A 55,971-nucleotide genomic window follows, 5' to 3' on the forward strand; every position below is an offset into this window, starting at 1 on the left:
TACGGGGGCATCCCGTACGACTCCAACTCGCGCACCCCAAACCACCGTTGCCCGGCCAGGTCGCGCTCTGGCACCGGGAGCTCGGCAGGCTGCGGGCGTTCGCGGCGGCCGACCGCACGACGCCCACCGTCCTGGCCGGTGACTTCAACGCCTCCCAGGATCACGCCGGTTTCCGCCGCATCCTCGACACCGGTCTGCGCGACGCGGCCCGCCTAGCCGGCTCCGACCGCACCCCCAGCTGGCCGGCCCGCACCACACCCACCCTGGGCGCCCAGATCGACCACGTGCTGGTCTCGGACGAGTTCTCCGGGGACCACGCCCGCTTTCTGCGCCTGGCCGAGACCGACCACCGGGCCCTCCTGGTCGACCTCACCCTCCACGTGCTCCAGGCCGCGGCGACCCGGCCTTGACACGGTCCCGCCCCCGACGCTGTCCCCTGCCCAAGATCACCACCAAGGGCCGCTAACCTTACGTGTCCGTCCTGGCCAGGGATCGACGGGAACAACTCACGCGAAGGGTTGCGCACATGGGCATTCTCACTCGCCTGCGGAACGCGTTCGGCCGCTCACGCAAGGGGCGTACGGCCGAAGCAGAGGGTGCGGAACAGGTTCCGACCCAGGAGCCGTCCCCCGCGGCCGCGCAGCACCCGGAGCCGAAGGCCCAGGTCCCGTCCCCGGCCCCGGAACCCACCCCGGACTCCGCGCCCGCACCCTCGGCCCCGGTCACGGCCCATGTGCCCGACCCCCGCACCGCACCTCGCGAGGAACGCGAGGACCACGAACTGGTGGCGGCGGCCTTCGACAACGTCACGGTCCCCAAGCCGGCGAAGCCGGTGGAACCGACGACGGAGACGCCGGCCCAGGCCCCGGAGCCTGAGCCGGAGGCAGAGGCAGAGGCAGAGTCTGGGAACGAGCCGGAGCCGACCCCGGAACCGGAGCCGACCCCGGAACCGGAGGCGAAGGCGGAACCCCAGGCGGAAGCAGCGGACGCCCCGGAGCCGACGTCTGAGCCGGCGCCGGCGGAGACCGCGGAGACGACAGAGACGGCGGAGGCGGCGGAGGCGGCGGAGACGAACGCACCGCAAGCCGCCGACGCTCAGGAAGCCCCGCAGGGGCCACCCGCACCCGACGACGAAAGCCCCACGGGCGGTGCGGTCGGGAACGAAAACCCGGCCGAAGGCGAAGCCGAGGTCGAGGCCAAGGTCGAGGCCGAAGCCGAGGTCGAGGCCAAGGTCGAGGCCGAAGCCGAGGTCGAGGCCGAAGCGCAGGCAGCCAAGCCCGCCACCTCCCTCGCCCAGGTGAAGACCCGCGCAGCGGCCCTCACCACCGCCTACAAGGCCGCCACCGCCGCCCTGAAGAAGAACGACCTCACCGGCGCCCGCGCCAAGGTCTACCTCGTCCTCGACCGCTCGGCCTCCATGCGCCCGTACTACAAGGACGGCTCCGCCCAGGCCCTCGCCGAACAGACCCTCGCGCTCGCCGCCCACCTCGACCCCGAGGCCACGGTCCACGTGACGTTCTTCTCCACCGAAGTGGACGGCACCGCCGAGCTCACCCTCACCGACCACGAGAACAAGATCGACGAGGTCCACGCCTCCCTGGGCCGCATGGGCCGTACGAGCTACCACGCGGCGGTCGAAGAGGTCCTCGCCCACCACGCGAAGTCCACGGACGGCGCGACCGCCCCCGCCCTGGTGATCTTCCAGACGGACGGCGCCCCCGACGCCAAGACCCCCGCCACCCAGTCCCTCACCGAGGCGGCGAAGAACCACCCCGCCGTCTTCTTCTCCTTCGTCGCCTTCGGCGAGCACGACAACAAGGCCTTCGACTACCTCCGCAAACTGAAGACCGAGAACACCTCCTTCTTCCACGCGGGCCCCGCCCCCCGCGAGCTCACCGACAAGGAGTTCTACGAGGGCGTACTGGCCGCCTGGCGCCCGTAGCGTCCCGCCGAACCCCGCCCGTGGGGTGGACGGAGTCACGTCCGGCCTCGTCCACCCCACGAAACGCATGTGAGTCGATCTTCACGGGGCCAGTAGGATTTCGACCATGGCGGCCACTGGATCCGAGAAGCAGGGTGACAAGGCGTTCTACGTCTCCACCCCCATTTACTACGTCAACGACGCTCCTCACCTGGGCCACGCCTATACGACCGTCGCAGGCGACGTGCTCACGCGCTGGCACCGTCAGCGCGGCGAGAAGGTGTGGTACCTCACCGGCACGGACGAGCACGGTCAGAAGATCATGCGCACGGCCGAAGCGAACGGGGTCACGCCCCAGGAGTGGGCCGACAAGCTCGTCACCGAGTCCTGGCGCCCCCTGTGGGAGCACCTGGAGATCGCGAACGACGACTTCATCCGCACCACGCAGAAGCGGCACACCGACCGCGTCCAGGAGTTCGTCCAGGACCTGTACGACAAGGGCGAGATCTACAAGGGCGGCTACGAGGGCCCGTACTGCGTGGGCTGCGAGGAGTACAAGCTCCCCGGCGAGCTGCTCGACGGCGAGGGCGAGTACGCGGGCCAGAAACTGTGCCCGATCCACAAGAAGCCGGTCGAGATCCTCAGCGAGGAGAACTACTTCTTCAAGCTGAGCGCGTACGGCGACAAGCTGCTCGCCCACTACGAGGCGAACCCCGACTTCATCCAGCCCGAGTCGGCCCGCAACGAGGTCCTGAACTTCGTCCGCCAGGGCCTCCAGGACCTGTCGATCTCCCGCTCGACCTTCGACTGGGGCATCCCGATCCCGTGGGACCCCAAGCACGTGATCTACGTGTGGGTCGACGCGTTGCTGAACTACGCCACGGCGGTCGGCTACAACGAGAACCCGGAGAAGTTCGAGTCGACCTTCCCGGCGGACGTCCACCTGGTCGGCAAGGACATCCTCCGCTTCCACGCGGTCATCTGGCCGGCGATGCTGATGGCCCAGGGTCTGCCGCTGCCGCGCAAGGTCGCGGCCAACGGCTGGCTGATGGTCGGTGGCGAGAAGATGTCGAAGTCGAACCTGACCGGCATCAAGCCGCAGGACCTGACCTCGCACTTCGGCGTGGACGCCTACCGCTGGTTCTTCCTGCGGGCGATCGCCTTCGGTCAGGACGGTTCGTTCTCCTGGGAGGACTTCTCCGCCCGCTACACCAGCGAGCTGGCCAACGACTACGGCAACCTCGCCTCGCGCGTGGCGGCCATGGTCGGCAAGTACTTCGGCGGCACCCTGCCCGAGGCGACGGCCGACGGCGAGGCCGAGAAGGCGATCCACGACGGACTGGCCAAGGCGGTCACCGAGGCCGACCGGAAGATCGGCGACGAGCTGGACTTCCAGGGCGGCATCCTGGCCGTCTTCGACTTCGTCAAGCAGGTCAACGGCTACATCACCGAGCAGGAGCCCTGGAAGGTCGCCAAAGACGACTCCGAGGAGGGCCGGGCCCGCCTGGCCACGATCCTCTACACGGCGGCGGAGTCCCTCCGCGCGGTCGCCGTCCTGCTGAACCCGGTCATGCCGGAGACCTCCCAGAAGCTGTGGGACTCCCTGGGCGCCGACGCGTCCCTGGGCGCCCTGGCCGGCCAGCGGGTCCAGGAGGCCGGCACCTGGGGCAGGCTCCCCGCCGGCTCGACGGTCACCAAGGGCGCGGTGCTCTTCCCGCGTCTCGAGGAGAAGCCGACGGCGTGACGCCGTAGAACATCGCACACCGCCCCGAGGAGCCCCCCTCCCGGGGCGGTCGCGTGTCCGCACCGGCGCGCTGTCGGCACGGCTTCGAACCCGGCGTCCTGCACGCATGGAGCTCCCGTGAACCTCTCCGCAACCCACCAGCGTCTCCTCGGCGACACCGTCACCGCGGGCAGCCCGTACGGGCTGGTCCTGGCCGGCGGGTACGCCCTGCAGGCGCACGGCCTGCGGACCCGGCCGCACGCCAACGTCGACGTCGCGACGGAGAGCGGCGAGCCGATGGACCGCATCGCCGCCGACATGCGCACCGCCCTGGAGGCGCGCGGCCGTCAGGTGCGCACCGTGTCCGTGGCCCCGCTGTCGGCGCAGCTCGCCGTGACCGATCCGCCGACGGGCGAGGAGTGCACGCTGGCCCTGCACAAGGAGGCGTTCTGGCACCCTCCCGTGCTCACCGAGGCCGGTCCCACGCTGTGCCTGGAGGACGCGGTCGGTACGAAGATCCGCGCCCTGTACGACCGGGGCGCCGCCGTCGACCTGATCGACGCCCGGGCCGCCGCAGCCCGCTTCGGCTTCCCCCGCCTGGAGGAGCTGGGCCGCCGCCACGCCCACGACCCCTTCGACCTGCCCACCCTCCAGTCCCGCCTCACCGGCACGGACTGGTACCCGGACACCGCCTTCACCGCGTACGGCGTCCAGCCGCGGGAGATCCCCACCCTGCGCGCCTGGGCCCAGCACTGGTCCGACGACATCGCCGAACGCCTCCTGGAGGACGGCGCCTCCCCCGACGACCCCGCCGACTCCGACGACTCCGACGACTAGGGCCGACCAGGGCGCGTATCGAGTCGTGATCGCCACCAGCGCGGTGCCGGTCCGCGGGCTCAGGTGAGGGCGGCGACCAGCAGGGCGAAGGCGGCGATGAGCACGGCGACGCGGAGGTAGTGGAAGCGGTCCCAGCGGTTCATCTGCTCCTTCCAGTCCTCGGGTCGGTTCTCGGGGGTCCACGTCTTGCCCCGGTTGTTGATCGGGACGAGCAGCAGGATCGACATGATCACGCTGAGGATCAGCAGCACGCCGGCGGTGACGGTGAGGCCGGCGCCGGGGTGGCGCCATCCGGCGACGGCCCAGACCGCGACGAGGACAAGCGAGGTGATGTACCAGACCGGCATCACAGCGCCGAGCATCCGGCCCCCGTGGGCGCGGCCGAGTTGCCCACTGTCCTCGGGGAGTGCGTTGAGGATCGGGTTGATGACGAAGGCGACGGAGAACTCCACCCCCACCATCACGCCGACAACCACGGTGGTGAACACCTCGAGTGCGCTGAGCATGATGACCCTCCAGGGATCTAGCACTGCTAGCCGATGAGGCAACGCTAGTACTGCTGCCGCTCGATTGTCTAGCAGTGCTAGGATCGGAGCATGTCGGTACAGGAACGCAAGGAGCGCGAACGGGCGGACCGCGAGCGCCTCATCGTGGCCACGGCCCGCGAACTCGCCGAACAGCTGGGCTGGGACGCGGTCACCACCCGCCGGCTCGCCGAACGCATCGAGTACAGCCAGCCCGTTCTCTACAGCCACTTCCGCGGCAAGCGCGAGATCATCGGCGCCGTCGCCCTCGAAGGCGCCACCGAGATGGCCGCGGCGCTACGGGCCGCGGCCTCCGCCGCGGACGGCCCCCGCTCCCGGGTCACCGCCCTGGCCCGCACCTACCTCGACTTCGCCGAGCGCAACCCGGCGGTCTACGACGCCATGTTCCAGCTCGACGGTGGCTTGGCGTTCGCACACGAGGACACCCCGGAGCCGCTGAAGGACGCCTTCGGTGCCCTGCTGGAAAGCCTCGGCGAGGTCGCCGGGGACGGTGTCCACCCGGGACTGTTCACCGAGACGTTCTGGGCTGCGCTGCACGGACTGGCCACCCTGACCCGGGCGCGACGGCTCCCGCCGCAGGACACCGAGCGGAGGGTGGACCTGCTGGTGAGCCGGCTCACCATGATCTGACACACCACCTCGGCTCGAGTTCTGACGCCGCCGGTCCCCGCGGCGAGGAGTGGCCGGCCCGGTTCCCCGGACCCTGCTGCCTGCCTCCGGGGGTCAGCCGAGAGGCCGGCTCCCGGACGCGTATGCCACGAAGTCCGCCCACGCCTGCGGCTCCAGCGCGAGGCGAGGGCCGGCGTCCCGGTACTTGGAGTCGCGGACGTGGATGGTGCCGGGGGTGGTGGCAACCTCGATGCAGGAGTCGCCGTCAGGGCCACTGCTGTAGCTGCTCTTGAACCACGCCAGTTCGGAGGCGTCACCGGCGGGGGCCTTGCGGATCATGTTTCTCCCAGCAGTTGCTCGATGAAGGCCAGCGACTCCCCTGGCGGGAGAGCCTGCGCCCGGATGCTGCCATACCGCAGCTCAAGAATGCGGAGTTGCCTCAGGTCAGTGACGGGACGGCCGTTGAACGCACCGTCGGAGCGCCCCACAGCGGTACCGTCCTCGAACTTCAGCAACTCGATCCTGCCGCTCATGCCGGGGTGTGGCGCACTGTCCATCGGCATCACCTGGAGGGAAACACTGCTCAACTGTCCCACCTCCAGCAAGCGTTCGAATTGCTGCCGCCGGACCATTGTGCCTCCAACATTGCGCCGGAGCGTCCCCTCTTCCAGGACGAAGCTCAGCGCCGGCGCAGGGCATCGCTCATAGATGGCTTGCCGAGCGACACGGGCGGCTACGCGGCGCTCCAAGTCCCCCGGCGCGTAGGCGGGCTGCCACGACTCCAGCAGCGCCCTGGCGTAGTCCGAAGTCTGCAACAGACCGGCGATGTTGCTGTTCTCGTACACCCCGATCTCGACCGCCCGCGCCTCCATCTGGGCCAGATCCCGCACCTTCTTCGGGTACCGGACCTTCGCCACGTCCTCCTTCATCGCCGAGAGCAGCCCACCCGCCCCCAGCACCTCGTCCGCCCTGTCCAGATACTCGGGCCGGGGAATCCGCTTCCCGCTCTCGATCTTGTAGACGAGGTCCTCGCCGTACCCCACGGCCTTCCCGAAGTCGCCGGCCCGCATCCCCACGGCCTCCCGCCGCAGCTTCAACTGCCGTCCCACGGTGGTGACCACGGCCACGCCCCACTCGTCGTCCGGGTCCACCTCCCACCCCGGCTCGTCAGCCTCGGTCCTCAGCCGCCGAACCTCGCCGTCCACCGACATGCGCGCGCCCCTCCGTCGTACCGCCTCGTGCCAGCCACGCCCTACCCGTACGCGACGCCCCGACAAGCCCGGACACCACCGGACAACGACCGGACAGTCACCGTACGCAACCGGGACGTCACGCCTCACGGTAGGCGCATCCGGCCACGCTGAGTGACGTGAACCAGAAACTCCCCCGACCCGGCAGGTCCATCCGCAACTTCAGCGTCCTGCTGTCCCCCACACCGCGAGGTGCCCGCCTCGCCCGACTGCTCGCCACCGAACAACTGCGCACCTGGGGACTCCCGTTGGACCCGGCGCGGCTCATCGTGGCCGAACTGGCGAACAATGCCGCCACCCACGGACGCGTCCCCAGCCGGAACTTCCAGCTCCTGCTCTACGTGGTCGGCGAGATCCTCCGCATCGAGGTCACGGACACGCGCGGTGACCAGCTTCCGTATCGCCAACCCACCAACCCGACCACCGAAGCCGGCCGCGGCCTGACCCTCGTAGCGGCCCTCGCCGACCGCTGGGGAGTCACCCACGGCCTGCCGCCCCGCAAAACGGTATGGGCCGAACTCACCCTCCCATCGCGGGAATCACCGGAACCTGACCGCCCAATCTCCGGTCCTGCCTGCGCTCCCTATGCACTACCCACTGAGGAGAAAGCACCCCACCAAGCCCCACCCCTCCCTCCCGCGCCGCAAACTCACTCCGGCGAGTGAATATGCCCAACTGAGCTGGATTCGGGACGGGTTGCATGCCTTACGCTCAGCGCGGCAAGGCACCACCACAGACATGCGACGGCCCTCGCCGGGACTGCCATCCCAGTGCGAGGGCCTGACCACCGAGGAAGAAAAGGACTCTTCCCGATGGATACCGAAAACCGTAGCGCGCCCGCGGGCGCCCAGCCCCGTATCCCGGCGAAAAACCACCCCGCCGGGCACCGCACCGCCGGCGTCGTCCACGCCCACGTCCGCCACACCGAGAACTTCACAGTGATCGGCAACGACCCGGCCCAGCACCCGGAGCTGTCCCTGCTCGCCATCGGGCTGGCCTGCTACGTCCAACCCGGACAACGACTGGGTCACCAAGCTGCGTGACTACCCCCTGATCGGCGTCCCGGTCTACACGATCTTCGGCCCCCGCACGGGCACCGGCGCCGTCTTCGCGGACATCCACCCCAGCCCCGACGTCCCCCGCTACGCCACCCGCAAGGACTTCGTCTACGGCGAGAACGTCACCATCGCCGACTGGACGATCTCCAGCGAGGGCCTGCCTCGCTACGAAGCAAGAAGGGACGAGCAGCGGTGGCACACGCCCACGACGTATGGCGCCCCCTCCTGATGAAGGCCCCGCCGGATACCCTGGCTGGGGCAATCCTGGAGGACACCATGAGCACACTGCCCGACCACGGACACGAGCTGATCCCCCGCCCCGAGCACACACCCGACGCCCTGCGCCAGGCTCTCGCCGTCGTGGCCCCGGGCCGCCTCGCGGAAATGCAGGCCACGAAAGACGAGGCGTTCGCCAAGGCGATCGAGTGGCAGTCCGTGAGCCCTGTGCAGAGCTGGGTTCTCCGCTGGGCCCGGGACATCGAGATCGCCCGCCGCCCCGACCTCTCCGCTCGCTTCGAGCGCGCGGAGAGCGGCCTGGAGGACGAGGATCCCGCCCTCGCCGAAGAAGCTCTTCGGGAGCTGACCGCCGTACTGGACGAAGCCATGAAGGCAGTACGCCGTTGAGCTGGAAGTGGGAGTACGCCTTCGGCGCCGAGGAAGCCGCCCGCACGGCACCGTCCGCCTTCCTCACGCAGGTGGAGCGGAGGGCGGACGAACTGGTCAGAGCCGCCGAAGCGTTCCACCTCCACGGCCGGGCCCACCAGAGCCCCGATCCGAGGGGCGGCGACATCATCGTGCCTGGTGGCATGTTCACGTACCAGGTCGTCGTACGCAGCGAGCGGGTCTACGTGGTGCAGATCACCTACCTCGGGTTCTGAGCTCAGCCGCCTCGGCGACTGCTGCCCGGGCCCCTGCTCCGGCCGCGCCATGAACTCCCGCACCCCCGAACATGACCCGCGCGGAAGAAGGCGCCCGGGACCGACCAGGTCCTGGGCGCCTTCGCGATCCGTGTGCCGCCTACTTCGGCTGCGGCTTGCGCACCGACAGGTGCAGTTCCTTCAGGCGGGACTCGTCCAGCTCCGTCGGGGCGCCCATCATCAGGTCCTGGGCGTTGCCGTTGAGCGGGAAGGCGATGGTCTCGCGGATGTTGGGCTCGTCGGCCAGGAGCATGACGATGCGGTCGACGCCCGGGGCGATGCCGCCGTGCGGCGGGGCGCCGAAGCGGAACGCCCGCAGCATGCCGGCGAACTTCTCCTCGACGGTCTCACGGCCGTAGCCCGCGATCTCGAAGGCCTTGAGCATGATCTCCGGCTCGTGGTTCCGGATCGCGCCGGAGGACAGCTCGACACCGTTGCAGACGATGTCGTACTGCCAGCCCAGGATGTCCAGCGGGTCCTGGGTCTCAAGCGCCTCCAGGCCGCCCTGCGGCATCGAGAAGGGGTTGTGGGAGAAGTCGATCCCGCCGGTCTCCTCGTCCTTCTCGTACATCGGGAAGTCGACGATCCAGCAGAAGCGGAACACGTCCTCCTCGAAGTGGCCGGCCCGGCGTGCGGCCTCCACCCGCACCGCGCCCATGATCTTCGATACCTCGTCGAACTCGCCCGCGCCGAAGAAGACGGCGTGACCGGCCGACAGGGACAGGCGCTTGGTCAGCTCCGCGACGTTCTCCTCCGTGAGGAACTTCGCGATCGGGCCGGTCAGCGAGCCGTCCTCGCCGACACGGACCCACGCCAGGCCCTTCGCGCCCTGCGCGACCGCGTAGTCCCCCAGCTGGTCGAAGAACTTCCGCGGCTGGTCCTGGACCGCCGGCACCGCCAGCGCGCGCACGTGCTTGCCCGCGAACGCCTTGAACTCCGAGCCCTCGAAGACGTCCGTGATGTCGACGAGCTCCAGCTTGGCGCGCAGGTCCGGCTTGTCGGAGCCGTACTTCAGCATCGCCTCGCGGAACGGGATCCGGGGGAAGGGCGAGGTGACGTGCCGGCCGTTGCCGAACTCCTCGAACAGCTCGGTCATCAGCTTCTCGACCGGCTGGAAGATGTCCTCCTGCTCGACGAAGGACATCTCGATGTCGAGCTGGTAGAACTCGCCCGGCGAGCGGTCCGCGCGGGCGTCCTCGTCGCGGAAGCAGGGCGCGATCTGGAAGTAGCGGTCGAAGCCGGAGATCATCAGCAGCTGCTTGAACTGCTGCGGTGCCTGGGGGAGCGCGTAGAACTTGCCCGGGTGCACACGGGAGGGGACCACGTAGTCGCGGGCGCCCTCGGGGGAGGTGGCGGACAGGATCGGCGTCGCCATCTCGTTGAAGCCCATCGCGGCCATCTTCTGGCGCATGGCCGAGATCACGGCCGTACGCAGCATGATGTTGCGGTGCATGCGCTCGCGGCGCAGGTCCAGGAAGCGGTACTCCAGGCGCCGCTCCTCGTTGACCCCGTCCTCGGTGTTGATCGTGAAGGGCAGCGGGGCCGCGGCGCCGAGCACCTCCACCTCGCCGACCTCGATCTCGATCTCCCCGGTGGGCAGGTCGGGGTTCACGTTCTCGGTTCCACGTGAAACAACCGAGCCGTCGATCCGGACCACGGTCTCCTTGGAGAGCTTGTCCAGCGCCTCGTAGGCGGGCGTGCCGGGACGGGCGACCAGCTGCGTGATGCCGTAGTGGTCGCGCAGATCGATGAAGAGGATGCCGCCCAGGTCGCGCCGATTGTGCAGCCAGCCACTCAGCCGGACGCCGGTGCCGACGTCAGAGGCGCGGAGCTCGCCGCAGGTGTGGGACCTGTACCGATGCATCGTCGTTCATCCAGTCTTCGCGGATCGGGGATCACCGGGGCGCGGACACGGACCGGCCCGGACCTACCAAGGGTACCGGCCGCCCCACGCTCGGCTCTCCCCCATTCACGCGGGGCGTGGGCGGCATTCGCGCGAGGCGACCGCGACGGTTCCCGGGACGCGTGCCCGTACGCCTTCGGTGGCAGTGTTCGAGAGCCTGTTCTTACAGTGGGGCAATGCGCACTGGTGAGCCCCCCCTGCCCGCCGTGGGGGACGTTCTCGCCTCCCTGGCGACCGGAGTGTGGCACTGGGACACCTCCACCGGGCTGGTCACGGCCGACGCCGAGGCGGCACGGCTGCTCGGGCTGCCCGCCGAGGAGGTCACCCTCACCGAGGCCCAGGTGCGCGCCCGTCTGCACCCCGTCGACTGGAACGAGATCACCGGCGTGGTGCAGCTGGCCGTCGCCGAGGGCACCCTCGCCGAGGTGCGCGTCCGGGTCATGGACGAGCGGGGCCGCATCATCCGGGTCGTCCGCAGCCGCTCCCGGCCGAAGTACGACCGGCGCAAGAAGGCCTACGAACTGATCGGCACCCTCCAGGAGGTCACCGAGCCGACACCGGGATCCCCGGCCGGGGGCAGCACGGTCACCGGCGACTGGCGGCGCTCCCGGGAGGCGTTCCTGCTGGACGCCGGACGCGCGCTGGCCGAGGCACGGTCCACGGCGGAGGTGCTGCGGGTGGCGGCCGGACTGTCGATGCCCGGTTTCTCACCGGACGGTCTCGCCGTGTTCGGGGTGGAGGGCGACCGGCTGACGATCATCGGCCACCACGGGCAGCGGCCCGGCGACGAGGGCCCCTTCGTGCACATGGCGCTGGAGACGGACTACCCGGCCGCCGAAGTGGTGCGCACCGGCCGGGCCGTCTACCTCTCCTCCCCGGAGGAGTACCGGGCCCGCTACCCGCTCACCTGGCCGCTCGCCCAGCGCTTCAACCGCCGCTCCTGGGCGTTCCTGCCGCTGACCGCGTCGGGCCGCACCATGGGCGCCTGGATGGCCGCCTTCACCCACCGGGTCGCGTTCACGCCCGACGAGCGCTCGGTGCTGACGACGGTGGCCCGGATGCTCGCCCAGGCGCTCTCGCGGGCCGGGACCGCGGAGACCGAGCGGGAGCTCAGCGAGGGGCTGCAGCGCTCGATGATGCCCACGCTGGGCCCCGAGGTCCCCGGCATGGACCTGGCGGCCCGGTACGTCCCCACCGGCGGCGGCCTCCAGGTCGGCGGCGACTGGTACGACATGATCCCGCTGCCCGGCGGGCCCGCCCTCAGCCGCACCAAGGGCGGGGCGGGACGGTTCGCCCTGGTCATGGGCGACGTCCAGGGCCATGACGTGCGCGCCGCCGGCCTGATGGGCCAGCTGCGCATCGCCCTGCGCGCCTACGCCTCCGAGGGCCACCGCCCGGACGCGGTCCTCTCCCGCGCCTCCCGGTTCCTGCACGGCATCGTGGGCGGCACCGAGGAAGGCGACTTCACCGACCTGCGCTTCGCGACCTGCCTGTACGCCGAGGTCGACCCCCGCACCGGAGTCCTGGAGGTGGCCCGCGCCGGGCACCCGGACCCGGTGATCCGTATGGCGGACGGCACGGTCCTGATGCGGCCGACGGCGGGCGGCCTGCCCCTCGGCGTCGACCCGGACGCCGACTACCCGACGACCCGGTTCACCCTGGAACCCGGCGAGACGATGATGATCTGCACGGACGGGCTGATCGAGACCGGCGGCCACGACCTGGACACCGGCTGGCAGCGCGTCCGTACGATCCTGGAGCAGCACGAGGGCGACACCGAGGAGCTGGCCGACGCGCTCGTCCAGGGCGTGCACGGGCCCTCCTCGCACTACACCACCGGCCCGCTCGCCGACCGTCGCGAGGACGACATAGCCGTACTGCTGCTGAACCGGCACCCCGAAGCCCCCGGTGGCGCGGTGGCCGTACGGCCCGAGATCCGGCGCACCCTCCTCACGGTCGCGCAGGCCGAGCCCGAGCGGATCTCGGTGGCCCGGCAGCAGCTGCGGGAACTGCTGCACGACTGGTCGTCCTCCGAGCAGGTGGACTCCGCGGTGCTGCTGCTGTCCGAGATGCTGACCAACGTCCTCGTGCACACCGACACCGACGCGCTGCTGCTCGCCGAGGTGAGCGGCGAGAAGCGCGAGCGGCGGATGCGGGTGGAGGTCACCGACGCCGGCGAGGAGCTGCCGCACAAGCGCCGGCCCGGCGAGCTGGCCTCCTCCGGGCGCGGGCTGCTGCTGATCGAGCTGCTGGCGGACGCGTGGGGCGTCGAGCCGCGGGGGGTGGGCAAGAGCATCTGGTTCGAGCTGTACGAGCCCCCGCGCGACAAGCTGTGACCGTACGTCCTCACATGACGGCACGTGCACAGGTCCGGCGCTCGCGTCCCTAGGTGTAGCGCTCGCGCAGTTCGTGGGCGATCCCGAACGCCGCCGCCGTCAGCGGCACCGCCAGCAGCATCCCGACGATCCCGGCGACCGACGCCCCCGCCGTGATGGCCAGCAGCACCGCCGCCGGATGCAGCTGCACGGTCCGGCTCTGGATCATCGGCTGGAGCACATGCCCCTCCAGCACCTGCACCGCGAGCACGACCCCGAGCACCCAGAGCGCGACGACGAACCCCCGGTCGGCGAACGCGACCAGCACGGACACCGCGCCCGAGATGAACGCGCCCAGGTAGGGGATGTAGGCGCCGACGAAGACCAGCGCGCCCAGTCCGAAGGCCCCCGGCACGTCCAGCACGAGCAGGCCGACGGTGATGCAGACGGCGTCGATGAACGCGATGAGCGTGGTGCCGCGCATGAAGCCCTCGACGGCCGCGAAGGCCCGCCGTGCCATGGCCTCCGTCACGTCGGCGGTGTCGCCCGGGGCGAGCGTGCGCAGGGAGCGCAGGGCACGGTCGGCGTCGCGCAGGAAGAAGAACACCAGCAGCAGGGCCAGCACGGCCATGGCGATGTACTCGGCGACCACGCTGACCCCGCTGATCACATTGGAGACCGCCGTCCCGCCGAACTTCGACAGCAGCTCCCGGCCATGGGAGGCGAGGTCCTTCAGGGAGGTCCCGGCCACCCCGAAGCGGTCGGTCAGCGACTTCGCGGCGTTCTCCAGCGAGGAGGCGATCTGCTGCCCGCTGTCGATCAGCGCGAGGGCCACCACGTATCCGACGCCGCCGACGACGAGCAGGACGGCGGCGCAGGTGATCCCGGCCGCCAGCGACCGGTTGACTTTCGCCCGCACCAGCCGCCGGAACAGGGGCCGCAGCAGCGCGGATCCCAGCAGCGCCAGCAGCACGGGCGTCACGGCCGTACGGAACGTCACGCACAGCCGAACCGCGATCCACACCACCCCGGAGACCAGCAGCACGACGGCACACCAGGCGGCGAGACGTCGGACGGGCTCGGGCAGCAGGCGCACCCCACCAGCGGATCACGCACCGCCCGAACTGTCCTGCACGGACGGCCCGCCCGGGTGAGTGGGGTGACGAAGGGTCAGCCCCGCTCGGCCCCGGCCGGTCCCGGTCAGTCGGGACCGGCCGGGGCCGGTCGCGGTCAGCCGCGGCCGGCCCGGGGGCCGGGCCTCGGCCCCCGGGGAGCCGTCTCCGTCATGGCGTCAGCTCTGCGGACCCGTCTCCGTCATGCCGTGGACTGCCGGGATCGTGCCGAGGCGGCCCTTCTGGAAGTCCTCGAACGCCTGCATCAGCTCTTCCTTGGTGTTCATGACGAACGGCCCGTAGTGCGCCATGGGCTCACGGATGGGCTGCCCGCCCAGGAGGACGACCTCCAGGTCCGGCGTGTGGGAGTCCTGCTTCTCGTCCGCACGGACGGTCAGCGAGGAGCCGGCGCCGAAGACGGCGGTCTGGCCGAGGTGGATCGGACGCCGCTCGGCGCCCACCGAGCCGCGCCCGGCGAGCACGTACGCCAGCCCGTTGAAGTCCTCCCGCCACGGCAGCGTGACCTCCGCGCCCGGCGCCACCGTCGCGTGGATCATCGTGATCGGCGTGTGCGTGATGCCGGGACCGGCGTGCCCGTCCAGCTCACCGGCGATCACGCGCAGCAGCGCGCCGCCGTCGGGCGTGCTCAGCAGCTGGACGCTGCCGCCGCGGATGTCCTGGTAGCGCGGGGCCATCATCTTGTCCTTGGCCGGGAGGTTCACCCACAGCTGCAGGCCGTGGAAGAGACCGCCGGACATGACGAGGGACTCCGGCGGCGCCTCGATGTGCAGCAGGCCGCTGCCCGCCGTCATCCACTGGGTGTCGCCGTTGGTGATGGTGCCGCCGCCACCGGTGGAGTCCTGGTGGTCGAAGATCCCGTCGATGATGTAGGTGACGGTCTCGAAGCCGCGGTGGGGGTGCCAGGGAGTGCCCTTGGGCTCGCCCGGCGCGTATTCCACCTCGCCCATCTGGTCCATCATGATGAACGGGTCGAGATGGCGGTAGTTAATCCCGGCGAACGCCCGGCGCACCGGGAAGCCTTCGCCCTCGAAACCGCTCGGCGCGGTCGTGACGGTGAGCACGGGCCGTGCCACGGCGTCGGCCGGCGCGGCCACACGGGGCAGAGCCAGCGGGTTCTCGACGGTCACTGCAGGCATGTCGGTACCTCCTTGTGCGGCCACTCTAGTTGAGTGTTCAACTTTCTGCCACCCACAACGGCGCAAGCTCGCGGGACATTCCCGGATCCTCGACTCCTCGCCGAGACGCCCGTCACGGAGTCGGTGCCGCCACCGCGGGCGCCACGAGCACCCCGCCGACGACCGGCAGCACGCCCCCGACGACCACGGCGAGAAGGAGACCGCCGAGGGAGGGGCCGGTGGTGCCGCGGCCCGCCATCGCGGTCTGCGATGGGGCCCCGGAGGCAGCGGCCACCGCTTCAGCCGCTCCTCGCGCAGGACGACGGTCGGCGCGCAGCGGGCGGCGCCCGTGACGGCCACCCGCTCGATCGCCGCCACGGGTATCCGGCGGCGCGGCAGGGGAGGTCCAGCAGGAGTTCACGGGAGGGCCCTGGACGAGTCCCTCACCGGAGGGAGGTGCTCAGCCGTACATCCTGCGCATCGCGAAGTCGACCATCTGCTCCACGGCCTTGGCGTCGAACACCATGCGGTGCTCGCCCTCCATGTCCAGGACGAAGCCGTACCCGGTCGGCAGCAGGTCGATCACCTCGGCACCGGTGATCACGAAGTACTTGGACTCCTTGCCGGCGTACCGGCGCAGCTCCTTCAGCGAGGTGAACATCGGGATCACCGGCTGCTGGGTGTTGTGCAGCGCCAGGAAGCCAGGGGTGTCGCCGCGCGGGCAGTACACCTTGGACGTGGCGAAGATCTGCTGGAAGTCCTCCGCGGACATCTGCCCGGTGGTGAACGCACGGACCGCGTCCGCGAGCGAGGGCGGCGACGGCTCGGGGTACAGCGGCTGCTGCTGCCCGTAGCCCCCCGCCATGCCGCCCGGCATCTGCTCCTGCGGCGGCGCGTACTGCTGCTGCGCTGCACCGTCCATCGGCTGGCCGTATCCGTACATGCGGCAAGCGTACCGACGAGCCGGCCGCCGGACCTACGATGCGCCGGCGAGGGCCGGAGCCGGTGGCCGGAACCGGGCTCACCGCAGACGCGTCACAGACCACACCGTCAGGGGTTGCTTCTTATTACCGACGGGTAGCATCATCGGAGCTACTAGTTGGTAGGTCAACCAGACGCGAGGAGTCAGTGCCTCGCCGAGTCCACAACGGGAGCCGTGGCCATGGGGCACTACAAGTCCAACCTCCGCGACATCGAGTTCAACCTCTTCGAAGTCCTCGGACGCGACAAGCTGTACGGCACCGGACCGTTCGAGGAGATGGACACCGACACCGCCAGGAGCATCCTGGAGGAGCTGACCCGCCTCGCGGAGAACGAGCTGGCGGAGTCCTTCGCCGACGCCGACCGCAACCCGCCGGTCTTCGACCCCGAGACCAACACCGCGCCGATACCGGAGACCTTCAAGAAGAGCTACCGGTCCTTCATGGACTCCGAGTACTGGCGCCTCGGCCTGCCCGAGGAGATCGGCGGCACCACGGCTCCCCCGTCCCTGATCTGGGCGTACGCGGAGCTGATCCTCGGCTCGAACCCGGCGATCTGGATGTACTCCTCCGGCCCGGCCTTCGCCCGCATCCTCTTCGAGGAGGGCACCGAGGAGCAGAAGAAGCTCGCGAAGATCGCGGTCGAGAAGACCTGGGGCTCCACCATGGTGCTCACCGAGCCCGACGCGGGCTCCGACGTGGGCGCCGGCCGCACCAAGGCGGTCCAGCAGGAGGACGGCTCCTGGCACATCGAGGGCGTGAAGCGCTTCATCACCTCCGGTGAGCACGACATGGAGGAGAACATCCTCCACTACGTCCTCGCCCGCCCCGAGGGCGCCGGCCCCGGCACCAAGGGCCTGTCCCTCTTCCTCGTGCCGAAGTACCTGTTCGACTGGGAGACCGGTGAGCTGGGCGAGCGCAACGGCGTCTACGCCACCAACGTCGAGCACAAGATGGGCCTGAAGGCGTCCAACACCTGCGAGATGACCTTCGGCGACCGCCACCCGGCCAAGGGCTGGCTGATCGGCGACAAGCACGACGGCATCCGCCAGATGTTCCGCATCATCGAGTTCGCCCGCATGATGGTCGGCACGAAGGCGATCTCCACGCTGTCCACGGGCTACCTCAACGCGCTGGAGTACGCCAAGGAGCGCGTCCAGGGCCCGGACCTGGCGAACTTCATGGACAAGTCCGCGCCCAAGGTCACCATCACCCACCATCCCGACGTGCGCCGCTCGCTGATGACGCAGAAGGCGTACGCCGAGGGCATGCGCGCCCTCGTCCTCCACACGGCCTCCGTCCAGGACGCGATCGCGGTGAAGGAGGCGGGCGGCGAGGACGCGTCGGCGGAGCACGCGCTGAACGACCTGCTCCTGCCCATCGTCAAGGGCTACGGCTCCGAGAAGGGCTACGAGCAGCTCGCCCAGTCCCTGCAGACCTTCGGCGGCTCCGGCTTCCTGCAGGAGTACCCGATCGAGCAGTACATCCGCGACGCCAAGATCGACACCCTGTACGAGGGCACCACCGCCATCCAGGGCCAGGACTACTTCTTCCGCAAGATCGTCCGCAACCAGGGCGCGGCCCTGAACTCCCTCGCCGAGGACATCAAGAAGTTCCTGGCGCTGGGCGAGGGCGGCGAGGAGCTGGCCGCCGCCCGCGAGCACCTCGCCAAGGCCGCCGTCGAGCTGGAGGCGGTCGTCGGCGTGATGCTGACCGACCTCGCGGCCACCGAGCAGAACGTCAAGAACATCTACAAGGTCGGGCTCAACACGACCCGCCTGCTGCTGGCCTCCGGTGACGTGGTCGTCGGCTACCTGCTGCTCAAGGGTGCGGCGATCGCCGCCGAGAAGCTCGGGACGGCCTCCGCCAAGGACCGGGCGTTCTACACCGGCAAGATCGCGGCGGCGAAGTTCTTCGCGGCCAACGTCCTGCCCGGCGTCACCCTGGCCCGCAAGCTGTCGGAGAACGTCGACCTCGACCTGATGGAACTGGACGAGGCCGCGTTCTAGCCCGCACCTCCGCATCGTTCTCACGAGGGTCCGCTCCCGCACCGGGAGCGGACCCTCGACCGTCGTTAAGGTGAACCCATGAGTACAAGCCAGCGCTTCGACCGCGGCCACACCGACGACCTGATGTCCTTCCTCGCGGCGAGCCCGTCGCCGTACCACGCCGTCGCCAACGCGGCCGAGCGGCTGGAGAAGGCCGGCTTCCGCCAGGTCGCGGAGACCGACGCGTGGGACGGCACCTGCGGCGGTAAGTACGTGCTGCGCGGAGGGGCGATCATCGCGTGGTACGTCCCCGAGGGCGCGGCGCCGCACACCCCCTTCCGCATCGTCGGCGCCCACACCGACTCGCCCAACCTGCGCGTCAAGCCGCTGCCCGACACCGGAGCGCACGGCTGGCGCCAGGTCGCCGTGGAGATCTACGGCGGCCCGCTGATGAACTCCTGGCTCGACCGCGACCTGGGCCTGGCCGGCCGGCTCACCCTCCGGGACGGCTCCAGCCGCCTGGTGAACATCGACCGCCCGCTGCTGCGCGTCCCCCAGCTGGCCATCCACCTGGACCGCTCGGTCTCCACCGAGGGCCTCAAGCTCGACAAGCAGCGGCACCTGCAGCCGGTGTGGGGCCTCGGCGACGACGTCCGCGACGGCGACCTGATCGCCTTCCTGGAGCACGAGACCGGCCTGCCGGCGGGCGGGGTCGCCGGCTGGGACCTGATGGTGCACTCCGTGGAGCCGCCCGCCTATCTGGGCCGCGACCAGGAACTCGTGGCCGGCCCCCGCATGGACAACCTGCTCTCGGTGCACGCCGGTACGGCGGCCCTGGCGGCCGTGGCGACCGGGCCGGGCGCGGGCGAACTGCCGTACATCCCCGTGCTGGCCGCCTTCGACCACGAGGAGAACGGCTCCCAGTCCGACACGGGAGCGGACGGCCCGCTGCTCGGCGGCGTGCTGGAGCGCTCGGTGTTCGCGCGCGGAGGGTCGTACGAGGACCGGGCGCGCGCCTTCGCCGGCACGGTCTGCCTCTCCTCCGACACGGGCCACGCCGTGCACCCCAACTACGCCGAGCGGCACGACCCGACGCACCACCCGCGCGCGGGCGGCGGCCCCATCCTCAAGGTGAACGTCAACAACCGCTACGCCACGGACGGTTCGGGCCGGGCGGTGTTCACCGCGGCCTGCGAGAAGGCCGGCGTCCCCTTCCAGTCGTTCGTCTCCAACAACTCCATGCCGTGCGGCACGACCATCGGCCCGATCACCGCGGCCCGGCACGGCATCCGCACGGTCGACATCGGCGTGGCCATCCTGTCCATGCACAGCGCCCGGGAACTGTGCGCCGCCGACGACCCGTTCCTGCTGGCCAACGCGCTGGTGGCGTTCCTGGAGGGGTAGTCAACTCCGCTGCGGCGCATGCCTCCTGCCGGGCCGGGTACCCGGTACCGATCCAACGACCGGACAGGAGGCGACACTCATGGGCCTCGGCGGGTGCATCATCCTCATCGCCGTGGGAGCCATCCTCACGTTCGCGACCGACTGGCACATGCAGGGGGTCAACCTGCATGTGGTCGGCGTCATCCTGATGATCGTGGGCCTGATCGGCGTCACGACGTTCAGCAGCATCTACCGGCGCCGCCGGGTCATGGTGCCGCCATCCACCACCGTGGTCGAGGAGGAACGGCACCACCACCGCGACGGCTACATCGACGGCGGGTACGGCATGTGACCGCGTGCCGGATCAGGCGTCCATGCCCGCCAGCACCAGCGGCAGCCGGTCCGCGCCGCCCTCGGTGAGGCGGACCGGGACGCCCCAGTCCTGCTGGTGGACATGGCAGGCCGGGTACTCTCCCCCAGTCTTCGACTGGGAGGTGCCCCCAGCCGGGTCGTCGCAGCTCGCCGCCATCGCGGAGACGTGCAGCACGCCGTCCCGGACCTCCGGGTTCAGCTCCAGGGTGCGGGACAGGTCCGTGTCCGCGCCCTCTCCTTCCAGCAGCAGCTCCGGCGGGGTGGAGGACACCAGCAGACGGGTGGACGGGCCGTAGCGGGTGTCCAGCTTCTGGCCCGCCGGGGCCTGGAAGATCACGTCCAGCCGCAGTCGCCCGGGGGCGACCTCCGTGGCCGCGCGCCGGGTGCGGTGGGCGACGGCCTCGACCCGTACGGCCTCCTCCGGCAGACGCAGCCGGGTCAGCCGGTGCCGGGCCGACTCCACCACCACGATGTCATCGCCGACGAGCACGGCGTCGCTGGGCTCGCGCAGATCGGTGGCGAGCGTGCTGACCACGCCGGTCGCCGGGTCGTAGCGGCGCAGGGCGTGGTTGTAGGTGTCGCTGACGGCGACCGAACCGTCCGGGAGCGCGGTCACCCCCAGCGGGTGCTGGAACAGCGCCTGGCCGGCGGCGCCGTCCCGGTGGCCGAAGTCGAACAGCCCGGTGCCGACGGCGGTGTGGACGTCACCGTCGAGGTCGACCCAGCGCAGGGCGGAGGTCTCGGAGTCGGCGAGCCAGAGCCGCTCGGACGTGGCCGCGAGCCCGGAGGGCTGCGCGAACCAGGCCTCGGTGCCCGGGCCGTCGACGAGCCCCTCGTTGGTGGTCCCGGCGGTGACCGAGACGGTGTCCTCGGCCGGGTCGTACGCCCACAGCTGGTGCACGCCCGCCATGGCGATCCACACCTTGCCGTTCCACCAGGCGACGTCCCACGGCGAGGACAGCTTCACCTCCCGGCCGGGACCGGAGGTGGCCTCGCCCCGCATCCACTGGTGTCCGGTGCCGGCGAGAGTCGTGGTCAGCCCCGTCTCCGGGTCGAAGCGGCGCAGGGCGTGGTTGACCGTGTCGGCGACGACGACGGTGCCGTCCGGCAGCAGCGCGAGACCCTGCGGCTCCTGGAAGCGGACCCGGTCCGCGGGACCGTCGGTCAGCCCCCGGCTCCCCTGGCCGATCCGGCGTACGACCGTCTCCCCGTCCGCCTCCAGCTCCACCAGCTGGTGCCGGGTGGTGTCGCTGACCAGGAGGCTGCCCGACGGCAGCAGCAGCGCCTTGCCCGGGAAGCGCAGGGTGGAGGGCTCCGGCTCCGGCGGCACGTACGGGCCGTCCCCGCGCCGCAGGGTGCCCTTGGCCGCGTGCTCGGTCTCCAGCTCCTCCACCAGCCGCTCGATGGCGTGCGCATGACCCTCGCCGGCGTGCTGCGCGACCACGTAGCCCTCCGGGTCGATCACCACCAGCGTCGGCCAGGCGCGCACCGCGTACTGCTTCCAGGTGGCGAGTTCGGGGTCGTCGAGCACCGGGTGCTCCACCCCGTACCGCTCCACGGCGTCGACGACCGCCTGGTGCTCCGCCTCGTGCACGAACTTCGGCGAGTGCACACCGATGAGCACCACCGTGTCCCGGTGCTTCTCCTCGAGCTCTCTGAGCTCGTCCAGGACGTGCAGGCAGTTGATGCAGCAGAAGGTCCAGAAGTCCAGCACGACAATGCGTCCACGCAGGTCGGCAAGGGTGTACTGCTTGCCTCCCGTGTTCAGCCAGCCGCCCCTGCCGGTCAGCTCGGGGGCACGGACGCGGGCGTGTCGGGGGGTCGGGACCGGGGACGATTCGCTCATGGATCAAGGGTGCCACTCGCCACCGACAACCGGACCGGCGCCTGCCCCGCTCAGCCCGTCGGGCTATCGGCGGGGTTTCCGGTCGGTCGCCGGGGAAGCGGTGAGGGCATGAGATTCCTCGTACGCGACCGGATCCTCGGCATCGGTGACGACTACTGGATCGAGGACGACCACGGCACCAAGGTCTTCCTCGTCGACGGCAAGGCCATGCGGCTGCGCGACACCTTCGAGCTGAAGGACACCCGGGGCCGGGTCCTGATCGACATCCACCAGAAGATGTTCTCCCTGCGGGAGACCATGGTGATCGAGCGGGGCGGGGAGGCCCTGGCGAAGATCCGGCGCAAGCGGCTGTCGCTGCTGCGCAACCACTACCGGGTGTCCCTCGTGGACGGCACCGAGCTCGACGTCAGCGGCAAGATCCTCGACCGGGAGTTCGCCGTCGAGTACGACGGGGAGCTGCTGGCGGTGATCTCCCGGCGCCGGCTGAGCGTCGTGGACACCTACGGCATCGACGTCGTACGGGAGGACGCCGACCCGGCGCTGCTGATCGCGGTGGCGGTGTGCGTGATCCACCTGGCGGAGAAGGAGCGGGAGGAGCGGCACGCCGGGGCCGCCGAGTAGCCGCCCCGACGAACGGGCCCGCTCAGCGGCGCGGCGGCTCCAGGCCCAGCACCCGGTCCTTCAGCGCCGGGAACTGCTCCCGGGTCGTCGCGACCTTCGCCGGGTCGAACTCGACCGTGAGGATCTCCTCGCCGTGGCCGGCCTCGGCCAGGACCTCGCCCCAGGGGTCGACCACGATCGAGTGACCGGCCTGGGGAACCCCGGCGTGCGTCCCGGCCGTTCCACAGGCGAGCACGAACGCCTGGTCCTCCACCGCCCGCGCCCGGGCCAGCAGCGTCCAGTGCGCGCGCCGGCGCTCGGGCCAGCCCGCCGGGACCACCAGGGTCTCGGCCCCGGCGTCGACCAGTGAGCGGAAGAGCTCGGGGAAACGGAGGTCGTAACAGGTCGCCAGGCCCAGGGTGGTGTCCGGCAGACGGACCGTCACCAGGTCCCGCCCGGCGCCCATCAGCACGGCCTCGCCCTTGTCGAAGCCGAAGCGGTGGACCTTGCGGTAGGCGGCGGCCAGGTCGCCGGTCGGGGTGAAGACGAGGGAGGTGTTGTAGAGGGGGCCGTCCGGGTCCCGTTCCGGGATCGAGCCGGCGTGCAGCCATAGGCCCGCGTCGCTCGCCGCCTTGGCCATCGCCTCGTACGTCGGCCCTTCCAGCGGCTCGGCCTCGCGCCCGAACTCCTCGAAGGCGAAGGCTCCGGTGGTCCACAGCTCGGGCAGCACGACGAGGTCGGCGGCACCGGCCTGGCTCCTCACCAGCGAGGCCGCCCGTTCCCGTCGCGATTCGACCGATTCGCCCTCATCCACGGCGATCTGGATCAACGAGGCGCGCACACTACCACCGTCCTGGCATTCGAGTTGTCCACACGGGCCTACGATCGTCACACGAAAGCACTGCCGGGGTACCCCACAGCAGCGTAACTTGGGGGTCCCCCCGCTCGAAGCGGAGCGAGAGTCCCGGGGGGGGTGCAAGCCGCCCGACGATCGCCGCCGCCTCCCACCGGCAATGACGCCTGGGGGCACCTCCCAGGCGTCAAGCGCTGGGGGAGACACAACCTGCCCGTGTACCGACCGCCGAGGGGTCCCGTTCCGTGAGTCTGCATCCCACCCTCCAGCCCTACGCCGACGCCTGGACCCACTCCGTCGAGGCGATATCCGAGCTGGTGCAGCCCCTCGTGGAGGGCGAGTGGAACCGGCGGACCCCCTGCCCGGGCTGGTCGGTCCGCGACCTGGTCTCGCACGTCATCGGCATGGACTGCGAGGCGCTCGGCGATCCGCGTCCCATCCACTCCCTGCCGCGCGACCTGTTCCACGTCACCAACGAGCACCAGCGCTACATGGAGATACAGGTCGACGTCCGGCGCCACCACACGGCACCGGAGATGACGTCCGAGCTCGAGTACACGATCATCCGCCGCAACCGCCAGCTGCGCAACGAGTCCCGCGACCCCGGCACCAAGGTGCGCGGCCCGCTCGGCACCGAGCTCACCCTCGAAGAGGCGATGCGCTACCGGGCGTTCGACATCTGGGTGCACGAGCAGGACCTGCGCACAGCCCTCGGCCGCCCCGGCAACCTGGACTCGCCCGGCGCGCTCATCGCCCGGGACTATCTCCTCGACGCCCTCCCGGACGTGGTCGCCCGGAAGGCGGACGCCCCGCGCAGCTCGGCGATCGTCTTCGACGTCCACGGTCCCGTGGAGTTCCTCCGTACGATCCGCGTCGACATCCAGGGCCGCGGCACCCTCGAAACCGCCCCCGCCCTGGGCCCGGCCGCGACCCTCACCCTCGACTGGGAAACCTACGTCCGCCTGTCCTGCGGCAGGGTGACCCCGGAGGCGGTGGCGGACCAGGTGAAAACAGAGGGTGACGCAGGCCTGGCGGAGGCGATCCTGCGCAACTTCACGGTGACGCAGTAGAACCTGGCTGCGGGCAGTCGCACGCCGACACAGCTGCGGGCAGTCGTGCCTCCCCCCGTGCTTGCCGCCTGGGAGGTGCCCCCAGGCGGCACGGGTGGGCGGTGGGGGTGCCTCCGCGCGAGCGCATTCGAGCGTGGGGGAGGCACCCCCGAGCGGGGCAAGCGCACCCACCCACCCGCAGCACACCGCACCTCAGCACACCGCACCTCAGCACACCGCAGCGCGCACACCGCAGCACAGCGCAGCGTCACGCAGGGACGTGCACCGCCTCCACCCGGCTGGCCACCAACCGCTCCCGCTCCCGCCGAGCCGCCCGCTTCCGCAACCGCAGAATCTGGCTCACCCCCACCGCCTGCAGCACGAACACGGCGGAGAAGGCGACCTGGTAGTCGTCTCCCGTCGCGTCCAACAGCACCCCGATCGCGAACAGCGTCGTCATCGAAGCCACGAAACCACCCATATTGGTGATCCCCGACGCCGTCCCCTGACGCTCCGCCGGATTCGCCGGCCGCGCGAAGTCGAAACCGATCATCGAGGCCGGCCCGCACGCGCCCAGCACCAGGCACAGCACCACCAGCAGCCACATCGGTGCCCGCTCGGCGGGGTACACCAGCGTGGCCGCCCACAGGGTCGCCGTCGCCGCCACCGTGCCGAGCGCCAGCGGGAGCCGCGCCGTGTGATGCCGGGCGACGATCTGGCCGTAGACGAGGCCGACGCCCATGTTCGACAGCACGACGAGGGTGAGCAGTTCCCCGGCCGTCGACCGTGCCAGCCCTTCGGCCTGTACCAGGAACGGCAGCCCCCACAGCAGCAGGAACACCATCGCCGGGAACTGGGTGGTGAAGTGCACCCACATGCCCAGCCGGGTGCCGGGCTCCCGCCATGCGGCGAGGATCTGCCGGCGCACGTACACGGCTCCCTGGTGCGGCAGCGGCTCGGGCTCGTGTCCCTCGGGGTGGTCCTTGAGGAAGAGGACCAGCAGCACGAGGACCAGCACACCGGCCAGCGCGCTGCCCGCGAAGGCGGGGGTCCAGCCGAACCCGCGCAGCAGCCGGGTCAGCACCAGCGTGGAGACCAGGTTGCCCGCCATGCCGACCAGCCCGGCGAGCTGGGCGACCAGCGGCCCGCGCCGGACCGGGAACCACCGCGAGCCCAGCCGCAGCACACTGATGAACGTCATGGCGTCGCCGCAGCCGAGCAGCGCGCGGGAGGCGAGCGCGGTGCCGTACGACGCCGAGAAGGCGAACCCCAGCTGGCCCGCCGTGAAGAGCACCACCCCCATGCCCAGCACCTTCTTGGTGCCGAGCCGGTCGACCAGCAGGCCGACGGGTATCTGCATGCCCGCGTAGACGAGCAGCTGGAGGATGGAGAAGGTGGACAGCGCGGAGGCGCTCACATGGAAGCGTTCGGCGGCGTCGAGGCCGGCGACGCCCAGTGAGGTACGGAAGATGACGGCGACGAAGTAGACGGCGACGCCGATGCTCCAGACGGCGACGGCGCGCCGCCCGCCGGGCGGGTCACCGGGCAGGGCGGCGCCGCCGCGTGAACCCGCCGGCGAATCGGACGAGGAGCCGGGTCCGGAACTCATCGCACCTCACCCCGCGCCAGGTGGGAGAACCAGCTGACGTGCCGGTGGACGAGCCCGACGGCCGCCTCCGCGTCGCCGGAGCGCAGCGCGTTCAGGATCTCCTCGTGCTCGGTAAGCGTCTTGGCGATGCGGTCGGGGTGGGAGTGCATGACGGCGACGCCCATGCGCAGCTGCCGGTCGCGCAGTTGGTCGTAGAGGCGGGAGAGGATCTCGTTCCCGCCGCTGCGGACGATCTCGGCGTGGAAGCAGCGGTCGGTGACGGCGGCGGCGGCGAAGTCCCCGTCGGCGGCCTGCTGTTTCTGCTTCGCCAGCAGCTCCTCCAGGCGCTCGATGAGTCCGGGTGGTGCGGGTACGGCCTTGCGCGCGGCGTGCTCCTCGACCAGCTGCCGGGTCTCGACGACGTCGGCGATCTCCTGTGCGGAGACCGGCAGGACGAGCGCTCCCTTCTTCGGGTAGAGCTTGAGCAGCCCCTCGGCCTCCAGCCGCAGCAGCGCCTCGCGCACCGGGGTGCGGGAGACGCCGACGGCCTCGGCCAGCTCACCCTCGGTCAGAAGCGTTCCGCCTTCGTAACGGCGCTCCAGGACGGCTTGCTTGACGTGGGTGTACACACGGTCGGCGGCGGGAGGCTGCTTCACGGCGAGGGTCATGCCCACAGCATAGATACAAGACGTACGCATGATCCGCCTCGTCCACCATGCGGACCGCCCGGGAGCCCTCGAGAGCCTCTGAGAAATTCACCCCGCCAACGGCACAACCATCCGCGCCGGTCGGGAGTCACACAAGTGCGGCCCCACTCTGTTGGGAACACAACTCGACCGCGCCCTAGGGGCATTCAACGTAATCGGGGTATTCCACTTGAAAACCGGCATTCAGGCCAGCCGCCTCCGCAGAGCCACCGCCGTCGTCCTGACCACCGGCGCCGTGCTCGTCACCGGAGCTCTCGCCGCGGCACCCGCGCAGGCCGTCAGCGCGCCGTCGATCGTCGCCAAGGGCGGCTACGCGATGAACAACGCGAACGGCTCGACGCTGTTCACGAAGAAGGCGGACACACGGCTGTCCACCGGCTCCACCACCAAGATCATGACCGCGAAGGTCGTGCTCGCGCAGCCGAACCTGAACCTCGACGCCAAGGTCACCATCCAGAAGGCGTACAGCGACTACGTCGTGAAGAACAACGCCTCCCAGGCGCACCTGATCGTGGGCGACAAGGTGACCGTCCGTCAGCTGCTGTACGGTCTGATGCTGCCGTCCGGCTGCGACGCCGCGTACGCGCTGGCCGACAAGTTCGGTTCCGGCTCGACTCGGGACACGCGCGTGAAGAGCTTCATCGGCAAGATGAACGCCGCCGCGAAGGGCCTGAAGCTGACGAACACCCACTTCGACTCCTTCGACGGCATCGGCAAGGGCAGCAACTACTCGACGCCGCGCGACCTGACGAAGATCGCGAGCAGTGCGATGAAGAGCTCCACGTTCCGCACGATCGTGAAGACGAAGTCGTACACCGCCAAGACCATCACCAAGACGGGCAGCACCCGCACGATGGCGACGTGGACGAACACGAACACCCTGCTGGGCAGCTACAAGGGCGCTATCGGCGTGAAGACCGGCTCGGGCCCGGAGGCCAAGTACTGCCTGGTCTTCGCCGCGACCCGGGGCAGCAAGACCGTCATCGGCACGGTCCTCGCCTCGTCCTCGATCAACCAGCGCGCCACCGACGCCACGAAGATCCTCAACTACGGCTTCGCCCGCCTGGGCTGACGTCCGGCATCCGGCACGACCGAGCCGTGCACCCCGGGCGGGGTGCACGGCTCGTCGTCGTCCGATGCCGGGTGACCTCCGGGCTCAGGCCCAGGTGATCAACCGCTTCGGCTGCTCCAGGACGGCGGCCACGTCCGCCAGGACCTTGGAGCCGAGTTCGCCGTCGACCAGACGGTGGTCGAAGCTCAGGGCCAGGGTGGTGACCTGGCGGGGCTTGACCTTGCCCTTGTGGACCCACGGCTGGAGCTTGATCGCGCCGACCGCGAGGATCGCGCACTCGCCGGGGTTGAGGATCGGCGTACCCGTGTCGACGCCGAAGACGCCGACGTTGGTGATCGTCACCGTGCCGCCCTGCATGGCCGCCGGGGACGTCTTGCCCTCGCGGGCCGTCGACACCAGCTCACCGAGTGCCTCGGCGAGCTGCGGGAGCGTCTTGGCGTGGGCGTCCTTGATGTTGGGAACGATCAGGCCGCGCGGGGTGGCCGCGGCGATGCCCAGGTTGACGTAGTGCTTGAGCACGATCTCCTGGTTTGCCTCGTCCCAGGACGCGTTGACCTCCGGGTTGCGCTTGATGGCGACCAGCAGGGCCTTGGCGATCAGCAGGAGCGGGTTGACCCGCAGCCCCTGCATGTCCTTGTCCTGCTTGAGCTCCTCCACCAGCCGCATCGTGCGGGTCACGTCGACCGTCACGAACTCCGTGACGTGCGGCGCCGTGAACGCGGAGCCGACCATCGCGGCCGCCGTCGCCTTGCGGACACCCTTCACCGGGACGCGGGTCTCCCGCGTGCCGTCGTAGGTCACGGCGGGAGCGGGGGCGGGGGTCACCGGGGCGGGTGCCGTCACCGGCTCCGGCGCCTGCGGGGCGACCGTGGCCGCCACCGCCGCGTGGACGTCCTCGCGGGTGATGATGCCGTCCGGGCCGGACGGGACCACCGTCGTCAGGTCCACGCCCAGGTCCTTCGCCAGCTTGCGCACCGGCGGCTTCGCCAGCGGGCGGTCCTTCCCGGCGACGGGGGCGGGGGCCGGGGTCACGGCGGGGGCGGGGGCCGGGGCGACGGCCGACCCGCTGTGGCCGTTCAGCTCCGCCTGAAGTGCCGTCGCGGCCTGGGGCACCGGGGCCTCCTGGCCCTTGCGCGGGCGGCGCTTGGTGGCCGACGTCGAGACGCCGTAGCCCACCAGGACCGGCTGGCGGCCCTGCGGCTCCGCCTCCTCCTGTGCCGGCTCGGCCGCCGGGGCCTGTGCGGGGGCCTCGGCCGGGGCCGCGCCCGCCACCTCCACCGCGATGATGGGCGTGCCCACGTCCACGGTGGTGCCCTCGGGGAAGTGCAGTTCGCGCACCACGCCGTCGTAGGGGATCGGCAGTTCGACGGCCGCCTTGGCGGTCTCGACCTCGCAGACCACCTGGCCGTCGGTGACCGTGTCACCGGGCTGGACGTACCACTTGAGGATCTCGGCCTCGGTCAGACCCTCGCCGACATCCGGCATCTTGAACTCACGCACGGACGCTTCGGTCATCGTCGTCACGAACCTCTCCCTCAGTACGCCAGCGAGCGGTCGACGGCGTCGAGCACGCGATCCAGGTCCGGCAGATAGGCCTCTTCCAGCCGCGCCGGCGGATACGGCGCGTGGTAGCCGCCGACCCGCAGGACGGGGGCCTCCAGGTGGTAGAAGCAGCGCTCGGTGATCCGGGCGGCGATCTCCGCACCGGAACCGAAGAAGACCGGGGCCTCGTGGACCACCACCAGGCGGCGGGTCTTCTCCACCGAGGCCTGGATGGAGTCGAAGTCGATCGGGGAGACCGAGCGCAGGTCCAGGACCTCCAGCGACCTGCCCTCCTCGGCGGCCGCGGCGGCGACCTCGTGGCAGAGCTTCACCATCGGACCGTAGGCGGCCAGAGTCAAGTCCGTGCCCTCGCGGACGACCTGCGCCCTGTGCAGCGGGGCGGGGATCGCCTCGGGGTCGACCTCGGCCTTGTCCCAGTAGCGCCGCTTGGGCTCGAAGTAGATCACCGGGTCGTCGCTCTGGATGGCCTGCTGCATCATCCAGTACGCGTCCGAGGCGTTGGACGGGCTTACGATCTTCAGGCCCGCGACGTGCGCGAACAGCGCCTCGGGGGACTCCGAGTGGTGCTCCACCGCGCCGATGCCGCCGCCGTAGGGGATACGGACCACGACCGGGAGCTTGACCTTGCCCAGGGAGCGAGCGTGCATCTTCGCCAGCTGGGTGACGATCTGGTCGTACGCCGGGAAGACGAAGCCGTCGAACTGGATCTCGACCACCGGGCGGTAGCCGCGCAGGGCGAGGCCGATCGCCGTGCCGACGATGCCGGACTCGGCGAGCGGGGTGTCGATGACGCGGCTCTCGCCGAAGTCCTTCTGCAGGCCGTCCGTCACCCGGAACACGCCGCCCAGCTTGCCGACGTCCTCGCCCATGATCAGGACCTTGGGGTCGGCGTCCAGGGCGCGGCGCAGCGACTCGTTGATCGCCTTGGCCAGTGCCATCTTCTCCGCAGCCATGCTCAGACCCCCTCTACGTCCGCGAACGACGCCTGGTAGGCGGCGAACTGGGCGCGCTCCTCGTCGACGAGCGCATGCCCGTCCGCGTACACGTTCTCGAAGATGGCGAAGTGGTCCGGGTCCGGCATGGCACGGACCGCCTCGCGTACTCGTTTGCCCAACGCCTCGCTCTCGGCCTCGAGTTCCGCGAAGAATCCCTCGTCCGCGTGGTTTGCGGCCTCCAGGTAGCGGCGAAGGCGCAGGATCGGGTCCTTCGCCTCCCAGGCCAGGCGCTCCTCGTCGCCCCGGTAGCGGGTGGGGTCGTCGGAGGTGGTGTGGGCGCCCATGCGGTACGTGAACGCCTCGACCAGGGTGGGGCCCTCGCCGGCGCGGGCGCGCTCCAGCCCCCACTTGGTGACCGCGAGGCAGGCCAGTACGTCGTTGCCGTCGACGCGCACGCCCGGGAAACCGAAGCCCTGCGCGCGCTGGTAGAGCGGCACGCGGGTCTGCTTCTCGGTCGGCTCGGAGATCGCCCACTGGTTGTTCTGGCAGAAGAACACGACCGGGGCGTTGTAGACCGCGGAGAAGGTGAAGGACTCCGCCACGTCGCCCTGGCTGGAGGCGCCGTCGCCGAAGTAGGCGATGACGGCCGAGTCCGCGCCGTCCTTGGCGACGCCCATGGCGTAGCCGGTGGCGTGCAGCGTCTGGGAGCCGATGACGATCGTGTACAGGTGGAAGTTGTTGCTGTTCGGGTCCCAGCCGCCGTTGTTCACGCCGCGGAACATGCCGAGCAGGTTGGTGGGGTCGACCCCGCGGCACCAGGCGACGCCGTGCTCGCGGTAGGTCGGGAAGACGTAGTCGTCGTCGTTCAGCGCCCGGCCCGAGCCGATCTGTGCGGCCTCCTGGCCGAGCAGCGAGGCCCACAGTCCCAGTTCGCCCTGGCGCTGCAGAGCGGTGGCCTCGGCGTCGAAGCGGCGGGTGAGCACCATGTCGCGGTACAGCCCGCGGAGCTCTTCGGAAGTGATGCCGGCGACATACTTGTCGTACTCGGCGTTCTTGACGCGCTTCCCCTCGGGGGTCAGCAACTGCACGAGTTCGGGGCCGGCGCTCTTCTTCGCGTTCGCGCCGGTGCTCTTTTTGGCGCCGGTGGCGCCGGCCTTGCTTCCGGCGCTGCGTCGCGGTGTGCGCGCGGCAGTGCTCTCCACGGTCACGTGTGCTCCTCCGTCGGTCCGGCCCCCGGGGTTGCCGGTAGGCCAGTGCGGCTCACCTGAAACCGACCACCGAGGCACGGGGTGGGTGCCACTCGGCCGGGAACAGGCGTGACAGGTGCCCCGGCGAGCGCCCTGCAACAGCCACGTTACCCAGTGCTCCACAATTCTGGGAAACCCCTCCTGACCTGCGTGTTTCATTGGATTTCCAAGTATTTTCGCTTGGACGTCCAAGTACTGGCGCGGGCATTCGGGGCAGCCGCTGGTCACAGCCGTGCAGGGGGCCGGAACACCGGCACGGTATCCCGGCCACCCCCGCGTCGGGAAGGGCTGAAGAGTGGCCGGAACTGCTCTTGATGGATGACCCCGCGCCGGGGCAGGCGAGCCGGCGGCCGCACCCCGGAAGCGCTCGACACGGTGACCTCATGTGACCGAAAGTGACCGCTGAAGACTGTCTGTGACAACCCCCAGCTCACGGCCTCGGTCGTTGCCCTAGCATCTGGCGCGTGCCGCGCCCTTGTGTACCACCCCCTGTACCCCATGCGCCCCCTGTGAGCGTCCTGCTGCGCCAGTACGCCGCCGGTTCCGCACTCACCTGCGAACCCGTCGACCAGGGCCTGCTGAACCGCGGCTACCGACTGTGCACCACCCGTGGCCGCTACTTCCTCAAACACCACTTCGACCCCGACACCGCCGACCCGGCGGCGATCGCCCGGCAGCACCGCGCCACCCAGCGCCTGGCCGACCTGGGGGTCCCGGTGGCGCCCGCGCTGGCCGGCCGCGACGGACGCACGGTCGCCGTGATCGGCGGCCACGCCTACGCCCTGCACCCCTGGATCGACGGCCGGCACCGGCACGGCGGCCAGCTCACCACCGCCCAGTGCACGCGCCTCGGTGCGCTTCTGGGGGCCGTGCACGCCTGTCTGGAGCGCGTGATGCCGCCCAAGGGGCGCACCCGCCCCGCCACGCACCCGCACCCTGTGGAGAGCGCCGATCCCGATGACACCCTCGCACTGATCGACGACCTGCTCGCCCACGTCCGACGCCACCGCCCCGCCGACGCCTTCGACGAACTGGCCCGGCACCGGCTCCTGGAGCGCCGCACCCTGCTGGAGCGGCACGCCGGCCGGCGCCCCCCGCCCGGCGGCCCCGTGGGCTGGGTGCACGGCGACTTCCACCCCTTCAACGTGCTCTACAAGGGGCACGCCCCGGCCGCGATCGTCGACTGGGACCGGCTCGGCGTGCAGCCGCGCGCCGAGGAGGCCGTCCGCGCCGCCGCGATCTTCTTCGTCCGGCCGGCCGGGACCCTGGACCTGCCGAAGATCAGGGCGTACGCGCGCGCGTACCGGCGCAGCGCCGGCGCCACGCCCTCGGAGCTCGCTGCGGCCGTGCACCGCGTGTGGTGGGAACGCCTGAACGACTTCTGGATGCTGCGCTGGCACTACGAGCGCGGCGACACCCGCGCCGACCCCCAGTTCCCGGCCGCCTCGGCCCTCGCGGTGTGGTGGACCGAGGAGTACGACGCGGTGTGCGGAGCCTTCGCGGAGTGACCGAGCCGGGTGGAGAGCGGTGCGTACGGCACGCGCGCGCGTGGAACCTCGATGGGGCCCCACGCGCGCATGAAGGGTGATCAGCCGCCGGAGCCTGCGGTCAGGTCACCGGCTGCGTTTCCGCCGTCGGCCGCACCGCCGCTGGTGTCCGTGCCCCCGTTGCCGCTCGTGCCGGTGGTCGTCCCGCCGTCGTTCGTGGTGCCGCCCGTGCCCGTCGCGGTGGGCTGCGACGACGGAGTCGTCTGCGTGTCCGAGCTCGGCGGGTTCGACGGCTCGTCGCTCGGCTCGTCCGTCGCCGTCTGGGACGGCGTGTGCGACGGCTGCTGCGACGGCGTGAAGTCCCAGCCGGTGCCGCCGTTGGAGCTGTTGCCGCTGTCCGTCGACGTGTCCGAGGGACGGCTCTGCGACGACTCGCTCGGAGCGGAGCTGGGCTGCTCGTCCGTGGCGGACTGCGAGGTCGACGGCGACTTGGTGGTGTCGGCGCCGCCGCCTCCGCCGCCGTCACCACCGGTGTTCTGCATCGCCAGTGCCACACCCACCGCGATGGCGACCACCGCGAGCACGGCGAGGATCCACAGCTTGCCACGGCCGCTGCCCTGGTTGCCGTGGCCCTCGAAGCCGCCGTCGTCGCCGTTGCCGTACCCCGCGGGCAGGATCGGCTGCGGGATCTGCGTGGTGCTCGAGCCGGGCTCGCCCGGGTGCGGCATCACCGTCGTACCGGCGAAGCCCGCCGCCGGGGTGTGCCGGCCCTCGTGCATCTCCACCGGGCCGGTGTTCCAGGTGCCGGTGTGGCCACCCTGGTCGTACAGCATCTGCAGCGCGTACTGGACCAGTCCGCGCATCTCCTCGGCCGTCTGGAAGCGGTCGTCGGGCTCCTTGGCGAGCGAGCGCATGACCAGGCCGTCGAGTTCCGGCGGGCAGCCGGCCTCGGAGACCGAGGACGGCGGCACCGGCGGGTCCTGGACGTGCTGGTAGACCACCGACAGCGGGGTCTCGCCGATGAACGGGGGCCGCAGGGAGAGGAGTTCGTACAGCAGACAGCCCGTCGCGTACAGGTCGGAGCGGTGGTCGACGGCCTTGCCGAGGGCCTGCTCCGGGGAGAGGTACTGCGGGGTGCCCATCACCATGCCGGTCTGCGTCATCGTCGTGGACGCCCCGTGCAGGGCGCGGGCGATGCCGAAGTCCATCACCTTCACGGCGCCGTTGTCGGTGATGATCACGTTGGCGGGCTTGATGTCGCGGTGCACGATGCCGTGCTGGTGCGAGTAGGCCAGCGCCTCCAGGACTCCGGAGACGATGATCAGCGCCTGCTCGGGGCCCGGCGCCTCGGCGTTGAGCAGCAGGTCGCGGATGGTGCGGCCCTCGACCAGCTCCATCACGATGTACGGCACGGACTGTCCGCCCACCATGTCCTCGCCGGAGTCGTACACGGCGACGATCGCATGGTGGTTGAGGCCGGCCACGGACTGGGCCTCGCGCGTGAAACGGGCCTTGGAGACGGGGTCCTCGGCGAGGTCGGCGCGCAGCAGCTTGACCGCGACGGTGCGGCCCAGCCGCACGTCCTCGGCCGCGAACACCTCGGCCATGCCGCCCCGGCCGAGCCTGCGGGTCAGCCGGTACCGGCCGTCGCCGACCAGGCCGCCGTTGCCCCACATCTCAGGCGCGTCCGACATGCCGCCGCCGCCAGTCGCCTCGGGGTCGGACGGGCCCTGGGCGCGCTGCGTCTGTGCCATCAGTCCTCGCCGTCGTTTCTGCCCGCGGTGTGCGGTGTTGTTACGGGTCTCCGTCCGCCACGCTACAGGTTCGGCGCAAGCCGCCGGTCCAGGTTCGCGGTGAGGACCGGCCCGAGACCGGACCGGCCATCAAACCCCGTGCGGCTGCCGTCGTGCAAATTCCGTGTACCGGTCGCACGTCCGCTGTAACGCTTCCGCGACGCTTCTTTCGCGTACGGTCACGGAACGGGCACCGAGCTTGACGTGTCAGTGCCCTCGGGCAGACTTGGCCGGGAATAACACATTCGATCAACGAGATCCGGACATGAGGTCAGGTCAGGTCCGGTCCCGGGACGGGTCGACGGACAGCCGATCGCGCGAGCACAGCAGCCGCTGCCCCGCGCGCGCCTATGGGGGACGCAGAAGATGAGCCAGGACGGCGCACAGGGCCGGTTCGCCGGGCGGGCACTGGCAGGCGGCCGCTACCAGCTGCGTGACTTGCTCGGCGAGGGCGGCATGGCCTCGGTGCACCTCGCCTACGACTCCGTGCTCGACCGGCAGGTCGCCATCAAGACGCTGCACACCGAACTCGGCCGGGAAGCGGCCTTCCGCGAGCGGTTCCGCCGCGAGGCCCAGGCAGTGGCGAAGCTCACGCACACGAACATCGTCTCGGTCTTCGACACCGGCGAGGACGATCTGGACGGCATGACGACGCCGTACATCGTCATGGAGTACATCGAGGGCCGGCCGCTGGGCTCGGTGCTCGACCAGGACATCCGGCAGCAGGGCGCGATGCCCGCCGACAAGGCGCTGAAGGTCACCGCGGACGTGCTGGCCGCCCTGGAGATCAGCCACGAGATGGGCCTGGTCCACCGGGACATCAAGCCGGGCAACGTGATGATGACCAAGCGTGGCGTGGTCAAGGTGATGGACTTCGGCATCGCCCGCGCGATGCAGTCCGGTGTCACCTCCATGACCCAGACCGGCATGGTCGTCGGCACCCCGCAGTACCTCTCGCCGGAGCAGGCCCTGGGCCGGGGCGTGGACGCCCGCTCGGACCTGTACTCGGTCGGCATCATGCTGTTCCAGCTGGTCACCGGGCGGCTGCCGTTCGACGCGGACTCGCCGCTTGCCATCGCGTACGCGCATGTGCAGGAGGAGCCGGTGGCTCCTTCGTCGGTCAACCGCTCCCTGCCGCCCGCGGTGGACGCGCTGGTCGCCCGCGCGCTGAAGAAGAACCCGAACGAGCGCTTCCCCAGCGCCGTGTCCATGCGCGACGAGTGCCTGCGCGTCGCGGCCTCCATCCAGGCGGCCCCGCCCAGCATCGTGCCGGGCGCCCGGACCTCGAGCGGCGCGGGCGTGGGCTCCGCGGTCTTCCCGCCGGTCGACACGGCCCCGCCGCCCGTGGGCAGCGTGCAGACGCCGTACCAGCCCGCTCCGGCCACGCCGAACCCGTACGGCACTCCGCCGCCCGCGATGCCGTCGCCCGCCTACGGCTATCCGCAGCAGGCCCCTCAGCCGGCTGTCGGCTACCAGACACCCGCCGCCTCCTCGCCGTACGCCGCCGCCCCGCAGCAGGCGTCGACCCCGCCGCCGTACACGATCTCGCCCCAGTCCCCGGGCACGGCCCCGGCGGGCGGCGGCAAGGGCAACAAGCCGGTGATCATTGGGTCGGTGGCCGTGGCGGTCATCGCGGTCGTGGGTCTGATCGCCGCGCTGCTCATGAACAACGGCGGCGGTGACGACACCAAGGGCGGCGGCGGCAGCGCCAGCGCGTCGGTGTCGAGCCATCCGTCGGGCTACCGCGGGCCGGACACGTCGAAGACGATCGAGAAGACCGAGTGCACCGAGCCGCAGGAGTCGTACAACGACGAGAAGAAGGTGAAGATGCCCGACTTCACCTTCAAGAACTGGGACTCGGTCCTCGCCTGCCTCCAGGCCGCGGGGTGGCACTACAAGAAGCGGCCGGTGGACGAGAACACCTACGGCAAGGACACCGTCATGCGGCAGTCGCCCGAGGGCGGCACGGACTTCGACCCGAACAACCCGCCGGACATCCAGTTCGACATCTCCACCGGCAATCCGGCCTAGGCCTGGGAACGCCGTCGCTCTGCCGGCCGGTCGCGGGCAGGCCGTCGGGTCGCTGGAAGGCCGGCGGGGCGCAGGTAGGCCGGCAGGTCGCTGGAAGCTCGAAGGGCGTGGGTCGCGCGTGATGCGCTTCCCACGCCCTTGTGTCGTTCCGCCGTCCGGTCGTCCTACAGGTACGGGCCGCCCGAGCGGGTGCCGGGGTGGCCGTCCTCGCCCTCGCGGCCGACGCCCGGCGGGAGGGCGCGGCGCATCTGCTCCAACTGGGCGCGGGCGGCCATCTGCTGGGCGAACAGCGTTGTCTGGATCCCGTGGAAGAGGCCTTCCAGCCAGCCCACCAACTGGGCCTGGGCGATGCGCAGTTCCGCGTCGCTGGGGGTCCCCTCGTCCGTGAACGGCAGGGAGAGCCGCTCCAGCTCCTCGACGAGCTCCGGAGCCAGGCCGTCCTCGAGTTCCTTCACCGAGCTGGCGTGGATCTCCTTGAGCCGGACCCGGCTGGCCTCGTCGAGAGGAGCGGCGCGCACCTCTTCGAGCAGCTGCTTGATCATGCTGCCGATCCGCATGACCTTCGCGGGCTGCTCCACCTGCTCCGTCACCGGGGTCTCGCGGGAGTCTTCGTCACCGCCGCCGAGCGCCATGCCGTCCTGGCCCACGACCAGGATCTGGGGGTTCTCCGGCGACCGTTCGTTCCTCGGCATCTCCATGCCGCCCATTCTCTCGCACCCGTACGTCTCACCTCCTTGGTGCCCCCTGCGGAAGGTGATCCACCGTGTGCGCGCCGTCCGCGTTCCGCGCTGGGCGTCCCGGTTCCTGCGGCGGGTGCAGGCGCAGCAGGCGGGCCGCGCAGTGCTCCAGCCATCGGGATTCGGCCTCCGCGTGGCAGATCAGCTGCTCCAGGACCAGCAGCCGGGCCACCTCTCCGGGACGTCCGGGCCGACGGGCCAGGAGTTCGGCCCGCTGCCGTACGTAGTCGTGCAGCGCCTCGGAGACATGCCGGCGCTGCACGTCGACGACCTCGCGCACCTCGACCTCGGGCGCCGCGTCCGCCAGGACCAGCTTGAGGGCCAGCTCCTCACGGGGCGGTCCCGCGAGTTCCACGGGCCGCGCGTACCAGGACCGCAGCTCGGTGCGGCCCGCCCTGGTCAGCGCGTACGTCACCCGTCCGGCCCCGTCCACACCCTCCCGGGCGACCAGACCGTCCCGCTCCAGCAGGCCGAGCGTGGTGCAGACCCGGCCGAGGCTCAGCGGCCAGGCGCCCCCCGTGTGCTCCTCGAACACGGCACGCAACTGGGATCCGTGGCGGGGGCCGGCCTCCAGGAGCGCCAGCAGCCCGTGGCGTAGCGACATATCCGGATTGTGCAGTCACTTCGGCGTCTTCGACCTGGTGGGTCAATCCGGAATGCCGGATCGGTTGATCGATGTGAGTGTTGTGCCACTGAATCACTGAGCTCAGGTGAGGGGGTCCCGACGTGACTCCATGGCTGTGCGTCGCGACGATACGCGCGACAGGACTGCTCATAGGGCTGGGCGCGACCGTCCTGCCCGGTGGCCACGCCTCGGCGTGCGGCCCGTTGTCCAGGCCGTCCACCGCCCCCTCCACCTCCACCTCGGCTTTCGTCCCGGCCTCCGCCTCGGCTTTCGTCCCGGCCTCCGCCTCCGCCTCCGTCTCCGGCCATGGCACCGCTTCGGCGCCCTCGGGCTCCGCCTCGCCTCCGGACCACGGCACCTCTTCCCGCCCGGCCGCCGGGCACGCGTCCCGGCCGTCCCGGCCACCCGACCGGCCATCCGAGCCATCCGGACCGTCGAAACCGTCCCGGACGCCCGTCTTACCGTCCTCGGCTTCCCCGCCCTCGGCCTCGGTCTCCGCGTCCTCGGTGTCGTTCGTCACACTGCCCGCCGTGTCCGAGTCGTCGGTCTCCCCTTCGCCCTCGCCCTCGGGCGGCCCGTCGCGGGCCGGAAGCCCGGCAGGTGAGGGCCGGGAGCGGCCGGGCCGTCCGCATCGGCATGACACGGAGGTGGAGGGTGATGACACGACCGGGCCGGACGCAGACGATTCGGACACGGACGGTTCGGACACGGACGGCAGCGGGAGCCCGGACGCCGGCGGCATGAGCGGCATACCGACGCCGGCCGCCCCGGAGTCGTCCGAGGCGGCCGCTCAGCCGCCGTCCGGGTCCCCGGACGCACCCGCCGCCCCGGCCGCCGCGGAGTCCGGCCCTGCGGCCGAGCCCGCACGGCGGCTCCTGCCTCTGGGCAGCGGGCTGGTGCTCATAGGTCTCGGCCTGGGGACGGCGTTCATCGCCCTCCGCCTGCCCAGGACCTAGGGTGCACCCCTTCCCTGCCGGACGCCCGGGTCAGGGCGTCACCAGCAGCACCTTGCCGATGTGGCCGCTCTCCTCGACGACCCGGTGCGCCGCCGCGGCGTCGCTCATCGGCATCTCCCGGTCGACGACCGGACGGACGTTGCCGTCGGCGAGCAGCGGCCAGACGTGCTCGCGTACGGCCGCGACCACCGCCGCCTTCTCACCCACCGGACGGGCGCGCAACGAGGTCGCGGTGATCGCGGCCCGCTTGCTCATCAGGGCGCCGATGTTCAGCTCACCCTTGACGCCACCCTGCATGCCGATGATCGCGAGCCGTCCGCTGACGGCGAGGGCCCGTACGTTGCGGTCCAGGTACTTGGCGCCCATGTTGTCCAGGATGACGTCGGCGCCCGCCCCGTCCGTGGCCCGCTTGATCTCCTCGACGAAGTCCTGCTCGCGGTAGTTGATGAGGATGTCGGCGCCCAGTTCGGAGCAGTAGTCGAGCTTGTCCTTGGTGCCGGCCGTGACGGCGACCTTCGCTCCGACGGCCTTGGCGAGCTGGATCGCCATGGTGCCGATACCGCTGGAGCCGCCGTGCACGAGGAAGGTCTCGCCGGGGCGGAGGTGGGCGACCATGAAGACGTTGGACCAGACGGTGCAGGTCACCTCCGGCAGTGCCGCGGCCTGCCTGAGGTCGACGCTCTCGGGCACGGGCAGCAGCTGGCCGGCCGGGACGGCGACCTTCTCCGCGTAGCCGCCGCCCGCGAGCAGCGCACACACCTGATCGCCGACCGCCCAGCCGGACACCCCCGGCCCGAGCGCGGCGATCCGACCCGAGCACTCCAGGCCGGGGTACCGGGAGGCGCCGGGCGGCGGGTCGTAGAACCCCTGCCGCTGGAGGATGTCGGCGCGGTTGACGGCGCTGGCCACCACGTCGACCAGCACCTCCCCCTCGCCGGGCACCGGATCCGGCACCTCGTCCCACACCAACGCCTCGGGCCCACCGGGTTCGGGAATCGTGATCGCATGCATGGAGGCGACGCTACTCCGCCACGGCGTCAGTCCTGGGGCAGCGGCTTGGTGTCCGGGGTGAGCCGTGTGCCCGGGGTGGCGCGGACGATGGTGATCAGACGGTCCGTCAACTGGAGAGTGTCGACGGAGGGATCGTCGTAACCCAGGACACGGTGTCCGCGTACGACGCTCACCACCAGCTCGTCGATCTCCCGCGGGCTCCTGCCCGCCTCGGCGCGTATGACGGGCCGTTCGACGATGTCCAGCCCGCTGCCCTGCTGGATGAGGTCCTCCATGACCATGCCGGCGGCCGGGCTGAGCACGGACAGCCCGAGCAGCCTGCCCGCGGCGCTCGCGCTGGTGATCACGGCGTCGGCGCCGGACTGCCGGAGCAGCGGTGCGTTCTCCTCCTCCCGGACCGCGGCGACGATCTTCGCGCCCCGGTTGAGCTGCCGGGCGGTCAGCGCCACCAGCACGGCCGTGTCGTCCCGCTGGGTGGCGATGATGATCTGCCGCGCCCGCTGCACCTCCGCCCGCTTCAGCACCTCGCTGCGGGTCGCGTCCCCCACCACTCCCACGTATCCGTCCGCCGTGGCCGCGTCGATCACCTTGGCGCTGGGATCGACCACGACGACCTGCTGCTTCTTCAGTCCCGTCGCGCAGACGGTCTGGATCGCGGACCTTCCCTTCGTGCCGAAGCCGACGACGACGGTGTGATCGCGCAAGGCGGACCTCCAGCGATTCAGGCGCCACTCCTCACGGGTGCGTTCGGTGAGGACTTCGAGCGTGGTGCCGACGAGAATGATCAGGAACAGCACGCGCAGGGGCGTGATGACGAAGATGTTGGTGAGCCGGGCCCCGTCGCTGACCGGGGTGATGTCGCCGTACCCGGTGGTGGAGAGCGTCACCGTGGCGTAGTACGCCGCGTCGAGGAGGTCGACGGGACCGTCGGCGTTGTCGTGGTAGCCGTCGCGGTCGGCGTAGACGATGACGACCGTCACGACCAGCACCAGCAGGGCCATGGCGAGCCGCTTGCAGACCTGCCGGATCGGACGTTCCACCACTTTCTTCGGGAGTTTCACCCGATGGGTCACGAGATGTTCGTCCGCCTGGCGGGCGATCGCGTCATGGCCCGGAAGTTTCACGTGAAACACACCCCGATCCCGGCCGCGGCCCAGGGGAGATCGAGCAGTTCTGTCTCCTGGCCCGCACGGGCGCCACCCGGCGGTACGACGGCCAGGGCGTCGGCCGCCGCGACCCCGCGCAGCATCGCCGGCCCGTTGTAGTGCAGCGGGACCGCGTGGTCGCCGCGCAGCACGACAGGCACGAGCCGGGTGTCGTAGGGGTGCCCGTGCACCGCGTCCTTCAGCGGCAGCGTGTACGGCTCGGGAGCGGGACGCGCGGCCAGCGTGCGCAGCAGCGGCTCGGCGAGGGTGAGCAGGCCGGAGACGGCGGCGAGGGGGTTGCCGGGCAGGCCGACGAGGTGCTGGTTCTCCTTGGTGCGGGCCAGCAGCATCGGATGGCCGGGGCGTACCTTCACGCCGTCCACCAGCAGTTCGGCGCCGAGCCGGCTCAGAGTGGGGTGTACATGGTCGACGGGGCCGGAGGCGGTTCCGCCGGTGGTGACGATCAGATCGGCCTCGGATCCGCCGATGGCCTTGAGCAGCGCCTTGGCGTCGTCGCCGATGCGGCGCACGGTGGCCGTCTCCGCGCCGAGCGCCCGCAGCCAGGGCGGCAGCATCGGACCGAGCGCGTCCCGGATCCTGCCGTCGTGCGGCAGACCCGTGGTGAGCAGTTCGTCGCCGAGTACCAGGACGTCGACGCGGGGCCGGGGAACAGCGGTGAGGGTGTCGTACCCGGCGGCCGCGGCGAGGCCCAGCACAGCGGGGGTGACCAGAGTCCCGACGGGCAGCAGCTGGTCTCCGCTACGGCACTCCTGTGCGCGTGGGCGGATGTCCTGGCCGTGGCTCACCTCGCGGGTGGAGTGCAGCCTGCCCTTGGCGTCCGTGCGGCCGTGCTCGCTGCGCAGCACGGCGGTGGTGTCCTGCGGGATGCGGGCGCCGGTCGCGATCCGTACGGCCTCGCCGTCGGTCAGCGGCTCGGGCCGTGCGTGTCCGGCCAGGGCGCCTTCTTCGCGCACGTCCCACGGGCCGGGGCCGGCGACCGCCCAGCCGTCCATCGCGGAGGTGTCGAAGGAGGGCAGATCGGTGAGGGCGGCCAGGGGCGCGGCCAGGACCAGGCCCAGGGCGGCGTCCAGGGGGACCGAGACGGGGGTGCGGCGGGCCCCGCCACGGGCGGCGCGGGCAGCGGTTTCGCGGGCCTGCGGCCATGGGATGGCGTGATGGTGGGCGTCCGGGGAGTGATCCGGTCGCGGGGACTCTCCGAGGCCGGGGAGGTGCGTGGTTCCGTGGCCGGGCGTGAGCGGCCCATGGCCGATGCCGTGCCCCTGGGGGGAGGCGGGTCCGGAGGTGGGCAGGCCGCCGCGGGCCGGGCCGATGCCGTTGCCTGGTTCCTTCACGAGAGCGAGGGCCTCCTCGACATCGAGTTCCTCGGCATCCTCGCCGGCTCGCACGCCGCGGGCGGTCATCCCGCGTCCGGACGGGTGTCGGGCGTGGCGTCGGGAGCGACGTCGGGCCTGGCCTCGGCGGTGCCCTCGTCCGCCCAGCGCAGGGCGAGGTCGGCGGCCTTGCGGGCGGCCTCCGCGACCGCTTCGGGGCCGCCCTTGCCCTGTGCGGCGGCGTAGCCGACGAGGAAGGTGGTCAGGGGTGCCGCGGGCCGGGCGACGCCGTGGGCGGCGTCGCGGGCGAGATCGAGCAGCACGCCGGTGTCGACGTCCAGGTCGATGCCCAGTTCGTCCTTGACTGCGGAAATCCATTCATCCAACACGTGCCCATGCTCCCTGATGCGTGCCCTGGCGGTGGCGATGTCGTCCCAGGTGTCGCAGTCGAAGGACGCGACACGGTCGGGGACGCGGGTGAGGTCGAGTGCGGTGGTGAGCCGGCGCAGCGGCAGCCCGGTGAGGGCGCCGTGTTCCCGGCTGAGCGCCGCCAGTTCGCGGCGCAGCGCGTGGGCGCGGTAGGCCGCCACGAGCGGCTGGTCGCGGCCGTCGGCGTCGGTGAGCAGCGCGCCGTCCGCGCGGCCCGCGCGCAGGGCGCCCAGGAGCCGCCGTACGGTGGCCGGTTCGAGGAACGGAAGATCGGCGGAGAGCACGACGACGTGGTCCGCCCTGGTGTGGCGCAGCCCGGCGTCGAGCGCGGCGAGCGGGCCTCCGCCGGGCGGCTCCTCGCGGGTCCAGCGCACGGGCCGTGCGGTGGGTCTGGGGTCGGCGACGACCACGGTCGTGCGCGCCTCGGCGCAGGCGGCGAGAACGCGGTCGAGCAGGGCACGGCCGCCGACCCGCACAGCGGGCTTGTCCGCGCCGCCCAGCCGCCGGGCGGCGCCTCCGGCGAGCACGACGGCGTCGTGGGCGGGGAGCTCATGGGCGGGGCGCTCGAAGGCGGTCACCCCCCGAGTATGCGTCCCACCCGCGATCACAGGGAACGCGGGCGGGGGCTCGGGGCAGGGTTCAGGGCCTGTACGCCGGACGGGCCCTGGTCTTCTCAGAGCGTGCGCAGCAGCACCGCAGGCTGCTCCACGCAGTCGGCCACGTAGCGCAGGAATCCGCCGGCCGTGCCGCCGTCGCACACCCGGTGGTCGAAGGTGAGCGAGAGCTGGACGACCTGCCGCACCGCCAGCTCGCCCTCGTGCACCCATGGCTTGGGGACGATACGGCCGACGCCGAGCATGGCGGCCTCGGGATGGTTGACGATCGGTGTGGAGCCGTCGACGCCGAACACTCCGTAGTTGTTCAACGTGAAGGTGCCGCCGGTGAGTTCCCCGGGGGTGAGGGTGCCCGCGCGGGCGGCCTCGGTCAGCCGGGCGAACTCGGCGGTCAGCGACTCGGCGTCCCGCGCGTGCGCGTCCCGTACGACGGGGACGACCAGCCCACGCTCGGTCTGCGCGGCGAAGCCCAGGTGCACCCGGTCCAGCCGGACGATCTCCCTGGCCTCCATGTCGACCGTGGAGTTGAGCTCGGGGTAGCGGGCGAGGGCGGCGGCGCAGATGCGGGCGAGCAGCGCGAGCAGGGAGACCTTCGGTCCGGCCGCCGCGTTCATGGCCGTCCGGGCGCGCATCAGCTCCGTCGCGTCGGCGTCGACCCAGCAGGTCGCGTCCGGGATCTCGCGGCGGCTCCGGGAGAGCTTGTCGGCGACGGCGCCGCGAACCCCCTTGAGGGGGATCCGGGTGCCGGCGGCGGCCGCGCTCTGCGCCGGGGCGGGCTCGGACGGGGACATGGCGGATGCCGCGAACGTGGCCGTCGGGACTGCCGAGGTCGGCGTCTTCGCCGTACGGCCCGGTGCCGTCCCGGCCCTGAACGCGTCCTCGACGTCCGCGCGCAGGATCAGCCCGTCGGGCCCGGAGCCCGACAGCCGCCGCAGGTCTACGCCGTACTCCCGGGCGAGCCGGCGCACCAGCGGGGAGATCACGGGGACGGGACCGTCGGCCGGCCGCCCGGCATGGTCGGCGTGCTCGGCCACCGCCGGCACGATCACGGGGCGCGGGGCCGGCCCGGGGGCCGAGGGGGCCGCTGCCCCGTCCGCCCGCGGCGCGCTCGGGGCGGGTCGTATCCTGCGGCGGCGCGCCGGTGGCGCCCCCGTGCCGTAGCCGACCAGGACGTTGCCGGAGCCGCCGGTCCCGCCCTCGGCGGCCGGTTCGGACACCTCCCCGACCGCGACCGTCAGCAGCGCGGCACCCACGGGCAGTTCCGTGCCCTCCTCGCCGAAGCGGGCCGTGACCACACCGCCGTAGGGGCAGGGCACCTCGACCATCGCCTTGGCCGTCTCGACCTCGACGACCGGCTGGTCGACGGTCACGACGTCGCCCACCTCGACCAGCCAGCGGACGATCTCCGCCTCGGTGAGCCCCTCCCCGAGGTCGGGGAGCTTGAACTCCAGCACCTGTGCCATCAGCTTTCGGCCTCCCACTGCAGACGCGCCACGGCGTCCAGGATCCGGTCGACGCCGGGCAGGTGGTGCCGTTCCAGCATCGGCGGCGGGTAGGGGATGTCGAACCCGGCCACGCGCAGCACCGGCGCCTCCAGGTAGTGGAAGCAGCGCTCCGTGACACGGGCGGCGATCTCCCCGCCCGGGCCGCCGAACCCACCCGACTCGTGCACGACGACCGCCCGTCCGGTGCGCCGGACCGACGCGCTCACCGTCTCGTCGTCGAACGGCACCAGCGAGCGCAGATCGACGACTTCCAGCTCCCAGCCCTCGCCCCGGGCCGCCTCGGCGGCTTCGAGGCAGACGGGCAGGGACGGGCCGTAGGTGACGAGTGTGGCGCTCCTGCCGGTGCGCCGCACCACCGCGCGGCCGATCGGTTCAACGGCCTGCGGGTCGTCCGGGTTCCAGGAGTCCTTCGACCAGTACAGCCGCTTGGGTTCGAGGAAGACGACCGGGTCGTCGGAGGCGATGGCGGCGCGCAGCAGCCCGTAGGCGTCGGCGACGGTCGCGGGAGTGACGACGTGCAGCCCCGGGGTCGCCATGTAGTACGCCTCGGAGGTGTCGCTGTGGTGCTCGACGCCGCCGATGCCGCCGCCGTAGGGGATGCGGATGGTCAGGGGCAGGGGCATCTTCCCGCGTGTGCGGTTGCGCATCTTCGCGACATGGCTGACGAGCTGTTCGAACGCGGGGTAGGCGAAGGCGTCGAACTGCATTTCGACGACCGGGCGCAGGCCGTACATCGCCATGCCGACGGCGGTGCCGAGGATGCCGGCCTCGGCCAGCGGGGTGTCGGTGCAGCGGTCCTCGCCGAACTCCTTGGCGAGTCCGTCGGTGACGCGGAAGACGCCGCCGAGGGTGCCGACGTCCTCGCCCATGACGTGTACGGCGGGGTCGGCGGCCATCGCGTCGCGCAACGCGCGCGTGAGGGCCTGGGCCATGGTGGCCGGCTTGAGGGCGACGGTGCTCATCGGGCGGTGCCCTCCTCCGCCTCGGCCGCCAGCTCGGCCCGCAACAGGGCTTGCTGCTCGCGCAGTTGCGGGGTCGAATCGGCATAGACATGGGCGAACAGGTCCATCGGGTCGAGCACCGGGTCCTGGTTCATGCGGTCGCGCAGCCGCGCGGCCATCGTCTCGGCCTCCTCGCGGACGGCCGCCATCGCGTCCTCGTCGATCAGCCCGCGGCCGGTCAGCTCCCGCTCCAGCAGCTGGACCGGGTCGTGGCCGCGCCAGGCCTCGACCTCGGCCTCGCCCCGGTAGCGGGTGGCGTCGTCGGCGTTGGTGTGGGCGTCGATGCGGTACGTCACGGCCTCGACCAGGGTGGGACCGCCCCCCGCGCGCGCGTGCCGTACGGCGTCGGTGAGCACCTCGTGCACGGCGGCGGCGTCGTTGCCGTCGACCAGGCGGCCCGGCATGCCGTACCCGACGGCCTTGTGGGCCAGGGAGGGCGCCGCGGTCTGCTTGGCGAGCGGGACGGAGATGGCGAAGCCGTTGTTCTGCACCAGGAAGACGACCGGGGCCTGCCAGACGGCGGCGAAGTTCAGCGCCTCGTGGAAGTCGCCCTCGCTGGTGCCGCCGTCGCCGACCATCGCGAGCGCCACCACGTCGTCGCCCTTGAGGCGGGCGGCGTGGGCGAGGCCGACGGCGTGCGGCAACTGGGTGGCGAGCGGCGTGGACAGCGGGGCGACGCGGTGCTCGTAGGGGTCGTAGCCGGTGTGCCAGTCACCGCGCAGCAGCGTGAGGGCCTCGACGGGGTCCACTCCGCGTGCCACCACGGCGAGCGTGTCGCGGTAGCTGGGGAAGAGCCAGTCGCGCTCCTCGAGGGCGAGCGCGGCGGCGACCTCGCAGGCCTCCTGGCCGGTGCTGGAGGGGTAGACGGCGAGCCGCCCCTGCTTGGTCAGGGCGGTGGCCTGCGCGTTGTAGCGGCGGCCGAGGACCACCTGCGCGTACAGACGGCGCAGCAGCTCCGGATCGGCCTTCCCGGCCGCGTCCGTCCCCAGCACGCGGTAGGGCTCCGCGTCGGGCAACAGCGGCGCGGGGTCGGTACGGGGCTGCCAGGCGGGCGGCGGCGATGGCCGGTAGGCACCCCGCTGCTCCATGACCGTCATGACGGCACCTCCTCGTGGGAGCGGCTACGGAGGCGCATCGGCTGTGACCCGCCTCACCTACCGATTGTTCGGTCGTCGGCACATTTTGGCTACAGGCGACCCCAGGCTGTGGACAAACGGTTCTCCACAGCGTGGGATGGACGCAGTACGTCCATGGTAGAGAGGCGGGGGGACATGGCTCCTGAACAAATGGCCGAAAGCCCGGACGGCGTCGCCCTGCCGCCGCCCCGCCCGCTGGACTCCGTGGACCAGGACATCCTGCAGATGCTCCAGTCGGACGGCCGCGCATCGATACGGTCCGTGGCCGAACGCGTCCACGTCTCGCGCGCCAACGCCTACGCCCGCATCAACCGCCTCATCGACGACGGTGTCATCCGCGGCTTCGGGGCCCGCGTCGACCATGAACGCGCCGGGCACGGCACGTCCGCCTACATCACGCTGAAGATCGTGCAGAACTCCTGGCGCACCGTGCGCGAGCAGCTGCGCCGGCTGCCCGGCGCCTCCCACATCGCCCTGGTCGGCGGCGACTTCGACGTCCTGCTGCTGGTGCACACGCCGGACAACCGGGCGCTGCGCGAGCTGGTGCTGACCCGGCTCCAGGCGATCCCCGAAGTGCTCAGCACGCGCACACTGCTGGTGTTCGAGGAGGAGGACCTGGAACCGCAGCGGTGAACGCGTGCCGGATCAGCCCTCCTTGCGCAGACCGCCGAAGACCAACCGCGCCACCGCGTCGGCCACTTCCCGCTCGTTCATGCCCCGGCCGTCCGGCCGGTACCACTCCGCGATCGAGTTGATCATCCCGAAGACGAGTCGGGTCGCCAGCCGCACCTCCACGTCACCGCGCACGTCGCCGTCGGCCGCCGCCGCCTTCAGCAGTTCGGCCACCCGGTGGTCGAACTCGCGCCGCCGCTCCAGCGCCCACCGCTCGGTCACGGTGTTGCCGCGCACCCGCAGCAGCAGCGTCACGTACGGCAGTTCGGCGATGAGCACCTCGACCATGCGGCGCACGACGTACTCCAGGCGCTCGGCGGCGCGCCCCACGCGCGCGTGCTCCTCGTCGAGGATCCCGAAGAGGCCGTCCAGCGCCCTGCTGACGGCTCGGCGCAGCAGCTCCTCCTTGCCGGCGACGTGGTGGTAGATCGACGACTTGGAGATGCCGGCGGCCTTGGACAGGTGCTCCATGGAGGTGCCGTCGTAGCCGCGCTCGTTGAAGACCCGCACCGCCACGGACAGCAGCGTCTCGGGCGTGTACGTGTCGCGCCTGGCCGTGGTCATGAGATGCCCTCCCGCTTCTCGGAGGCGTAGGCGTGCCGGTACAGCGCCAGGGACGGGGCGTACCGTCCGGACGGGTCGCGCAGGTGCAGGTCGTCCAGCAGCCCGTAGGCCCAGGTCCGGCCGAGGCGGCGGCTCCACTCGAAGGGGCCGAGGGGGTAGTTGACGCCCAGCCGCATCGCGGTGTCGATGTCCTCCTCGGTGGCCACGCCCTTGGCGACGGCGTCGTGCGCCAGGTCGACGATCCGGGCCACCGTCCGGGCGACGATCATTCCGGGGACGTCCCCGATGACGCTGACGTCCTTGCCGAGGGCCTGGAACAGTCCGGTGGACTCCGCGAGGGTCTGCGGGGAGCTGTCCTGCGAGGCGGAGAGGGCGATGCGGGTGGCCCGGCGGTAGTCGAGCGCCAGATCGAAGTAGACGACGTCGCGGAACTCGACCGAGGTCTGCCCGTCGGCGAGGACCAGCTGACCACCGCCCGGCAGCACCAGGCGGGTGCCGTTGTCCTCGTCCTCCTCACGGACCTGGATGCCCGCCTCGCGGATCAGCTCCAGCAGCTCCGACGCGGGTCCCAGATCGCCCTCCGCGACGACGTACGCGGGTGGCTGCGCCCGCTCGGCGGTGTGCGGCTCGGGGCGCTCGGCGCCGTCTCCGTAGTCGTACCAGCCGTGGCCGCTCTTGCGGCCGAGCCGGCCGGACTCGACCAGGCGGCGCTGGGCGAGCGAGGGCGTGAAGCGCACGTCCTGGAAGAAGGACCGCCACACGGAGTGGGTGACGGACTCGTTGACGTCCTGGCCGATGAGGTCGGTCAGCTCGAAGGCGCCCATCTTGAACCCGCCGGACTCGCGCAGGACCGCGTCGATGGTGGCGGGGTCGGCGGCCTGGGACTCCAGGACGGCGAAGGCCTCGGCGTAGAAGGGGCGCGCGATGCGGTTGACGATGAAGCCGGGGGTGTCGGCGCAGGCGACCGGGGTCTTGCCCCAGGCACGGGCCGTCTCGTACGCGCGCGTGGCCGACGTGACGTCGGTGGCGAACCCCGAGACGACCTCCACCAGCGGCATCAGCGGGGCCGGGTTGAAGAAGTGCAGGCCCACGAAACGGCCCGGGTTGCGCAGCGCCCCGCCGATGGCGGTCACCGACAGGGACGAGGTGTTGGTGGCGAGCAGGCAGTCGTCGGTGACGATGCCCTCCAGTTCCGTCAGCAGCTCCTGTTTGACGTCCAGCCGCTCCAGGACGGCCTCGACGACCAGGGAGCAGTCCGCGAGCTCCGCCAGGCTCTCGGCGGGCTTCAGCCGGACGCGGGCCGCGTCCCGGTCGGCGCCGGTGAGCCGGTCCTTCTCGACGAGCCGGTCGAGCCGGGCACCGATCGCGGCGGCCGCCTCCTGGGCCCGCCCGGGCACGGTGTCGTACAGGCGTACGGAGTGGCCGGCGACCAACGCGACCTGGGCTATGCCCTGGCCCATGGTGCCGGTGCCGACGACGGCCACGGGGCTGCTGAGGTCGAGTGCTGTCATGTGCGCGATCCTCCCGCACGGCGTTTTCCACAGCTGCGGCGGACCCCCCTCCGCCCAGACTTTTCCACAGACGCGGCGGACCACTTGCCCCGACCGATCGTTCGGTTACTCTAACTCTGACCGGCTGTCCCTGCCCATGTTTCTGCCAGGTCATGAGCTCGACGAGGAGCTCTTGAGACAAGGAGTTGGTCCCGCATGGCCGCCGAACTGACCGCGCACGAGCTGATCGCCCGCCACCGGCCCACTCTCGACCAGGCGCTGGAAACGATCCGCACGCGCGCGTACTGGTCGCCCCACCCCGAGCACCCCAAGGCCTACGGGGAGCACGGCAGCCTGGACGCGGCCGCCGGCAAGGCCGCCTTCGACGCCCTCCTGGGCACCCGCCTGGACCTCGGCCAGCCCGGCACCGACGACTGGATCGGCGGTGAGGTCTCGCCGTACGGCATCGAGCTGGGCGTGACGTACCCGCACGCGGACATCGACGTGCTGCTGCCCGCCATGAAGGCCGGCCAGGGCGCCTGGCGCGACGCGGGCGCCGAGACCCGCGCGGTGGTCTGCCTGGAGATCCTCAAGCGGATCAGCGACCGGACGCACGAGTTCGCGCACGCGGTCATGCACACCTCCGGCCAGGCCTTCATGATGGCGTTCCAGGCGGGCGGCCCGCACGCCCAGGACCGCGGCCTGGAAGCGGTGGCGTACGCGTACGTGGAGCAGGTGCGCACGCCCGAGACCGCCGAGTGGACCAAGCCGCAGGGCAAGCGCGATCCGCTCGCCCTCACCAAGCACTTCACGCCGGTCCCGAGGGGCGTCGCACTCGTCATCGGCTGCAACACCTTCCCGACGTGGAACGGCTACCCGGGCCTCTTCGCCTCCCTGGCCACCGGCAACGCGGTCCTGGTCAAGCCCCACCCGCGCGCGGTGCTGCCGCTCGCGCTCACGGTGAAGATCGCCCGCGAGGTGCTGGCCGAGGCGGGCTTCGACGCGAACCTGGTGGCGCTCGCCGCCGAACACCAGGGGGAGGGCATCGCCAAGACGCTGGCCACCCGCCCGGAGATCAGGATCATCGACTACACGGGCTCCACCTCCTTCGGCGACTGGCTGGAGGCCAACGCCCGCCAGGCGCAGGTCTACACCGAGAAGGCCGGCGTCAACACGGTGCTCGTGGAGTCCACCGACGACTACAAGGGGATGCTCTCCAACCTGGCCTTCTCCCTGTCCCTGTACAGCGGCCAGATGTGCACCACCCCGCAGAACCTGCTGATCCCCCGCGAGGGCATCCGCACCGACCAGGGCCCCAAGTCCTTCGACGAGGTGGCGGCCGACCTCGCGAAGGCGGTCGACGGCCTGCTCGGCGACGACGCCCGCGCGAACGCCCTGCTCGGCGCGATCGTCAACCCGGACGTCAAGGCCCGCCTGGAGGCCGCGGCGTCCCTCGGGGAGGTCGCCCTCGCCTCCCGCGAGATCACCAACCCCGACTTCCCCGGAGCGGTCGTCCGTACCCCGGTGATCGTCAAGCTGGACGGCGCCAAGCCGGACGACGAGGCCGCCTACATGAGCGAGTGCTTCGGCCCCGTCTCCTTCGCCGTCGCCGTCGACTCGGCCGCCGACGCGGTGGAGCTGCTGCGGCGCACGATCCGTGACAAGGGCGCCATGACCGTGGGCGCCTACACGACCGACGAGGAAGTCGAGCGGGCGGTGCAGGAGGTGTGCCTGGAGGAGGCCGCCCAGCTGTCGCTGAACCTCACCGGCGGGGTGTACGTCAACCAGACGGCCGCCTTCTCCGACTTCCACGGCTCGGGCGGCAACCCGGCGGCCAACGCGGCCCTGTGCGACGGCGCCTTCGTGGCCAACCGCTTCCGGGTCGTGGAGGTCCGCCGCGAGGCATAGGGCGCGTTCCGGGAGCAGCGCCGGCCGCCCGTCAGAGTGCGCCCCCGGCCGTACTCCAGTGGTACAGCGTCATCGCGACACTGGTGGCGAGGTTGTAGCTGGAGACCTGGGGGCGCATCGGCAGGGCCACCAGATGGTCGGTGCGCTCCCGGAGCTCGGCGGACAGCCCACTGCGCTCGGAGCCGAAGGCGAGCACGGCGTCGTCGGGCAGCTTCAGCCGGCGGATGTCCTCGCCCTCCGGGTCGAGCGCGAACAGCGGGCCGGGCGGGAGCTCGTCCACGGCCAGCCGCTCCACCGCCGTCGCGAAGTGCAGCCCCGCCCCGCCGCGCACCACCGTCGGGTGCCAGGGGTCGAGGGTGCCGGTGGTGACCACCCCGGTCGCCCCGAAACCGGCGGCCAGCCGGATCACCGCACCCGCGTTGCCCAGGTTGCGCGGCTGGTCCAGGACGACGACCGGCGCGCCGCGAGGCGTGTGCGCCAGCGCCCGCAGGTTCGCCTCGCGGGAGGGCCGCAGAGCGAGCGCGGCCACGGCGGTGGGATGCGGACGCGGCACCAGAGCGGCGTACGTGTCCCTGGACACCTCGGCGAGCAGGGCGTCCAGGGTGTCCCGGACGTCCGGGGCCAGCTCCTCGGCGAGGGCGAGCGCCGCACCCCGGTCGGCGGTGACGGCCACCGGCACCTCGGCCCCGAAGCGCACCGCGTGCTTGAGGGCGTGGAAGCCGTCGAGCAGCACGGTGGGCGCGGAGCCGTCGGCGAGCCGGCGCCAGTCGCGTACGGGGCCGGGTACGGGGTCCGTCATGCCGGGAAGCCTACGTGGACGGGCTCGCTGTCCCCGGGGGAGCGCGGCTCCCCCGGCTCGCGGCGGCCGCCGCGCGACAGCAGCCGTCCACGCGCGCGTGCCGCCCGGTCGCCGAGCCGGTGCAGGAACGACGTCGGCAGGAACACCGCGTCCGCCGCGATCATGGCCAGCGAGAAGAACGGCAGCCCCAGGACGACGGCGATCACGGCGTGCTCGGTCATCATGGCCACCAGCAGGACGTTCTTCACCCGCCGGTTGAACAGCGTGAAGGGGAAGGCGACCTGCACGATCACCGTCCCGTAGGTGAGGACCACCATGATCGTCCCGCTGGAGGACAGCAGATCGGCCAGACCGGGCCAGGGCGAGAAGTAGTCCAGATGGAGCGGGTAGTACACGGCGGTGCCGTCCTGCCAGCGCGAGCCCTGGATCTTGTACCAGCCGGCCGTCGCATAGATCAGACACGCCTCCGTCATGATCACCAGCAGGGCGGTGTTGTGCAGGACGTTGGCGATCACGTCGAGCAGGATCCGCGGCTCGGCCGACCTCGCGCGCCGCGCGACCAGCCACCACAGCGCCTGCGCCGCCCACACCGCCCACAGCAGCGCGGGCAGCAGCCACTCGCCCTGCATCCTGCCCGCCGCCGTGACCCCGGCCAGGACCGCCCCCAGCACACCCCACAGCACCGGACCCACCCGGTCGGGCGGCACCCGCTCTCCCCGCACGCGTGCCGCTCGCCCGCGCTCCGCCCCTCGCGCGTCCAGCGACCACACCCGTCCACAGCGGATGAAGACCAGGTACAGCGACATCAGGTGCAGGACGTTGTCACCGCCGTCGCCCACGAAGACACTGCGGTTCTGCAGCGAGAACACGCCGAGCATGAACAGCACGGACATCGTGCGGGTGCGCCAGCCCAGCAACAGCAGCAGGCTCGCCAGCACGGCCAGCGCGTAGACGGTCTCGAACCAGAACTGGCCCCTGAACCACATCAGCGCGGTGAACGCGCCGTTCTCCTGCGTCAGACGCCGGCCCAGGTCGAAGCTCCACGGGCCGTCGGGGCCGTACAGCTCCTGGCGGTGCGGATACTCGCGCAGCAGGAACAGCAGCCACGTCGCGGAGAAGCCGATGCGTATCACGGCCGTCTGGCGGGAGCCGAGGGCGGCCTCGGTGATCCGGCCGATCCCCCGGGAGACGGTGAGGGCGAGCCGGTTCACCGCACACCTCCCCGGGCCTCGGCGGCCGGCACCGTCCACCACGGCAGCACGCGGTAGGCGGGCTCGGACGGCACCGTCTCACCGCTCCACCTGGGCGGCGGCACGGCGGCGGTGCGGACGCGGACCTGGACGCGCTGGAGCGTGCCGCCGCTGCCGGCCGCGTGGTCGCGGTCCAGGCGCAGCACGACGATCCGGCGCAGGTACTCCTCGGACAGGGTGCCGCGCACGCCCACCGGGCGGTTGTCCTTGTCGTGCGTGCCGGCGTAGTAGTCGAAGGCGCGGCGCAGCTCGTTCTGCTGGGTGTGGCTGGGCAGCGGGTTGCCCCGGATCGCCCGGCCGTCCTCCGCCGACAGGTCGTACCAGCCGGTGGTGGAGGCGCTGCCGTCCGCCCCGTGCGTCTCGGCGCGCACCTGGACGGCGATGTTCTGCTGCAACGGGTTCGGCGCGAACAGTTTCCAGTTCTGCTCGAACTCCGGGTATATCCAGTCGTCGATGGCCTTGCCGTGCTGCTTCGTCACCGTGTTCGAGGGTGCGACGTGCAGGAACACCATGCCGAGGTGCACACAGGCGACGACCGCCACCACCGCGAGCGCCAGCGCGGCGCCCACCTGGTAGCGCGGAGAGAGCGCGGCTACACCAAGACGGGCGCCGACGAGGGGCTCGGGACGGTGCTGGGGCTCGCGGGCACCGGGCTCCCCCTCCGGCCCGGAAGGCTCGCGGGTCGCGTGAGGTCGGTCTGTCTCCTTCGTGACCAGAGACCCAGCAGGCTCATCGGTCCCCTTGCCCCTGTGTGGCTCATCGGCCCCACCGGTCTCGCGGGGCTCGCCGGGACCGGTGGTCCTGTCCGGTCCATGTCGCCCGCCAGGTCCGTGCGGGGCGTTCGAGTCCTCGTCGTGCGTGTCCATTCCGCCGCCCCGTTTCCCGATCCCGCTCCGTACCCGCTCTGTCTTCCGGCCGTGGGCCGCCCGTCGCCCCGCCGCCCGGGCTCTGTCACGTCACCGCGCCCACACGCACCACTCCCGGGCGCCGCACGGAACGGTACTCAGAGCCGTCGGCCGGGCACAGCCCCGGCCCGTGGGACGGTCGGGCCCGCACGACGTTTGGTACCACTCTGTCGGCCTTCACCCGAATGGCACGGCAGCCGTGCACACAGACCCCACACAGCAGACCCTCACGGTCGGGGAGCCCGGGCGCCCCGGCCGCTTCCGGGGCGGGCGCGGGCGGTCCGCGCTTTGTCCACAGGGCGCTCCCACGTTTCCACAGCGGTTGACACTCCGTGGCGGCGAACCGCACCATGGATTCCACCGGACCGAACGATCGGTCGGGACATGGCAGAGAAGTCGAGGTCAAGGGGGACCGCATGGCGACAGCAGCCGCGCACCTGACGGCCGGCACCCCGGCGCACGACGCCCCGGACGGCGCCGCGGGAACGGACGGGAACCAGCGCGCCTTCGACGCCGCGGTGGCCGCCGAGGAGCGCATCGAGCCACGTGACTGGATGCCCGACGCCTACCGCGCGACGCTGGTCCGGCAGATCGCCCAGCACGCGCACTCCGAGATCATCGGCATGCAGCCGGAGGCCAACTGGATCACGCGCGCGCCGTCCCTGCGCCGCAAGGCCATCCTCATGGCCAAGGTCCAGGACGAGGCGGGCCACGGCCTGTACCTGTACAGCGCCGCCGAAACGCTGGGCACCAGCCGCGAGGAGCTGCTCGACAAGCTGCACACCGGCCGCCAGAAGTACTCCTCGATCTTCAACTACCCCACACTGACCTGGGCGGACGTGGGCGCGATCGGCTGGCTGGTGGACGGCGCCGCGATCACCAACCAGGTCCCCCTGTGCCGCTGCTCCTACGGTCCCTACGCACGCGCCATGGTCCGTATCTGCAAGGAGGAGTCCTTCCACCAGCGCCAGGGGTACGAACTGCTGCTGGCCCTGAGCCGGGGCACGCCCGAGCAGCACGCGATGGCGCAGGACGCGGTGAACCGCTGGTGGTGGCCGTCCCTGATGATGTTC

Annotated in this window: 52 protein-coding genes and 1 pseudogene (2 of these 53 cut by a window edge); 23 read left to right on the plus strand and 30 right to left on the minus strand. The window is 71.4% G+C overall.

The annotated features are described in order from the left end of the window. The 4 genes from R2S09_RS01260 to R2S09_RS01275 form a co-directional block, all read left to right on the plus strand. Window positions 1–410, plus strand: the 3' portion of a protein-coding gene (locus R2S09_RS01260) for an endonuclease/exonuclease/phosphatase family protein (RefSeq protein WP_306184719.1). It extends 607 nt beyond the left edge of the window; 410 of the gene's 1,017 nt are visible here — the last part of the coding sequence; the start codon falls outside the window, past its left edge; its stop codon occupies window positions 408–410. A 116-nt stretch (window positions 411–526) separates the two neighbouring features. After that, entirely contained in the window at window positions 527–1,942 is a 1,416-nt protein-coding gene (locus R2S09_RS01265) for a VWA domain-containing protein (protein ID WP_316739271.1), read from the plus strand. Window positions 1,943–2,048: 106 nt separating this feature from the next. Then, window positions 2,049–3,665 (plus strand): methionine--tRNA ligase, encoded by a 1,617-nt coding sequence (metG, locus tag R2S09_RS01270; RefSeq protein ID WP_306184716.1) that lies wholly within the window; start codon window positions 2,049–2,051, stop codon window positions 3,663–3,665. 117 nt (window positions 3,666–3,782) lie between these two features. Further along, window positions 3,783–4,481 (plus strand): hypothetical protein, encoded by a 699-nt coding sequence (locus R2S09_RS01275; protein WP_316739272.1) that lies wholly within the window; start codon window positions 3,783–3,785, stop codon window positions 4,479–4,481. 59 nt (window positions 4,482–4,540) lie between these two features. On the opposite strand, the gene R2S09_RS01280 is transcribed toward R2S09_RS01275, so the two are convergent. Then, window positions 4,541–4,987 carry a DUF1772 domain-containing protein gene (locus tag R2S09_RS01280; RefSeq protein WP_306184712.1) on the minus strand — a complete coding sequence of 149 codons (447 nt, stop codon included), beginning with the start codon at window positions 4,985–4,987 and terminating at the stop codon, window positions 4,541–4,543. Window positions 4,988–5,077: 90 nt separating this feature from the next. On the opposite strand from R2S09_RS01280, the gene R2S09_RS01285 reads away from it, so the two are divergent. Next, window positions 5,078–5,656 carry a TetR/AcrR family transcriptional regulator gene (locus R2S09_RS01285; protein ID WP_316739273.1) on the plus strand — a complete coding sequence of 193 codons (579 nt, stop codon included), beginning with the start codon at window positions 5,078–5,080 and terminating at the stop codon, window positions 5,654–5,656. A 93-nt stretch (window positions 5,657–5,749) separates the two neighbouring features. Here the strand turns inward: R2S09_RS01285 and R2S09_RS01290 are convergent, their stop codons facing one another. Continuing rightward, window positions 5,750–5,974, minus strand: coding sequence for a DUF397 domain-containing protein (locus R2S09_RS01290; RefSeq protein WP_316739274.1), 225 nt, complete (start codon window positions 5,972–5,974; stop codon window positions 5,750–5,752). Next, window positions 5,971–6,846 carry a helix-turn-helix transcriptional regulator gene (locus tag R2S09_RS01295; RefSeq protein WP_316739275.1) on the minus strand — a complete coding sequence of 292 codons (876 nt, stop codon included), beginning with the start codon at window positions 6,844–6,846 and terminating at the stop codon, window positions 5,971–5,973. Before R2S09_RS01295 ends, R2S09_RS01290 begins: the two co-directional genes overlap by 4 nt. Window positions 6,847–7,004: 158 nt before the next feature. On the opposite strand from R2S09_RS01295, the gene R2S09_RS01300 reads away from it, so the two are divergent. The 5 genes and pseudogenes from R2S09_RS01300 to R2S09_RS01320 all read left to right on the plus strand — a co-directional run bounded on the left by R2S09_RS01300 (window position 7,005) and on the right by R2S09_RS01320 (window position 8,821). Beyond that, complete coding sequence (locus R2S09_RS01300) at window positions 7,005–7,550, plus strand: ATP-binding protein (RefSeq protein ID WP_316739276.1); 546 nt, start codon at window positions 7,005–7,007, stop codon at window positions 7,548–7,550. 147 nt (window positions 7,551–7,697) lie between these two features. Next, a complete protein-coding gene (locus R2S09_RS01305; RefSeq protein ID WP_306184707.1) occupies window positions 7,698–7,928 on the plus strand; it encodes a hypothetical protein in 231 nt (76 codons plus the stop codon). Beyond that, window positions 7,891–8,172, plus strand: a pseudogene (locus R2S09_RS01310) (hypothetical protein); the annotation flags it as partial. The gene R2S09_RS01305 and the pseudogene R2S09_RS01310, both read left to right, overlap by 38 nt. Window positions 8,173–8,219: 47 nt before the next feature. Next, window positions 8,220–8,567, plus strand: a complete 348-nt coding sequence (locus R2S09_RS01315) for a hypothetical protein (RefSeq protein WP_316739277.1) — start codon at window positions 8,220–8,222, stop codon at window positions 8,565–8,567. Beyond that, window positions 8,564–8,821 carry a hypothetical protein gene (locus R2S09_RS01320; RefSeq protein ID WP_316739278.1) on the plus strand — a complete coding sequence of 86 codons (258 nt, stop codon included), beginning with the start codon at window positions 8,564–8,566 and terminating at the stop codon, window positions 8,819–8,821. Before R2S09_RS01315 ends, R2S09_RS01320 begins: the two co-directional genes overlap by 4 nt. A 139-nt stretch (window positions 8,822–8,960) precedes the next feature. Here R2S09_RS01320 and aspS read toward each other — a convergent pair whose 3' ends face one another. Beyond that, complete coding sequence (gene aspS, locus R2S09_RS01325) at window positions 8,961–10,724, minus strand: aspartate--tRNA ligase (protein ID WP_316739279.1); 1,764 nt, start codon at window positions 10,722–10,724, stop codon at window positions 8,961–8,963. Between the two features lie 215 nt (window positions 10,725–10,939). Between aspS and R2S09_RS01330 the strand changes: the two genes are divergently transcribed. Beyond that, window positions 10,940–13,099, plus strand: a complete 2,160-nt coding sequence (locus R2S09_RS01330) for a SpoIIE family protein phosphatase (RefSeq protein WP_316739281.1) — start codon at window positions 10,940–10,942, stop codon at window positions 13,097–13,099. Window positions 13,100–13,148: 49 nt separating this feature from the next. Here the strand turns inward: R2S09_RS01330 and R2S09_RS01335 are convergent, their stop codons facing one another. The 4 genes from R2S09_RS01335 to R2S09_RS01350 form a co-directional block, all read right to left on the minus strand. Then, the gene (locus tag R2S09_RS01335) at window positions 13,149–14,174 is read right to left on the minus strand and encodes an AI-2E family transporter (protein WP_316739282.1); all 1,026 of its coding nucleotides are present in this window, start codon (window positions 14,172–14,174) and stop codon (window positions 13,149–13,151) included. Between the two features lie 195 nt (window positions 14,175–14,369). Beyond that, on the minus strand, window positions 14,370–15,347 hold the full coding sequence (locus tag R2S09_RS01340) for a pirin family protein (protein ID WP_306184696.1): 978 nt from the start codon (window positions 15,345–15,347) through the stop codon (window positions 14,370–14,372). A gap of 112 nt (window positions 15,348–15,459) precedes the next feature. Then, window positions 15,460–15,621 carry a hypothetical protein gene (locus tag R2S09_RS01345; protein WP_306184693.1) on the minus strand — a complete coding sequence of 54 codons (162 nt, stop codon included), beginning with the start codon at window positions 15,619–15,621 and terminating at the stop codon, window positions 15,460–15,462. A gap of 165 nt (window positions 15,622–15,786) precedes the next feature. Beyond that, window positions 15,787–16,269, minus strand: a complete 483-nt coding sequence (locus R2S09_RS01350) for an SseB family protein (protein ID WP_030177540.1) — start codon at window positions 16,267–16,269, stop codon at window positions 15,787–15,789. Window positions 16,270–16,488: 219 nt separating this feature from the next. On the opposite strand from R2S09_RS01350, the gene R2S09_RS01355 reads away from it, so the two are divergent. The 3 genes from R2S09_RS01355 to R2S09_RS01365 all read left to right on the plus strand — a co-directional run bounded on the left by R2S09_RS01355 (window position 16,489) and on the right by R2S09_RS01365 (window position 20,029). Further along, a complete protein-coding gene (locus tag R2S09_RS01355) occupies window positions 16,489–18,315 on the plus strand; it encodes an acyl-CoA dehydrogenase (RefSeq protein ID WP_316739287.1) in 1,827 nt (608 codons plus the stop codon). A gap of 78 nt (window positions 18,316–18,393) precedes the next feature. Next, window positions 18,394–19,698, plus strand: coding sequence for a M18 family aminopeptidase (locus R2S09_RS01360; RefSeq protein WP_306184689.1), 1,305 nt, complete (start codon window positions 18,394–18,396; stop codon window positions 19,696–19,698). Window positions 19,699–19,777: 79 nt separating this feature from the next. After that, the gene (locus tag R2S09_RS01365; RefSeq protein WP_306184687.1) at window positions 19,778–20,029 is read left to right on the plus strand and encodes a DUF6458 family protein; all 252 of its coding nucleotides are present in this window, start codon (window positions 19,778–19,780) and stop codon (window positions 20,027–20,029) included. Window positions 20,030–20,041: 12 nt separating this feature from the next. Here R2S09_RS01365 and R2S09_RS01370 read toward each other — a convergent pair whose 3' ends face one another. Then, window positions 20,042–21,895 carry an NHL domain-containing thioredoxin family protein gene (locus tag R2S09_RS01370; protein ID WP_316739289.1) on the minus strand — a complete coding sequence of 618 codons (1,854 nt, stop codon included), beginning with the start codon at window positions 21,893–21,895 and terminating at the stop codon, window positions 20,042–20,044. A gap of 108 nt (window positions 21,896–22,003) precedes the next feature. On the opposite strand from R2S09_RS01370, the gene R2S09_RS01375 reads away from it, so the two are divergent. Then, window positions 22,004–22,516 (plus strand): LURP-one-related/scramblase family protein, encoded by a 513-nt coding sequence (locus R2S09_RS01375; RefSeq protein ID WP_030177547.1) that lies wholly within the window; start codon window positions 22,004–22,006, stop codon window positions 22,514–22,516. A 22-nt stretch (window positions 22,517–22,538) separates the two neighbouring features. On the opposite strand, the gene R2S09_RS01380 is transcribed toward R2S09_RS01375, so the two are convergent. Then, the gene (locus R2S09_RS01380; protein WP_316739292.1) at window positions 22,539–23,336 is read right to left on the minus strand and encodes a carbon-nitrogen family hydrolase; all 798 of its coding nucleotides are present in this window, start codon (window positions 23,334–23,336) and stop codon (window positions 22,539–22,541) included. A gap of 257 nt (window positions 23,337–23,593) precedes the next feature. Here R2S09_RS01380 and R2S09_RS01385 point away from each other — a divergent pair, with 257 nt between their 5' ends. After that, on the plus strand, window positions 23,594–24,418 hold the full coding sequence (locus tag R2S09_RS01385) for a maleylpyruvate isomerase family mycothiol-dependent enzyme (protein ID WP_306184682.1): 825 nt from the start codon (window positions 23,594–23,596) through the stop codon (window positions 24,416–24,418). A 247-nt stretch (window positions 24,419–24,665) separates the two neighbouring features. On the opposite strand, the gene R2S09_RS01390 is transcribed toward R2S09_RS01385, so the two are convergent. Together R2S09_RS01390 and R2S09_RS01395 are read right to left on the minus strand one after the other, a co-directional pair. Next, window positions 24,666–26,006, minus strand: coding sequence for an MFS transporter (locus tag R2S09_RS01390; protein WP_316739294.1), 1,341 nt, complete (start codon window positions 26,004–26,006; stop codon window positions 24,666–24,668). Further along, complete coding sequence (locus R2S09_RS01395; RefSeq protein ID WP_306184677.1) at window positions 26,003–26,653, minus strand: GntR family transcriptional regulator; 651 nt, start codon at window positions 26,651–26,653, stop codon at window positions 26,003–26,005. The genes R2S09_RS01390 and R2S09_RS01395 overlap by 4 nt, the downstream gene beginning before the upstream one ends. A 208-nt stretch (window positions 26,654–26,861) precedes the next feature. Between R2S09_RS01395 and R2S09_RS01400 the strand changes: the two genes are divergently transcribed. Next, a complete protein-coding gene (locus tag R2S09_RS01400; RefSeq protein WP_306184675.1) occupies window positions 26,862–27,764 on the plus strand; it encodes a D-alanyl-D-alanine carboxypeptidase family protein in 903 nt (300 codons plus the stop codon). 84 nt (window positions 27,765–27,848) lie between these two features. Here R2S09_RS01400 and R2S09_RS01405 read toward each other — a convergent pair whose 3' ends face one another. The 3 genes from R2S09_RS01405 to pdhA (R2S09_RS01415) are packed head-to-tail and all read right to left on the minus strand — an operon-like array spanning window position 27,849 to window position 31,470. Next, the gene (locus R2S09_RS01405) at window positions 27,849–29,288 is read right to left on the minus strand and encodes a dihydrolipoamide acetyltransferase family protein (protein ID WP_306184674.1); all 1,440 of its coding nucleotides are present in this window, start codon (window positions 29,286–29,288) and stop codon (window positions 27,849–27,851) included. Between the two features lie 11 nt (window positions 29,289–29,299). Further along, entirely contained in the window at window positions 29,300–30,280 is a 981-nt protein-coding gene (locus tag R2S09_RS01410; protein WP_372337625.1) for an alpha-ketoacid dehydrogenase subunit beta, read from the minus strand. Window positions 30,281–30,282: 2 nt separating this feature from the next. Further along, the gene (gene pdhA / locus R2S09_RS01415; protein WP_306184673.1) at window positions 30,283–31,470 is read right to left on the minus strand and encodes a pyruvate dehydrogenase (acetyl-transferring) E1 component subunit alpha; all 1,188 of its coding nucleotides are present in this window, start codon (window positions 31,468–31,470) and stop codon (window positions 30,283–30,285) included. 548 nt (window positions 31,471–32,018) lie between these two features. On the opposite strand from pdhA (R2S09_RS01415), the gene R2S09_RS01420 reads away from it, so the two are divergent. Beyond that, entirely contained in the window at window positions 32,019–33,017 is a 999-nt protein-coding gene (locus R2S09_RS01420; RefSeq protein ID WP_316739299.1) for a phosphotransferase, read from the plus strand. Between the two features lie 80 nt (window positions 33,018–33,097). Here R2S09_RS01420 and R2S09_RS01425 read toward each other — a convergent pair whose 3' ends face one another. Continuing rightward, on the minus strand, window positions 33,098–34,750 hold the full coding sequence (locus tag R2S09_RS01425) for a protein kinase domain-containing protein (RefSeq protein ID WP_316739301.1): 1,653 nt from the start codon (window positions 34,748–34,750) through the stop codon (window positions 33,098–33,100). A 405-nt stretch (window positions 34,751–35,155) separates the two neighbouring features. On the opposite strand from R2S09_RS01425, the gene R2S09_RS01430 reads away from it, so the two are divergent. Further along, a complete protein-coding gene (locus R2S09_RS01430; protein ID WP_316739303.1) occupies window positions 35,156–36,820 on the plus strand; it encodes a protein kinase domain-containing protein in 1,665 nt (554 codons plus the stop codon). A 164-nt stretch (window positions 36,821–36,984) separates the two neighbouring features. On the opposite strand, the gene R2S09_RS01435 is transcribed toward R2S09_RS01430, so the two are convergent. Continuing rightward, window positions 36,985–37,518: a bacterial proteasome activator family protein gene (locus R2S09_RS01435; protein ID WP_030177563.1), complete on the minus strand. Its 534-nt coding sequence runs from the start codon at window positions 37,516–37,518 to the stop codon at window positions 36,985–36,987. A 28-nt stretch (window positions 37,519–37,546) separates the two neighbouring features. Beyond that, window positions 37,547–38,161: a PadR family transcriptional regulator gene (locus tag R2S09_RS01440; RefSeq protein ID WP_316739306.1), complete on the minus strand. Its 615-nt coding sequence runs from the start codon at window positions 38,159–38,161 to the stop codon at window positions 37,547–37,549. A gap of 761 nt (window positions 38,162–38,922) precedes the next feature. Between R2S09_RS01440 and R2S09_RS01445 the strand changes: the two genes are divergently transcribed. Then, window positions 38,923–39,138, plus strand: coding sequence for a hypothetical protein (locus R2S09_RS01445; RefSeq protein WP_306184662.1), 216 nt, complete (start codon window positions 38,923–38,925; stop codon window positions 39,136–39,138). Window positions 39,139–39,168: 30 nt separating this feature from the next. On the opposite strand, the gene R2S09_RS01450 is transcribed toward R2S09_RS01445, so the two are convergent. From R2S09_RS01450 to pdhA (R2S09_RS01480), 7 genes are all read right to left on the minus strand, one after another. Continuing rightward, on the minus strand, window positions 39,169–40,149 hold the full coding sequence (locus tag R2S09_RS01450) for an NAD(P)H-quinone oxidoreductase (RefSeq protein WP_316739308.1): 981 nt from the start codon (window positions 40,147–40,149) through the stop codon (window positions 39,169–39,171). 26 nt (window positions 40,150–40,175) lie between these two features. Next, the gene (locus R2S09_RS01455; protein WP_306184660.1) at window positions 40,176–41,273 is read right to left on the minus strand and encodes a TrkA family potassium uptake protein; all 1,098 of its coding nucleotides are present in this window, start codon (window positions 41,271–41,273) and stop codon (window positions 40,176–40,178) included. After that, on the minus strand, window positions 41,270–42,715 hold the full coding sequence (locus R2S09_RS01460) for a molybdopterin molybdotransferase MoeA (protein ID WP_316739310.1): 1,446 nt from the start codon (window positions 42,713–42,715) through the stop codon (window positions 41,270–41,272). The genes R2S09_RS01455 and R2S09_RS01460 overlap by 4 nt, the downstream gene beginning before the upstream one ends. Continuing rightward, entirely contained in the window at window positions 42,712–43,632 is a 921-nt protein-coding gene (locus tag R2S09_RS01465; protein WP_306184657.1) for an NTP transferase domain-containing protein, read from the minus strand. The genes R2S09_RS01460 and R2S09_RS01465 overlap by 4 nt, the downstream gene beginning before the upstream one ends. Before the next feature lie 95 nt (window positions 43,633–43,727). Beyond that, complete coding sequence (locus tag R2S09_RS01470) at window positions 43,728–45,131, minus strand: dihydrolipoamide acetyltransferase family protein (protein WP_316739312.1); 1,404 nt, start codon at window positions 45,129–45,131, stop codon at window positions 43,728–43,730. Further along, window positions 45,131–46,135: an alpha-ketoacid dehydrogenase subunit beta gene (locus R2S09_RS01475; protein WP_306184654.1), complete on the minus strand. Its 1,005-nt coding sequence runs from the start codon at window positions 46,133–46,135 to the stop codon at window positions 45,131–45,133. The genes R2S09_RS01470 and R2S09_RS01475 overlap by 1 nt, the downstream gene beginning before the upstream one ends. Next, window positions 46,132–47,271 (minus strand): pyruvate dehydrogenase (acetyl-transferring) E1 component subunit alpha, encoded by a 1,140-nt coding sequence (gene pdhA / locus R2S09_RS01480; protein WP_306184652.1) that lies wholly within the window; start codon window positions 47,269–47,271, stop codon window positions 46,132–46,134. The genes R2S09_RS01475 and pdhA (R2S09_RS01480) overlap by 4 nt, the downstream gene beginning before the upstream one ends. A gap of 189 nt (window positions 47,272–47,460) precedes the next feature. Between pdhA (R2S09_RS01480) and R2S09_RS01485 the strand changes: the two genes are divergently transcribed. Then, window positions 47,461–47,943, plus strand: a complete 483-nt coding sequence (locus tag R2S09_RS01485; RefSeq protein WP_316739582.1) for an Lrp/AsnC family transcriptional regulator — start codon at window positions 47,461–47,463, stop codon at window positions 47,941–47,943. 12 nt (window positions 47,944–47,955) lie between these two features. On the opposite strand, the gene R2S09_RS01490 is transcribed toward R2S09_RS01485, so the two are convergent. Together R2S09_RS01490 and R2S09_RS01495 are read right to left on the minus strand one after the other, a co-directional pair. Beyond that, a complete protein-coding gene (locus R2S09_RS01490) occupies window positions 47,956–48,546 on the minus strand; it encodes a TetR/AcrR family transcriptional regulator (RefSeq protein ID WP_316739315.1) in 591 nt (196 codons plus the stop codon). Further along, window positions 48,543–50,057 carry a 3-hydroxyacyl-CoA dehydrogenase gene (locus R2S09_RS01495; RefSeq protein WP_306184648.1) on the minus strand — a complete coding sequence of 505 codons (1,515 nt, stop codon included), beginning with the start codon at window positions 50,055–50,057 and terminating at the stop codon, window positions 48,543–48,545. Before R2S09_RS01495 ends, R2S09_RS01490 begins: the two co-directional genes overlap by 4 nt. Window positions 50,058–50,252: 195 nt before the next feature. Here R2S09_RS01495 and paaN point away from each other — a divergent pair, with 195 nt between their 5' ends. Continuing rightward, window positions 50,253–51,944: a phenylacetic acid degradation protein PaaN gene (gene paaN, locus R2S09_RS01500; protein WP_306184647.1), complete on the plus strand. Its 1,692-nt coding sequence runs from the start codon at window positions 50,253–50,255 to the stop codon at window positions 51,942–51,944. Window positions 51,945–51,975: 31 nt separating this feature from the next. Here paaN and R2S09_RS01505 read toward each other — a convergent pair whose 3' ends face one another. From R2S09_RS01505 to R2S09_RS01515, 3 genes are read right to left on the minus strand one after another with little or no spacing between them, the layout of a single operon-like run. Continuing rightward, complete coding sequence (locus tag R2S09_RS01505) at window positions 51,976–52,743, minus strand: TrmH family RNA methyltransferase (RefSeq protein WP_316739318.1); 768 nt, start codon at window positions 52,741–52,743, stop codon at window positions 51,976–51,978. Beyond that, the gene (locus tag R2S09_RS01510) at window positions 52,740–53,954 is read right to left on the minus strand and encodes an HTTM domain-containing protein (protein WP_306184644.1); all 1,215 of its coding nucleotides are present in this window, start codon (window positions 53,952–53,954) and stop codon (window positions 52,740–52,742) included. Before R2S09_RS01510 ends, R2S09_RS01505 begins: the two co-directional genes overlap by 4 nt. Next, entirely contained in the window at window positions 53,951–54,859 is a 909-nt protein-coding gene (locus R2S09_RS01515; RefSeq protein WP_316739320.1) for a DUF5819 family protein, read from the minus strand. The genes R2S09_RS01510 and R2S09_RS01515 overlap by 4 nt, the downstream gene beginning before the upstream one ends. Window positions 54,860–55,314: 455 nt before the next feature. On the opposite strand from R2S09_RS01515, the gene paaA reads away from it, so the two are divergent. Continuing rightward, a protein-coding gene (gene paaA, locus R2S09_RS01520; RefSeq protein ID WP_316739321.1) for a 1,2-phenylacetyl-CoA epoxidase subunit PaaA crosses the window boundary here: on the plus strand, window positions 55,315–55,971 show its 5' portion. The gene runs 453 nt beyond the window's last position; only the first 657 of its 1,110 coding nucleotides appear in the window; the start codon lies at window positions 55,315–55,317; its stop codon lies beyond the right edge, outside the window.

The organism is Streptomyces sp. MK7, from assembly GCF_032658145.1.
Taxonomy (GTDB): Bacteria; Actinomycetota; Actinomycetes; order Streptomycetales; family Streptomycetaceae; genus Streptomyces; species Streptomyces spiralis.

Excerpts from the sequence above, each read along its gene's own strand:
- R2S09_RS01265 (WP_316739271.1), top strand. The coding sequence starts at position 527 with ATGGGCATTCTCACTCGCCTGCGGAACGCGTTCGGCCGCTCACGCAAG.
- metG (WP_306184716.1), top strand. The coding sequence starts at position 2,049 with ATGGCGGCCACTGGATCCGAGAAGCAGGGTGACAAGGCGTTCTACGTC.
- R2S09_RS01280 (WP_306184712.1), bottom strand. The coding sequence starts at position 4,987 with ATGCTCAGCGCACTCGAGGTGTTCACCACCGTGGTTGTCGGCGTGATG.
- R2S09_RS01285 (WP_316739273.1), top strand. The coding sequence starts at position 5,078 with ATGTCGGTACAGGAACGCAAGGAGCGCGAACGGGCGGACCGCGAGCGC.
- R2S09_RS01290 (WP_316739274.1), bottom strand. The coding sequence starts at position 5,974 with ATGATCCGCAAGGCCCCCGCCGGTGACGCCTCCGAACTGGCGTGGTTC.
- R2S09_RS01295 (WP_316739275.1), bottom strand. The coding sequence starts at position 6,846 with ATGTCGGTGGACGGCGAGGTTCGGCGGCTGAGGACCGAGGCTGACGAG.
- R2S09_RS01305 (WP_306184707.1), top strand. The coding sequence starts at position 7,698 with ATGGATACCGAAAACCGTAGCGCGCCCGCGGGCGCCCAGCCCCGTATC.
- R2S09_RS01315 (WP_316739277.1), top strand. The coding sequence starts at position 8,220 with ATGAGCACACTGCCCGACCACGGACACGAGCTGATCCCCCGCCCCGAG.
- aspS (WP_316739279.1), bottom strand. The coding sequence starts at position 10,724 with ATGCATCGGTACAGGTCCCACACCTGCGGCGAGCTCCGCGCCTCTGAC.
- R2S09_RS01330 (WP_316739281.1), top strand. The coding sequence starts at position 10,940 with ATGCGCACTGGTGAGCCCCCCCTGCCCGCCGTGGGGGACGTTCTCGCC.
- R2S09_RS01340 (WP_306184696.1), bottom strand. The coding sequence starts at position 15,347 with ATGCCTGCAGTGACCGTCGAGAACCCGCTGGCTCTGCCCCGTGTGGCC.
- R2S09_RS01350 (WP_030177540.1), bottom strand. The coding sequence starts at position 16,269 with ATGTACGGATACGGCCAGCCGATGGACGGTGCAGCGCAGCAGCAGTAC.
- R2S09_RS01355 (WP_316739287.1), top strand. The coding sequence starts at position 16,489 with ATGGGGCACTACAAGTCCAACCTCCGCGACATCGAGTTCAACCTCTTC.
- R2S09_RS01360 (WP_306184689.1), top strand. The coding sequence starts at position 18,394 with ATGAGTACAAGCCAGCGCTTCGACCGCGGCCACACCGACGACCTGATG.
- R2S09_RS01365 (WP_306184687.1), top strand. The coding sequence starts at position 19,778 with ATGGGCCTCGGCGGGTGCATCATCCTCATCGCCGTGGGAGCCATCCTC.
- R2S09_RS01370 (WP_316739289.1), bottom strand. The coding sequence starts at position 21,895 with ATGAGCGAATCGTCCCCGGTCCCGACCCCCCGACACGCCCGCGTCCGT.
- R2S09_RS01375 (WP_030177547.1), top strand. The coding sequence starts at position 22,004 with ATGAGATTCCTCGTACGCGACCGGATCCTCGGCATCGGTGACGACTAC.
- R2S09_RS01390 (WP_316739294.1), bottom strand. The coding sequence starts at position 26,006 with ATGAGTTCCGGACCCGGCTCCTCGTCCGATTCGCCGGCGGGTTCACGC.
- R2S09_RS01395 (WP_306184677.1), bottom strand. The coding sequence starts at position 26,653 with ATGACCCTCGCCGTGAAGCAGCCTCCCGCCGCCGACCGTGTGTACACC.
- R2S09_RS01410 (WP_372337625.1), bottom strand. The coding sequence starts at position 30,280 with ATGGCTGCGGAGAAGATGGCACTGGCCAAGGCGATCAACGAGTCGCTG.
- R2S09_RS01425 (WP_316739301.1), bottom strand. The coding sequence starts at position 34,750 with ATGGCACAGACGCAGCGCGCCCAGGGCCCGTCCGACCCCGAGGCGACT.
- R2S09_RS01430 (WP_316739303.1), top strand. The coding sequence starts at position 35,156 with ATGAGCCAGGACGGCGCACAGGGCCGGTTCGCCGGGCGGGCACTGGCA.
- R2S09_RS01435 (WP_030177563.1), bottom strand. The coding sequence starts at position 37,518 with ATGGAGATGCCGAGGAACGAACGGTCGCCGGAGAACCCCCAGATCCTG.
- R2S09_RS01440 (WP_316739306.1), bottom strand. The coding sequence starts at position 38,161 with ATGTCGCTACGCCACGGGCTGCTGGCGCTCCTGGAGGCCGGCCCCCGC.
- R2S09_RS01445 (WP_306184662.1), top strand. The coding sequence starts at position 38,923 with ATGAGCGGCATACCGACGCCGGCCGCCCCGGAGTCGTCCGAGGCGGCC.
- R2S09_RS01450 (WP_316739308.1), bottom strand. The coding sequence starts at position 40,149 with ATGCATGCGATCACGATTCCCGAACCCGGTGGGCCCGAGGCGTTGGTG.
- R2S09_RS01460 (WP_316739310.1), bottom strand. The coding sequence starts at position 42,715 with ATGACCGCCCGCGGCGTGCGAGCCGGCGAGGATGCCGAGGAACTCGAT.
- R2S09_RS01470 (WP_316739312.1), bottom strand. The coding sequence starts at position 45,131 with ATGGCACAGGTGCTGGAGTTCAAGCTCCCCGACCTCGGGGAGGGGCTC.
- R2S09_RS01475 (WP_306184654.1), bottom strand. The coding sequence starts at position 46,135 with ATGAGCACCGTCGCCCTCAAGCCGGCCACCATGGCCCAGGCCCTCACG.
- pdhA (WP_306184652.1), bottom strand. The coding sequence starts at position 47,271 with ATGACGGTCATGGAGCAGCGGGGTGCCTACCGGCCATCGCCGCCGCCC.
- R2S09_RS01485 (WP_316739582.1), top strand. The coding sequence starts at position 47,461 with ATGGCCGAAAGCCCGGACGGCGTCGCCCTGCCGCCGCCCCGCCCGCTG.
- R2S09_RS01490 (WP_316739315.1), bottom strand. The coding sequence starts at position 48,546 with ATGACCACGGCCAGGCGCGACACGTACACGCCCGAGACGCTGCTGTCC.
- R2S09_RS01495 (WP_306184648.1), bottom strand. The coding sequence starts at position 50,057 with ATGACAGCACTCGACCTCAGCAGCCCCGTGGCCGTCGTCGGCACCGGC.
- paaN (WP_306184647.1), top strand. The coding sequence starts at position 50,253 with ATGGCCGCCGAACTGACCGCGCACGAGCTGATCGCCCGCCACCGGCCC.
- R2S09_RS01505 (WP_316739318.1), bottom strand. The coding sequence starts at position 52,743 with ATGACGGACCCCGTACCCGGCCCCGTACGCGACTGGCGCCGGCTCGCC.
- R2S09_RS01515 (WP_316739320.1), bottom strand. The coding sequence starts at position 54,859 with ATGGACACGCACGACGAGGACTCGAACGCCCCGCACGGACCTGGCGGG.